Origin of the sequence: Streptomyces chilikensis (genome assembly GCF_001642695.1) — a bacterium.
Lineage (GTDB): Bacteria > Actinomycetota > Actinomycetes > Streptomycetales > Streptomycetaceae > Streptomyces > Streptomyces chilikensis.
Genome location: NZ_LWCC02000142.1, coordinates 160,203 through 214,323 on the forward strand (window position 1 = coordinate 160,203; position 54,121 = coordinate 214,323).

Genomic DNA, 54,121 nt, shown 5'->3' on the forward strand with positions numbered 1-54,121 from the left:
AGATGTTGGGGATGCCGTCCCGGGCCGTCCGCGTACGGGCGCGCTCCAGCATGGGCGCGGAGAGGTCCAGGCCGAGGGCGTGGCCGGGGGCGGCCGCGCGGGCGGCCAGTTGGGTGGTGGTTCCGGCGCCGCAGCCGATGTCGAGGACGCGTTCGCCGGCTCCGATGGCGGCGGCGTGGAGCAGGGGCTGGTTGAAGCCTGCGTTGACGGCGTCCCAGCGGTCCTGGTGGGCGGCCCAGTGGGAGCCTTCGTGGCCGTTCCATGCCTGTGCCTGAGCTGTGTTGGCGATGCCGTGCATGCGAGAGGACCTCCGGCGGAGTGGGGTGGACCCCGTAGTATGGGCGTACGCCCAAACAGTATGGGCGTACGCCCATACTGGCAATCCCCTTGTCCTGGGAGGGACTTGATGTCACCGCGTGGAGTCGCGATTCCCGATCTGCGTGAGCTCCTGTTCGACGCGGCGGAACGCGTCCTGGCCAGGGACGGCGCTGCCGCCCTGACCAGCAGGGCGGTCACGAGCGAGGCGGGCTGCGCCAAGGGAGTGCTGCACACCCACTTCGCGGGCTTGGACGAGTTCGTCGCCGAACTGGTCCTGGACCGGTTCGCCCGTATCGCGGCGCTGGCGGAGGGCCTGCCGGGGCGGGCGGGCGCGGGAGCCGTGACGGACAACCTCGCGTCAGTGGCGTCGGTGGTCCTGTCGCTGGATCCCGGGGTCGTGGGGCTGGCCGTGACCCGCCCGGAGGCCTCGCGGCGGATCCGCGAAGCCTGGCAGGCGGGTGCGCCGGGCTTCGGCGTGGTCGAGCGGTCGATCAGCGGTTATCTGCGCGAGGAGCAGCGGCTGGGGCGCGTGGGACGGGCGGTGGACGCGGAGTGCGTCGCGCTGGCCCTGGTGGGGACGCTGCACCATCTGCTGATGACCGGGTGGGCGGGCGCACCGGATCCGCGGGCACGGGTCCAGCGGCTCATCCGCGCACTCGTCGCCGCCCCCTGAACCATGAGGCCGGTCCCCGGGGGCCACGCCACCCGGCCCTCGGCCTCGCCCGGCAACCGGTGCGGGAACCGCGCCGCGACAGGAACCCCCCTCCTGCCCGATGGGGGAGCCCGGCGGGCTCGTGCCGCGCGGTGGGCCGCCCCCGGAGGGGATCGTCGGGCAGACCCTTGATCTCAGCGGTTCGGATCGTGGACGGCCCGGGTCCACTGAGCCTCGAACTCCTCCCGGCCGATTACGAACGGCACCCACACCGGGTCGTAGCGGTCCACGCACGGCAGGTTGAAGGGCCGGTCCTCCAGGGTGCTGCGGACGGCACGGTCTGCGGCGGCCGATGCTCCGGTCGTGGCCGCGTCGAGCCCCCCGGCCGAGGTGTCGGAGGCGTGTGGCAGAGTCCGGGCATGCTCGAGATCGTGGTGGAGACGGAGAACGGGGAGCGGCACGTCCGCGTGCCCGCGGAGGAGCTGGGCGCACTGGTCCGGCGGATAGGCGACGAAGGCGACCGGTACCTGGTGCTCCAGCGGATACCCGACCTGCCGGACGTCTTCGCCCAGGTCTGGCACAAGGCCGGCGGCGACTACACGCTGGAGTACCGCGACGGCGCCGCTGACCGGCACTTCCAGGTGATGGTCGACGGGCCGGAGACCGTGGCCGCGGCGCTGACCGGCTGGTCCCGTCGGCAGACCGGATGGGAGGCGGGCCTGGCCTGGTCGCTGCTGGACATGGGCCCGGCCCGTGAGGTGCCGCCGCTCGAGCTCGCCGAGGACGAGCTCACCGAGTTGGAGCGGCGCGTCCGCGAGGTGCTGGCGGGCGGCTATGCCACCCGGGCCGAACTGGCCGAGATCGCCGAGGAGTACCTGGTCACCAAGGACCGTCGGCCCGTCTCGAAGGAGCAGGCGGCGGCGCTGGCCGACCGCCTGTGGCTCGAGCGGGTGGCGGAGCAGACCACCTGGGAGGGGGAGACCGATCCCGAGCGGCTCACCCGTGCGTTCGCCGCCCTGCAGGAGTCCGGCATCACCGCCCGCGAGAACTTCACCTGCTGCCGCACCTGTGGCCAGGCCGAGATCGGCGCCGAGGGCGGACCCGATGCCCGCGGCTTCGTCTACTTCCACACCCAGTGCACGGACGCCGCCGCGGCCGGTCACGGGCTGACGCTTCTCTACGGCGGCTTCGACGGTTCGCGCGGAACCACCGCGGCCATCGGCCGTGAGGTCGTGGCCGCCCTCGAAGCGGTCGGACTCCCGGTCGAGTGGGACCACGACCCGGACCGGGCCATCACCGTCACGCCCCTGGACTGGCGGCGCCGCCTGGTCGGCTAGGCCGCGCATCGAGGGCGCATCGCGCGCCCGGAATGCCGGCATGTCACTGAGTCACATGGTCCTCTCGTCCGGTCGTCCGGTCACGCTCACCGACCTGCGGATGTTCTCGATCCACGAGGGAGTCCTGGAGGGCCATCCGTGCAAGCGCATCAACGACCGGAGAGTCGGCCTGCTCCAGCAGCGGGCCGAACGGGCCTTCCCCCCCACGCCGGTTCATCTCGTCGTGTCCTCCCGCGAGTACCCGGACGAGACGGCCCGCGCCGTACGGGAGTCAGGATCGCCCGCAGAGGCCTCGCCGCCGCCCTCCGCCGCTACGCGCGGCCCGCCCGCGCCCCCACCACGTAGGACACGGTCTCAACCGTCTGCTTCCGTCGCCTTCGGAGTCACCGGGGCATCGGATGCGCCGCGGCCGATCCGCCGTCGGGCCTCTCCGTCCCGGGCCCGATTCCCGAGCGGGGGGAGAGATGAATCGGGCACTGACCGGGGGAAGGTCCGCCGGTAGTGGCTCGGCGACACCCCGATCTGTTTGAGGAAGTGGTGGCGGAGGTTGTTCGCGGTGCCGAGACCGCTCAGCTCCCCGATCTTCTCGATGGGCAGGTCCGTCGATTCCAGTAAGTTCTGGGCCCGTCCCAGGCGCTGGCTGAGGAGCCACTGCAGTGGGGTCGTCCCGGTGGCCGCCTGGAGTCGCCGGTGGAAGGTCCGCGGGCTCATCGCCGCGCGCTGAGCCAGATCCTCGACCGTCAGGGGTTGGTCCAGGTGCGCACAGGCCCAGTCCAGGACGGGCCCCAGGCTCTTGTCGTCGGTGGCGGGCACGGACAGGTCGATGAACTGGGCCTGGCCACCACGCCGGTGGGCGGGCACCACCATCCGACGGGCCAGCTGATTGGCGACGCGCGCGCCCAGGTCACGGCGCACCAGATGAAGGCAGAGGTCGAGCCCGGCGGTCAGCCCGGCGCTGGTGAGCACGTCACCGTCGTCCACGTACAGCACCGAGTCGTCGACCTGCACCTTCGGGTAGCGCTCGGCCAGTTGAGCGGTGTGCATCCAATGGGCGGTGGCGCGTCGTCCGTCGAGCAGCCCCGCCTCGGCGAGCGCGAAGGCACCGGTGCACAGGGAGACCATGCGGGCGCCCGCGTCGTGGGCACGGCGCAGGGCCGTGATCAGTGCAGCCGGCAGCGGTCTGCCCTCGTCGACGCAGGGGTCGGGTACCGAGGGCACGATGACCGTGTCGGCGCCGACGAGGTCATCGAGCCCGTAGCGGGTCCGCAGTGACAACCCCGTATCGGCCGGAGAACTGTCCTGCCGGCCCTTCCCCGTACTGCACAGCCGCAGGTCGTACCAGGGATCGGCCAGGTCCGGCTGCGGCTTCCCGAAGACGGTGCAGGGAATGCTCAACTCGTACAGGTCCCATGAGGGGACTCCTATCTCCTCGGTCACGACCACGGCGACGGAACCAGGGTTCATGCCTCGAACGGTATGGCAGGAATTTGGTGGCCGCCGTCACCGGTGTCACTGTTCCCGGCCGCCGCGCGCTGGGATGTTGGTCCCTACGTGACCGACCGCCGCAGGCGGACCTACAGGGAGTCGTGACATGCATTCTGATCGCCCGGCTGTAACCGTCATCGGTTTGGGCTCGATGGGCTCGGCGCTGGCCGCCGTCCTGCTGGAGCGGGGCCACGAGACCACCGTGTGGAACCGCTCGGTGCACAAGGCCCAGGCCCTGGTGGACCAGGGGGCCCGCCTGGCCGCGACACCCGAGGAGGCGATCGCGGCGAGCCCGCTGACCATCGCTTGCGTACTGGACTACGAGGTGCTGCACGCCGTCCTCGACCCCGCTGCCGGCTCCCTCGCGGGCAAGGCCCTGGTCAACCTCACCTCCGGCTCCCCGGAGCAGGCCCATGAGGCCGACGCGTGGGCCCGGTCGCACGGCGCCGACTACCTCGACGGCGCTATCATGACCACCCCGCCGGGGGTCGGCAGCTCCGAGACGATGTTCCTCTACAGCGGTTCGCACGCCGTCTTCGAAACCCACCGTCCGACCTTGGCGTCCCTGGGGGACCCCTTGCACCTGGGCACCGACCCGGGCCTGGCCTCCCTCTACGACGCCGCCCTGCTCGGCCTGATGTGGTCCACCATGACCGGCTGGCTGCACGGCACCGCGCTGGTCGGCACGGAGAAGACGCCGGCCACGGCCTTCACCCCCGTCGCGCTCCGCTGGCTGACCACCGTGACCGGCTTCCTGACCACCTACGCGCCCCAGGTGGACGCCGGCCGCTACCCGGGCGACGACGCCACCGTTGACGTGCATGCCGCGGCCATCGACCATCTCATCCACGCCGCGGAGGCCCGCGGCATCGACAACGCCCTGCCCGAACTCCTGAGATCCACCATGGAGCGGGCCAAGGCCGCAGGCCACGGCTCCGACAGCTATGCGAGCGTGATCGAGGTCCTGAAGAACCCGGCGGACGACGAATGACCCTGACACCAACAGCCACCGCTCGTCCCACGCCGGACCGGACGGCTCCTGCCACCACCGTGCCGTGGACGGACCTCCTGGCCACTGCCACCGACGGCCGTCCGGCAGCCCTCCTCGAGGGAGCCGACGAGGACCGGTCACGCCCCGCCCGCGGCTGCGCCTCCTTGACGCGCCGGCTGAGCCGGGCGAGCGCATCAGCGGTGACGGACCGGCTCAGCGAACCTCCCACCGCTCGCCCCGCAGGCGGCGCCGCCTGATGGTGACGACCTGGAGCGACGAGATGTCCGCACCTGCCGGCCGGGAGGCCCTGGACCTGCTGGACGCCCATCTGGAGGCGCTGTGGGACGCGACGGACGCCACGCTCCCGCCGGAGCCGCCCGGCCTCGCGGCGGAAGAAGAGGACGAGCTCCTCCATTGGGCCCTTGACCGGCTCCGGAGCGTCCCGCGCGAACCGAAGGACACCTTCTGCCGGGAAGTCGGCGGTCTGCTGGCGGAGTTCCGTTCCCGTCGCAGCCCCTGGAACGCGGCGGCGCTGCGGCTGCTGGACGACACGTACACCTTCGTGGCCACCGGCCCTCGACGGCACAAGGACTGGGCGCACGACGTCCATGCCGTGCTGCACCGAAGGGTCGCCGATCCCCGCGGCTGGGTCCGGCTGGACCGAGACCGCACCAACCCCGCCCGCCGGACGGTGCCCGCGTACCCCTTCGACCCGCCGGACCCGGTGCTGTTGCACGCTCACCTGTACCCCCTGGAGGCGGAGGCGGCGGCCGCCGCGCTGGCCGTCATGGCGGAGGAGTGGCAGGGGGAGTCGTCCCCCGTCCGCTCCCGCCCCGACCGGGACGCCCTGTTGGCGGATGCCCGGTTGCTGCTCGACCGGTACGGGCCCAGTGCTCGCTATTGGACCAACGCGACGGCCGCCGCCTCCGATCCGGCACCGGACTTCCTCGCATCCGGACTCCAGGGCACCGCGTCCCACCGCTTCCACACCCGCGAGTACATCGCCGGCCTCGACATGTTCGAGGACCTGGGCGTGGTCGCGGTGAACGACGAAGAGACAGGCCTCTTCTGGTCGTTCGGGGCGTACTGACGGCCATCTCGGGACGGGCGCCCCGTACCTGCGCGGTCCGGCCCCGCCGCGATGCCGCCGACACGCGAAGGTCCTCGGGACCGCGGCGTCGCGCCGGCTCGAACACCGGGTCGACGGGGAGTCGCGCTCTCTCACCCTTGTGCCGGTACGGCCACGACAGGTACCGCCGGCGGTCACGTCCGCCGGCGTGGTGCGGTCCGCCGGCCCAGGTCGCGGGCCGGTCGCCGGCCGCGCCGGGCGACGTCTCGGTGGTCACCCTTCCACAGCGGCCGGTTCTGCGGCCTCGGAAGCGGCGGGTCCGCCCGGGGCGACGGCGCACCCCCGGGGAGCCGGTCGTGCTGCGTACGGCCTGTTCCGCCGAGACCTTCTAACGTTGTTAGGATGGCTGTGCCGTGACGGTGCGCCGACGCCGGCGGCTCGTGTCGAGGACATGCTGGAAGCGAGGTGCCAACGATGCCGACCAGCGCCAGACGGGCCCGCGAACGCGCGAACACCCGCGAACGAATCATCGAGGCCGCGTTGCACATCCTCGAGAACGAGGGTGTCACGGCATTGACGATCCGGCGCATCGCAACCGCCGTCGAGTACTCCGCACCCGTCGTCTACCAGCACTTCGCCAACAAGGAAGCGCTCGTGCTGGAGCTCGTCGCTCACGGCCACCGCCTGATGATGGCCGAGTTGCAGCAGGCCGCCGAGGAGCCCGACATCGACCGGCGCTTCCTGCTGCTCGCGTCCGAGAGCGTCCGGTTCGCCGGCGAGCACCCGCACCTGTATCAGGTGATGAACGGCGACACCGTCGACGCGGATGAGCGCCTGCGCGCGGCGGCTCCCATGATCGACCTCCTGAGGGAACTCCTCACCACGTGGTCGGACGCCCATGACGTGGTCCTGGCCGATTTCGATGAAGCCTGCGACATCGTTTGGGGCACGCTGTCCGGCATGGCGTCGCTCGGCCGCATCGGCACCGTCGGCAACGAGCGCGCCCAGCAGCTCGCCCAGAAGGCGATGCGCACACTGCTTCGCGGCTGGCGGGCCGACCTCCCGGTGAACGCGTAGGCATCGAAACGACTCAGGTCCGGTTTCCGTGAAACCGGGCCGGGACCCGTCGCCGGTCCGTCCGTCGGTGCCGCCGCCCGGTCCCGGTGGAGAACAACCGCTCGAACCGGACCGGGGCGGGACGACTGCCACCCGCGACCGCGGTCACCTCACGCCGGGCCCGCCCCGCGGGGGCGGGCCCGGCGGGTGACATCAATTGCCGGGCGGGGTCCAGTCCGCGGGCAGGCCGGAATCGCTCAGGATCTCGGTCCGGTTGTAGTAGTCATTGCTCGACCGGATCAGGTCTCCGCGCAACCGCAGCACGGTCACGAGCGGGACCGCGAACGGACGAGGCGCACCGACGATGTGGCCGGTGAATACCCCCTCGACCACGACCCCGTCCCGTCCGCGGAACCCCCCGGTCGCCTCGAACCCGAGATCCTCGATGAGCTGATGGGATCCGGTCTCCCACTCCTCGATCCCCTCAGGGCCGCGGAACACCAAGTCGACGGCACGGTCGGTGTAGACCGCGTCCTTGGTGTACAGACGGGCGAGATCGCGGGTGTCGCCCGTCGTCCACGCGGCGGCCCAGCGCCGCCCGATCGATGGCACCCGATCCTTCTCGTCGTGCTTCGCCGCGCCCACAACCTGCCGCGCCCCGGCCTGCGCGGCCTGCGGGCCGTGCGACGCCTCGGAAGAGGCCGCGGGTCCGGCACCGACGGTGCCGGCCATCAGAGCCGCCGCGGCCACCCCGACAGCGAGGCCGGGAACGAAAGTACGCGTACGCATGTGGGTCTCCTTGCTCCGGGACGGCGCGACATCGGTCCGCACCACGCCGAGTTAACGTCGTTAGAATTTCTAACGCTGTTAGAGTAAGTAGCGCCGGACGACGCCGTCAAGGCAGGCCGCACCCGAGCGGAGCGCCAGGACCCGGCATGACCGCCACCGGCTGCCGACAAGGGTCGGTCCACCAGGCCGCGGATGCGAGGGATCGTGTCCGGCAAGGGCGTGAGCTGGATGACGTCGTGACGGTTTCCGTTGGTCACGGCCACCGCGCGAGACGTTTCGTGGCGGTCGGTGATCAGGTGGTGCTTGCTGCCGGAGCGGCCGCGATCGACCGACGAAGTTCCGCGAGGAGGAGGGTGTACAGGCAGGGCCGGAGGCCGGCCTCGGTCCAGCCCCGCAGACGTCGCCAGCACGTCACCCCGCTGCGGCCGATCGTCTCGGTCGGCACGTCTGCCCAGGTCACCCCCGTGCGCAGGACGTGGACGATCCCGCGCGGAACCACGAGGTCATCCCGCCGGCATGCGGCCTGGACGTCGCCGACTCCGCGGCGGGCGAGGAGGGAGCAGCGGGGCCACGCGATCCCACAGGTCATCGGGCACAGGATCATCCGACCCCTGCGGAACTCTGCCGCCCGCCCCAACTGCCAAGCCCTTGAACCAGAACTCATTCTGAAATGATTAGTAAGGGAGGTCTTCCCCCGTGGGGTGCCTGCGGCCGGCGGTCCGCGCCCATGTGACGAGCCCGTTCTCGCGGGCCGGCCGGAGCCGGATGCGGGCGGCGGATTCCGGGAGCCGCGCACACGCGGGAACCGTGCGCAGCGGGCAGAGCGCAGGGGCGGGCCCGGTCAGTTGGCCGACGGGTTCCGTGTCATCTCGGCTGCCTCGGTGATGGCGCGTTGTCTGAGGTCGCCGAACAGCTGCATCGTGACGGCGGCCAGGATGTCGTTCCCGTCAACGGTCCGCCCGTCTCCGCGGCGGGTGGACAGGGCGAGGAGGGAGTCCTCGAGCGGCGGGGCCGGGGCCGGCTCGCCCGGCACCACCAGACCGACCGTCCCGAACCGCTTGACCCCGCCCTCGCGGACGACCCTGGCCGCGTCCCGGGCCAGGTCCGTCAGGAACACGCTCGCGATTCCGTCCAGGTCGCGGACCATCGCCGGGACCGCCCTCACCCCCCGGCTCCCCAGCAGCCTCCGCACCCCGGCCTCGAACCGGTGGGCGCCGGCCACGCCACTGGGCGTACGCGTCCCGCGGCGCTCACGAAGGGACACGAGCGCACCATCGGCGTTGCGCAGCTCGCCCATCAGGCCGTGGAAGGTCGGGCTGTGCAGGTACCACGCCGATCCCACCTCCACCTCGACGTTCCGGTCGATCGCCGAGATGAGGTCCTTGGGAGTCAGCCTCTTCCTGGCCTCCTCGGCCGCCGCGCTTCTCGCGCCGTCGATGATCTCCGTCAGCACGGTCCGCGTCACCGACGCGGCGGCCCACGCGGCCGGCCGGGAGACGTGCAACGAGGTCACGTCCCTGAACACCGCTCTGACGAGCTGGGGCTTGAACGGCAGGTCGGTCACGACGGAAGCGGGCGGCGGACCGCTGCGCCCGGTGCGTAGGGGGTGTGTGGTCATCGAAGAATGTGCTTTCTGCTGTCGGAGGTGTCGGTGGCCCGTGCCGCACCGGGCGGCGGGGACACAGAGCTCTGCGGAGGGGGCCGGGCCGGCACGGGGCCTGCCGGGCGGGGCCGCCGGCACACAGAGGTGCAGGCGGCCCCGCCCGGATTCTCGGAGTTCCGGCGACCGGGCGTGCGGCAGGGGGTGCCACCCGGGCGACGCGCCGTGGTGCGGCGCCGTGCCGGTCAGGCGACCTGGTACCTGCCGACTTCCAGGAAGTGGCGCAGTGCCTCGGGCGTGTTGTCGTCGAGGGCGGCGTTGGCCGCCGCGCGCAGGGCCGGGCTGATGGACGGGGCGGCGAGGATGCGGGTGATGGCGACGCGGTCGTCCTCGGCCTGGGCGATGCGGTAGCCGGTCTCCAGCCAGGCACGGATCGCGTCGGGGTCGTTGGCGTCCAGGAGGGCGTTGGCTTCTCGTGTCACACGCCGGCCGCTGTCGGGGTCGGCGAGGATGCGGTTGATGGCGACGCGGTCGTCCTCGGCCTGGGCGATGCGGTAGCCGGTCTCCAGCCAGGCGCGCATCGCGTCGGGGTCGTTGGCGTCCAGGAGGGCGTTGGCTTCTCGTGTCACACGCCGGCCGCTGTCTGGGTCGGCGAGGATCCGGGCTATGGCCACCCTCAGGTCGTCGGTGTCCGGCTCGTCCGCGGACGAGGACACCGCGGGAGCCGTCACCGCGGGCGCCGTCACCGCGGTCGGTGCCGCCGTGGTGGCGAAGGACGGGGTGGCGAGCAGGAGGGCCGGGGCGAGGATGCCCGCGGCGATGCCGGGCGCTACGCGATGCAGTCGCAAGGGGAATGCTCCTCTTCGGTTGCTGCGGAGGTGAGTTGAGGACGCCTCAGGGCGTTCACTTCGGTGATGCTGCCACCCGGGTCCGACAGTGGCAGTCGCCCCGCCGCGGTCGCAGGGCACCTCGTCACGGCCCTGGGTATCGGCGGAGCGGGTGACTTCCGGTCCCGGCCGGTGAGTTCATGGCGGCGTACCACGCCACCACGATCTGCCACCCGGGTGATCCCTGAAAGGGGACCCCAGGTGCCCCGGCCGGGAGCCGGAGTCAGTCCGCGGTCCTCGTGAAGTCCAGGTCGGCGTGGCGGACGGCGTGGGAGGCGGTGGAGACCGTGGCGCCGAGCATGCTGATGCAGCCGAAGAGGAGGAAAGTGGGGCCGGCGCCCCACCGTTCCACCAGGAGGCCGAAGAACGGGAACATCACCGGGGTGATGCCGACCGCGCTGAGGGCCTGGACGGAGGCGACCCGGCCCTGGAAGGCGAGGGCGGTGCGGGCCTGCATCAGGGCCACGGCCAGACCGCCGCAGAGGCCGGAGACCAGGCCGGCGACGAGTGCCACGGCGACCGCGAGGGCGAGGTTCGGCATGACGCCGATGAGGCCGATGCCGGCGGAGGCGACGAGCAGGGTGATGTTGTGCCAGTGGCCGGCCCGGGGGAAGCGTCCGCGTACGGCGAGCAGGAGCGAGGTCGTGCAGACGCCGGTGCTGAGGGCGGCGTTCACCCAGGCGCCGCCGGATGGGCCCCAGCCGCGTTCCTCGGCGAGCAGGATGACGCCGATCGCCATCGGCGGGATGCAGCCGATCATGGAGAGCAGTCCGGAGAGGACGAGCGGGCCGACGATGGGCTCGTGGCGCAGGTAGACGATGCCGTCGACCAGGTCGCGGCGGGCGGTGGAGTCCGCGGCGGGCTGTTCCTCGGGCGGCAGCGGTGCGAGCCGGACCGCGACCAGGAGGAGCAGTGAGAGGGTGAAGAGGACGCCGGTCACGGCGAACGCGGCGGCGGGGCCGCCGAGCCCCATCGAGAACCCGGCGAGCGGCGGACCGGTGATGTGGCCGGACCGCTGCACCAGATTGCGCAGGCTCTGCACCCGCATCAGCTGGTCGCGGCCGGTGAGCCGGGGAGGCATGGCTCCGACCGCCGGCAGGAACAGGGCGTCCACGACGCCGAAGACGAGGGCGAGCGCGACGAGCAGCCAGAGGCCGGGGGTGCTGAACGCGAGCGCTGCGGCGGCTGCGAGGATCACCACGGCGCGGACGGCGTCGGAGGAGATGACCACCCTGCGCGGACCGAACCGGTCGGCGATCACGCCGCCGCCGAGCATGAGGATCGCCCGGGGTATCGCGCCGACCGCCATCACCAGGCCGACCTGGGCCGGTCCGGCCACCTTCTGCGCGGCCCAGCCGAGCGCCACGAAGTAGGCGGCGTCGCCGACCACGGAGAGCGTGTAGGCGATCAGCCAGCGCAGGACGTTGCCGTCCCGGTGCACCGGGGTGGAGGGGGCGACGGCCACGGCGGGGGCGGGCGGGGCCGCTTCGGCAACGGGTGCGTCTGCTCGCGAGGTCACAAACGCGCATGGTCTCCCGCGACGTCGGCTCCGGACAACGGAATTACCGGACGGATGCCATGACCCTCCGACGGCGGACCGGGGCCGTCGCCGGCCGCCACCAGCGGACCGGGATGCTCCGGCCGACGGCAGCCCTCCTCGGGTCCTCCCTGAGCGGGTGCGCCTCGGTCGCAGGGCGGGCAAGGGCCGCCGGCGGGTGTGCCGCTCTGCCCGCAGCGGGGCGCCGTGGAGCACGGTGCCATCGGGCACGGGGGCCGCGCCCCGGTGGCGTCGTGGAGCGCTCGCAACTCCCTGACCAGCGGCGATGTGTTGATCGTGCCGATCTTCGGGAGCGCCTTGCACAGGAGATCGGCGGTGTCCGGAGCCTTGGTCCTCCTCCCCGCCACGGAGCCTGATTCCGTCTCATCACGTCGATTCACATTCTGTGAAAAGGGTTCCGGCGGGCCGGACGGTCTGCTATTACTTTCCATAACTCCACTTATGGAAAGTGAGCGTGCGTGAGCGGATCCGAGCTCGAGACCACCACGGGGCACCCCGCCGAAACGGTCGCCGACACGACCCGCGACGCGGTCGTCGACGCGGAACTGGTGGACGACCCGCCCGCCCCCACGCGCCTCCCCGCCGCCCGGGAGGCGGCACCGGCCGTCGTCGAGGTCGTCGACATCAACGACACCCTCACCCCGGAGGCGGCGCAGGACCTGGCCAGCACCGGCCGCCCCAACACCCGGGAGACGTACCGGACGCGGTGGAAGATGTTCGCCCAGTGGTGCGTGGAGAACGGACGGCACCCCGGCCCCCCGACCACGTCGAAGAACCTCGCCTCCTACATCGCGCACCTGCGCCGCCAGGACGCCCCGCCCGGCACCCTCCGGATGGCCATCGCCGCCGTCCGCAGCTGGAACGCCCGCGCCGGCCACGAGCAGACCCCCGACACCGCCCCGGCCCTGACCATCTACCAGGACCACCGCTACGCCTGGGCCGCGGCCGGCCGAGGCCAGCGCTCCTCCGCCCCCGTGGACCTCCAGCGCCTCGTCCGGATGCTCGCCGTCTGCCCCGCCGGCACCTCCACCGGCCGGCGCGACCGCGTCCTCCTCCTGCTCGGCTACCACATCCGCGCCCGCGCCTCCGAGCTGACCGCCCTGCGCGTGGGCGACCTCGAGTTCGTCTCCGGCGAGCTGGTCGTCGTCACCAAGCGGATCAGCAAGAACGACCGCAACGACGCGGGCCGCGAGTACGAGATCGACGACCCGGCCTGCCTCGCCGCCCTCCGCGCGTGGCTGCACGACCTCGAGGAGCGGGGCCAGGACGCCCGCCACCTCCCCCTGCTGCGGAGCGTCGACCAGTGGGACAACCTCCGCCCGGTCAGTGCCAGGACGGGCCTGGGCCTCACCCGCCAGGCCGTCAACACCATCGTCAAGGCCCGCGCCCGTGAGGCGGGCGTCGACGTCGCCGACGCCATCACCGCCCACGGCCTGCGCGCCGGCGTCCCCACCGACCTCGGTGCCGCCGGGTACACGGCGGGGGAGATCAGGGACATCACCGGCGACTGGGCCAGCACCGAGATGGTCGAGCGGTACAGGAAGGTCGGCCTGCGGCGGGCGGGGCGGCGCACCGACTCCGGACGCCGGGCCGCGGCCCTGTCCATGCTCCGCGTCGACGTACCCGCCGGCAACGACCCGGCCGAATGACCACCGTGGAGACCGCAGGCACGGTATCCGTCCCTCAGCCCGCCCGTCCGCCCGTCCGCCCGTCCGCCCGTCCGCCCGTCCGCCCGTCCGCCCGTCCGCCCGTCCGCCCGTCCGCCCGGCGGCCGGGGCTCGGGTCGAGCGTCCATGGCCGGGCTGACCTACTACAAGCCGGGGAACCGGAGTCAGGTCCGCTGGCTGTACGACGGCTCGACCGAACTGCGCGAGTACGCCGGGCTGGACCCGGAGTACGTCCGCTGCCGCGATGCGGAATCCTCTTCGGCCCCGTTCCTCGCCCCCGATGACGAGGACCTGGCCGGGCCCGATCCAGGCGGCGTGGTGATCACGGTCAGCACCGGCCGCTGCCTCGTCGCCTCTGACGCCTTCGACCACCCTGTCCGCGAAGGCGCCGCCCTGCTCGACCGCCTGGCAGACGCCCCCGGGCACGAAGGCTGCCGCCTGCACGTCAACTCCGGCATCCACCTCGACCCGGAACGCCGCCATCTGGGCTGGTGATCGGGTCGGGGATGCGGACTTCACGCCCGACCGGCTGACCACGCGCGCGGATGTGGATTTCGCGGGAGGGCTGGGCAACCTCGTCCACCGCATCGTGACCATGGTTCACCGCTTTCGCGGAGGGACTGTCCCCGCCTCTGCGCCGGTAAATTCCGGGGAGCTGGCGCTGGTGGACGTTTGCCGGGAGGCGCCTGGCCTCGTCGATGCCGCCCTGGCCGACTTCGACTTCCGCCGTGCCATCCACGCTGTCTGGGAAATCGTGGAGGAGGCCAATCGATGTATCGACGCGACCCGGCCTTGGGAGCTGGCTCGGGAAGAGCGCGGGGGCAACAGCGAAGCAGCGAAGCAACTCGACATCGTTCTCGGTACGCTGGTCACAGCGTGCCGCGTGCTGGCCGACGAACTACGCCCGTTCATCCCAGATGCCGCCACGCGGATCACCGGACAGCTGACAACGGTCGAGAGCCTTCTGCCCGTAGCACAGCCGCTGTTCCCACGCCTTCATGAGGACACGCTGCCAGCCTGATCCCCGATGCTCATGAACTTGGTCGCGCCGCCCTCTCGATCTCCGTGCAGCTTCGGGAGGGGGCGCCCAGGGCGCTGGGCAGTTCCGAGATCGGCTTCGTCACTCGTGCCTGCCGGCAGCTTCGCTGTCCAGGGCCTGAGGTTCCCCCGAGATGCGGATGCAGCGGAATCAGTGGCCCGCACACTCGTCGTGACGAGGAGCCGGTCTACTCGATCTTGCGTTCGGCCCAAACGGTCTTGCCTGGCCCCTCCAGCCGCGGCTGCCAGCCCGACCGTGTCGCGAGCTTCGCCACCAGGAGAAGCCCGCGGCCTCCTTCCTCCCCATGGGTGCACTCCGAGGCAGGAGGGAACCGCGGCAGACGCTCCGCTCGGGTGTCCGAGACCTCGATGCGGACGGTGCTCACGCCGGCGGGCATCTCGACCCGTAGGCGGAAGTCGCGGCCGGGGACGTGACCGTGGCGCACCGCGTTGGCGGTGAGCTCGGCGACGATCAGTACGACCGCGTCGTGAGCATCGGTGCCGTAGGGGACACCCCAGTTGGCCAAGCGGGTGGCCGTGACGCGTCGGGCGAGGCGGGCGCCCCGCGGGGAGGAGGGGAAACGCATGTCCAGGACGTGCTCGTCCGTCGATTCGGGGGCCGGACTGCTGGCGAGAACTGGGCTGCCGGATTTCGTCGTCATGCCTCCACGCTCACGCTTGTCGCGTAGCGTTACCAGTGGTGACGCAGCGACATCATCGGCTTGTGTCTGTGGTGTGCGCACCAGTAGGCGCTATGCGGCGTGACGACCTCCGGGCAGGAGCGTTGGCACGAGAGGAGACGGGGTGGACAAGGCAGAGGGCATGGACCTTGAAGACCTGCCGGCCGAGGAAGCAGGCGCCGCAGACACGGAATCCGCCGACGGCCCGGCTGACGGCAGCAGAGCCGACCACCAGACTGACGGCGGCGCCGGACAGGGCGTCGTCACCGCGTTCGGAAGGACGATGAAGACGCTGCGCGTCCGCGAGGGGATGGAACGCGAGGAACTGGGCAAGCGCCTCGGTTACTCCCCCTCCACCATCGCCGCGTTCGAGCAGGGGCGGAGGATCCCGACCCCCCGGACGATCGAGCGGGCCGACGAGATCCTCCGGGCGGACGGCCTGCTTCGCCTGTGGAAGGAGCAGGTGGAACGGGCCCAGTACCCGGCGTTCTTCCAGGGGATGGCGGCCCTCGAGAAGGAAGCGGTCGAACTGGTCGCCTACGACACCCTCGTGGTGAAAGGGCTACTGCAGACCGAGGAGTACATGAGGGCGCTGCTCAACATGAGGCGCCCTCCACTTGACGAGGAGACCATTGAGCAGCGGGTGACGGCCCGACTGGCCCGGCAGGACATCTTCGAACGCCGTCCCGCCCCCTTCCTGAGCTTTGTGCTCGATGAGTCGATCTTGCACCGCCCGTACGGAGGGCGGCACGTTCTTCGCGGCCAGTTGGAACACCTGCTTCTGATCGGGCAGATGCGGAACGTTGAGATCCAGATCATGCCTGTCGACCGCGAGGACAACGCGGGTGTGAATGGCGCCTTCACCGTCGTCACCCGCAAGGACGGCAAGAAGTTCGTCTACGCCGAAGCGCAAGGCATCGGATCGCTGCAGACCGAACCTGAACAAGGAGTTCTCGCCGCGGCACGCTATGGGATTATCCGATCGCAAGCTCTCCCCCCGAGGGAATCACTCGAACTCATCGAAGGAGTGCTGGGATCTCTATGAATGCCGCCAAGTCCACGACCGCCGGGTCCGGCCTCGTCTGGTTCAAGAGCAGCTACAGCGGAACCGAGGGCGGCGACTGCGTCGAGGTCGCCACGAGCCCGTCGCTGGTGCACGTCCGGGACTCCAAGGCCGAGGCCGGCCCCATGGTGAGCGTGTCGCACGATGCCTGGGCCGGACTCGTCGCGCTCGCCGCGTCCGAGGGGCGAGGCTGACCGCGGTGGTAGGAGCGTCGCTCCACTGCCTCGCCTTGTAAGGGCGACGGCCTCCGACATCTCCCGACGGAACCGGGTTCGCGCAGCACCTGTCCCTCATAGGGTGGGGCGCGCACGCTCATACGGGCTGGAGTCCGAGTCCGGCGCCACCGTCTCCGGGCGCAGGGTGAACTCCGATCCGAACCAGAGGATGAAGAGGACGAAGGCGGCGGCCAGGACGGCGTTGATCTTCAGCGACATTGTCCCTCGCCTTGCGGACGTCGGGCTCAGACGAGGGCGGCGACCAGGAAGGTGAAGGCGGCGACGATGACAGCGACGCGGACGTAGTGGTAGCGGTCCCAGCGGTCCATCTGCTCCTTCCAGTCCGCGGGCCGGTTCTCGGGGGTCCACGTCTTGCCCCGGTTGTTGATCGGGACGAGCAGCAGGAGCGACATGATCACGCTCACGATCAGGAGCGCGGCGGCGATGACGACGAGACCGGCGCCGGGGCGGTCCCATCCGGCGATCGCCCAGACCGCGCTGAGGACGAGCGAGCCGACGTACCAGAACGGCATCAGGGCGCCGAGTGTCCGGCCCCCGTGGGCGCGGGCGAGCTGGCCACTGTCCTCGGGGAGGGCGCGGAAAATCCGGTTCATGACGAAGGCGACGGAGAACTCCACCCCCACCATCAGGCCGACGATCACGGTGGTGAACACCTCGAGTGCGTTGAGCACGATTCCCCTCCAGGAAGATCGATCTAGCGTTGCTAGTTGGCGGGTCAACGCTAGACCTGCTCCTGCTCGATTGTCTAGCGGTGCTAGGATCCGGGTCATGTCGGTCCAGGAACGCAAGCAGCGCGAACGGGCGGAGCGCGAGCGCCTCATCGTGGCGACAGCCCGCGAGCTCGCCGAGCAGCAGGGCTGGGACGCGGTCACCACCCGCCGGCTCGCCGAGCGCATCGAGTACAGCCAGCCCGTCCTCTACAGCCACTTCCGCGGCAAGCGGGAGATCATCGGCGCCGTCGCCCTGGAGGGCGCCGCCGAGTTGGCCGGGGCGGTGCGTGCCGCGGCCTCGGCCGCGGACGGCCCGCGCGAGCGGGTCGCCGCGCTCGCCCGCGCCTACCTCGACTTCGCCGCGCGCAACCCGGCGGTCTACGACGCCTTGTTCCAGCTCGACGGCGGCCTGGCGTACGCGCGGGAGGACACCCCGGAGCCGCTGAAGGACGCCTTCGCCGCCTTGCTGGAGGTCCTCGGCGGGGTCGCCGGGGACGGCGTCCACCCGGGGCTGTTCACGGAGACGTTCTGGGGGGCCCTGCACGGCCTCGCGACCCTGACCCGGGCGGGACGGCTGCCGCCGGAGGACGCCGAGCGGAGGACGGCGCTGCTGGTGGACCGGCTCGCCGTGGTCTGACGCATCGCCCCGGCGGGCAGGCGGCCGGGGCCCTCGAGCCTCGCCGCCGCTTGCCTGCGGCAACGCTTCCGGTCACTGGTGCGGCATCAGCCGACGTTCGCACTGTTGGCGGTTGGTATGCCGTCAGGACAGACTCACCGCATGGAGTTGATCGGACAGGGGCGGGACGCTGACGTGTACGCCCTGGACGAGTCCAGGGTGTTGCGGCGTTACCGGCAGGGGGGACCAACAGAGCTGGAAGCGCGGTTGATGACCCATTTGACGGCCTGTGGGTATCCCGTGCCGAAGGTGTACGGGATCACCGATACCGACATGATCCTGGAGCGGCTGACCGGGCCGACGATGCTGGATGTGCTGGCCCGGCGCCCATGGCGAGTCGGCTCCCTCGGCCGGACGTTGGGCCACCTGCACGACCGGTTGCATGCATTGCCGGCGCCGAAGTGGCTGCCCCAGCGGTTCGCGTCGGCAGGTGACGACCGGGTGCTGCATCTGGACCTGCATCCGGGCAACGTGCTCATGACCCGGCGAGGCCCCGTGGTGATCGATTGGCGCAACGCGGGCGCTGGTGATCCCGCTGCGGATGTGGCGATGACCATGGTGACCGTCGGCAGCGCGGAGGTTCCCGGACTGGCCTTCCGCCTGGGACGGAGCCTGCTTGTGCACAACATGCGCAAGGGCTGTCGGACCGATCCTGCGGGACGTGTCCGGGAAGTGGCCGAGGCCAAGCTGGCCGACCCGAACCTCACGCCTGCGGAGGCGGCGTGGCTGCGGTGTCGTGCCGACGGCCGGACCGGACAGCCGGGCTGCTGATCGGTGGCCGGCCGTGTGCGGGTCCGTGAGATCGATTACGACCTGTCCGGCCGCCGCCCGGCGGGACTCCTTGCCGCCGGCGACGCCCTGTGCACGTTCATCCCGATCTACGGGCAGGGCATGGCTGTCGCCGCGATGAGCGCGGTTGTCCTGCGTGAGACCCTGTCCGATCCGCGCCGGATCCCCACGACGCGGCGCGTGCAGAAAGCGCTCCTCGCGGCGTCCCGGCAGGCAGGGGACATCTCCGCCAGGTCGGACCGCCCGATGCCGGGCGCGGTGGGCAGTGCCCCGGCCTCCGGGCCGGCGGACCGCGTCGCCGGCTGGTACCTGCGGCGCGTCCTGGAGCGCTACCCCGGTGACCCGGTGGTGGGGACCGCCTTCCGCTCCGTACTGGGCCTCTGCGCACCCGTCACCAGCCTGTTCGTCCCCTCCGTGGACCGTGCCGTCCTCCTCCGGCCGCCCATGCCGACGCCGGCCGAGCCGCCGACGTCACCGGAGGAACCCGGGGCCTGAGGAAGTGCGGCAGCTGATGGTCTGTCCGGCTGTCCGGCCGGGCGGGCGGTCGCAGCCATCTGGGCCTGGCGGGGACGGTCTGGGCTTGTCGAGGTGCCCGTGCACCGTAAAACGGGGCACGCCGAATCTGTCGGGGATCTGCCGGACGGTCCTCTCCCGCTCGTCGTCGTAGAGCCGCTGGACGAGCACGGCCTGGTCCGCGGCGGGCTCGGCCTGCGCCCGCCGTCTGTTCCGGCGGCGGATCCAACGCGTTCGGCGCGGGATTCCGTCTCCACGCTCCCGTCACTCCGCCCCGGTGGACAGAACCCACGTCGAACCCTACGGTTCGCACGGGGTCGCCCAGCTGATCAGAGAGGCTGGTGAGGTGCCGCGAGTACGTCCCTGAGCACCTTCTCGAGCGTGACGCGGGCCAGTTCGTGTCTCAGGGTCTCCTCGATGTCCTGGTAGATGCCCCGCATTGCCGGCTGGATGCCGTGACCCACCACGCATCCCTGGTCCGGGACGGTGCGGTGCATCGCGAACAGCGGGCCGGGTTCCACTGCCTCGTACACGTCGAGCAGGGTGATCGACCCCAGCTCGCGCGCCAGCGACCAGCCCGCGCCCGCGCCCCGCCGGGACTCCACGAGCCCGGCCCTGCGCAGCTCGCCGAGCAGCCGCCTGATCACCACGGGGTTGGTGTTCGCGCTGGCTGCGATCTGCTCGGAGGTGGCGACCTCGTGGCCCTGGCGCTGGTAGAGACCGATCCAGGCCAGCGCATGGGCGGCAATGGTCAGCCTGCTGTTGGCGCTCATGATCCCTCCTCGGTCGCAACACTCCATGTTACGACAGCGCAGTCGTAACAGTGAAAGTTGCGACAATCTGTCGTAACGATTATCGTTACGACAGCCGGGAAGGGCCGATCAAGGACAAGCGCGGATCGTGAGCGTGTTGTGAACTCGAAGGAGAACAGGAATGGAAAGTAACGAAAAGATCATCCGCGAGGCTTACCGGCTCGCGGAAGGGAACGTTCTCGACGGTGACGGTTTCCTGGCCTTGTTCACCGAGGACGGGTCGTTCAACGACATGTCGACCTCGCAGAGTTTCCGCGGAGAGCAGATTCCTCAGGTGATCGCGGGCCTCGCCCGCTCGTTCCCCGATGTGCACCGTGAGTTGCTCGAGGTACATGCGTTCGGTGATGTCGTCGCCGTCGAGTTGCGAATCCAGGGCACGCATCTCGGAGGGTTTCCGACTCCGGCCGGCGAGATCCCGCCGACCGGGAACCGGATCGACGTGCCGGCGGCGGACCTCTGGTACCTCCGTGACGGAAAGATCGAAAGGTTCAATTGCTACAACTTGATGAGCGTGTGGCTTGATCAAATCGGGGTCCATTCCGACTTCAAGTCCGCAGTCGAAGCCGCCGAGACAGCAGCCACGACGGCGTAATTCTGCCGGTCAGCGCCGAGTGTGCGACAAGACACTCCCTTCTTCGGGCCGCATACCCGGCGCTGTTTCCTGAACGAAGTTGTTGTTCGCACCCAACCGCCGGCACGACCCGGCAGGCCGACTCATCGAGTATCAGCAGCCCTGGCCGGCAGGTAGGGCAATGATCCACATCGAGTGACGTTCTCCGGGCCCGCCTCCACGAGACACACGGCTGCGACGAGACCCCACCCCAAAGATCATCGAGGTACGCGGGGCCGGACTGCCCTTCCCATGCCGCCAAGCCCTGCGCATCCGACGCTGACCGTGGACGAGTTCCACGCGTGCGCGGACCGTGGAGGGCTCGGCCTGCCATGAGCCCGTGACGATCACGAGAACCGGCGCGGAGGCCGGGGCGTAAGAGACGGCACCACCCGCGCCCCTTGCTCCGCCCTTGGGCAGGACGACGACTCCCAGCTCGACGCCTTGCGGGCCACGGCATCCCGAGGGACAAGGTCTTCAGCGGGAGGATCAGCACCCGCGCCTGCGGAGGGCCCAGTTCGAGGAGCGCCCGTACGACGCGGGAGGTCAAGGCCCACTCCCCGCACTGCCGCGTCATCTTTGCCGTGTACGAGATGAAGCGGCTCGGCCGCGACGGCGCCGAACTCACCGCGCTCGCCGACCACCTCACCGCCCACGGCCTGGTCCTGGAGATGCTCGCCGGTCCCCTGCCCGGCATCTATGACCCCACCGGCCCCGGCAAGCTGCTGTTCGCGTTCTTCGCGGCGATGGCGCAGACCGAACGGGAGAACATCCGGGAGTCGACGCTGGAGGGGCTCGATACCGCGGCCCACAAGGGCAAGCACGGCGGCCGACCCCCGGTCATCACCGCCGACACACCCCACCCCCGCCGTGCACCGCGAGCTCCTCGCCCGCTGCCGGCCGCTCGACGGCGGCCAGGGCCTCCCCGCGGTCCCGGCCCAGTGCGAGGCCCGCCGCGCGTACGAGAACAGGGTCAGCGCCCTCACACCCTGAACAAGCTCGTTCTCACCGACAACCGCTGTACCGATGTTCCCCGAGGCCGGATACCGACTGTCCCGTCGGTCTCCGAGGCCGTCGTCCCGGACAGGAGGGCGGGTTGTCCGTTGACTGCGAGCTCACCGCTGACCGCACCGCAGGGGACGGAGCCGTTCGTGGGGTCCTCGTCGGCCAACGGCTTCCTTCGGGTGGTGGCGGCGCAGGTTGGCGGCGAGGACGCGGTCGAGCGTGCGGTCGGACAGCATCGGGCCCAGGCGCATGATCAGGGCGGCATCCCGGCCGGCGGTGTAGCGGGTGCGCGGTCTGCGCGCCGTCACGGCCTTCGTGATGACCCGGGCGGCGGCGTCGGCGGTCAGGCCTGAAGCGGTGCCCGAGCTCATCAACTTGTTGTTCGCCCGGACCAGGCTGCCGTAACGCTCGTCCTGCTCCGGCGTCATCCGGGCAGCCAGGTGGTTCGCCGTCTCGACCCCGCGGGCAGCCATCTCCGTGCGGACGCCGCCGGGCTCGACCACGACCACCTGTACGCCCAGCGGAGCGACCTCCCGGCGGAGCGAGTCGCTGACCGCCTCCAGGGCGAACTTCGCGCCGGCGTACGCGCCGTACGTGGCCATGGCGAACTTGCCGCCGACCGAGCTGATGTTGATCACACGGCCCTTGCTGCGCAGCAGCGCGGGCAGGAGCGCTTGAGTGACGGCGATGTGGCCGAAGAGGTTGACTTCGAACACCCGCCGCCACTCCGTCATCGGCAGGGTTTCGACCGGGGCGTTCACCTGGACGCCGGCGTTGTTGACGAGCGCGTGCAGCGCGCGCGGGTCGTCGGCGACCCGCGCGGCGAGTGCCTCCACCTGCTCGGACCTGGTGATGTCGAGGATGACCGGCTCGATGCCGGTCGATCGGATGGCGTCGGCGTCACGGTCGCGCCGCACGCCGGCCAGGACGTGAAATCCCTGGCGGGCCAGTTCGCGGGCGGCTGACGCGCCCATGCCCGTGGAGGCTCCGGTTACGACGATCAGCTTCTGGGTTTCAGATGACGTTGTCACCTCGATTACGGTACCGGTTCAGATGACACTGTCAACTGTATGATGGGCGTCATGACCACCCGTGCCGAGTCCGCCGCCGCCACCCGCCGCGCTCTGCTCGACGCGGCCGCCGAGCTCCTCGACCTCGGCGGCCCCGAAGCGGTCACCTTGCGCGAGGTGGGCGCGCGGGCAGGCGTGACCCGGGGAGCGCCGTACCGGCACTTCACGGGCAAGGACAGCCTGCTGACCGCCGTCGCGGCCGAATGCTGGGAACGGATCGGCGACCAGGTGCACGCCCTTCGGGCCGACCCGGCCCTGTCTGCCTCCGAGAAGCTGCGCGGCGCTCTCCGCGCCCTCATCGACGTCGGCCGCAACCAGCCGCACCTGTACCAGGTGTTGTTCAGGCGGCGCGCAAACCTTCCTGGGCAACTCGGTGACGGGATGGATCGCCTCCGGCGTCAGCTGTGCGGGCCGGAAGGCGACCCGGCCGTGGCCGACCGCGCGGCCGAACGCTTTCAGGACGAGTTCCTGGCCGTCGTCGCCGCCCTCGCGGGAGAGCGGAACGCACGGCATTACGGCGCCCTGCTGCTGGCCGGCGCCCACGGCATCGCGGGCATGGAGCTCAGCGGCCACCTCGACATGGACAAGTGGCACACCAGCGCCGACGAACTCGTCGACACCCTCGTCCGCATGGTCACGGACGCCGGCGAAATGACATAGCACCGCCCACGCCCCCTCGACGGCAGACGCCCCGTGCGAGGACGGCGAGGACCCGCGACGGGCCGATGCTCTCCTTCTCGTCCCGCTCGGCCTGCACCTCCTGGGTGCCTTCGCACTGCCGGTTGCGGAAGCCCGAGCGGCAGATCGACGCGCTTGCGGCCGCCGGGTGCCGGAAGATCTTCGCGGACAAGAAGACGGCAAGGACGGGCTCCGCCCGGAGCTGAAGGCGTGCCACGCCTTCCTCGGCCGGGAGACACCCTCTAGGTGCGGGGGGATGGGAAGGGCTTCGCCGGGGGTCCGGATTCTGCGCAGATTGCGTCTGCGTCTTCGACGGGGAATGGGCTGGAAGGGTGTCCCCTCCCCGTGCTTGCATGAGATTCATGGTGTCTGCTGACCGTCTACTGGCCTTCGCGGCCATGTCGTTCCTGCTGATCGTGATTCCGGGTCCCAGTGTGCTGTTCGTGATCGGGCGGGCACTGGCTCAGGGGCGCCGCGCCGCGCTGACGACGGTGGTGGGGAACACGCTCGGCACGTACGCGTTGATCGTGGCCGTGGCGCTCGGGGTCGGGGCGGTGGTGGAACGCTCGGTTCTTGTCTTCACGGTGCTCAAGCTGGCGGGTGCCGCTTACTTGGTGTTCCTCGGAGTCAATGCATGGCGTGAGCGTGAATCGTTGCAGGCAGCGGTCGCTGGGGTGGGTGTCGCGCAGGCGGGTCTGAGGACGTTTTGGGAGGGGTTCACAGTCGGCGTGACCAATCCCAAGACCATCGTGTTCTTCGCCGCCGTGCTGCCACAGTTCGTTGACCGTGGTCAGGGGCACGTCGCGGCACAGATGCTGCTGCTGGGTTTGGTCTTCAACATCATCGCGGTGGCGTCCGACATGGTGTGGGGGCTGGCCGCGGCCACTGCCCGGGACTGGTTCGCGCGTTCACCGCAGCGGCTTTCCCTGGTCGGTGGGATCGGCGGGCTCACCATGGTCGGACTCGGTGTCACCGTCGCCGTGACGGGGCGCAAGGACTGATCCACCCCAGCCGATCACGGAGACGGGCTGGACTGGTTTCCAGAACCACCATGTGCTTGCTGTCGTTCGCGGACGGTGTCGGTCTTCATCTGTTCGCCGACACGTGCGCTGTGCCGGACCACGCCTTCGAAATCGTCCGCCGTGACACCATTCGCGACGAGCGCGAGGTCACCACGGCGACCAGCATCAACGACATCGCCCGCGACCTGCTGCCTGACGCGGGCCCGCGGCCTACCCGGTCGGTGTCCCGCCCTCCCTCGTGCCCAGGAATCCTCGGCCACAGCGAAGTACCTCAGCGATGCGCCGCAGCCGACCGCCGGGGTTCGGAGGTACCTCAGCCCCGAGCCGGCATCAGCCATCCCTCCTTGGTGCCAATGCGCAGAAACCCCGTGGGGCAGTCAACCGAGCGGCGACACGCCCGGTGGCACCGCGAGGACCGGAGCGCTTGCGCGACGGCCCGCAGCGCCACCCATGCGTACGTGCGCCGTCGTCGCCGTCCTTTACGTGTAGTAAGAGCACAGAGCTTAGGCAGGGCTGTGACCTGCGGAAACGCAGAGAGCAACCCGATCCTGGAGTCGGGTAACCCGATCCACGAGTCGGGATGACCCGACTCTGGAGTCGGATCAGATAGCACCTTGAACATGCATATCGAGCCGATCCTGCGATCGATTCACTTAGCTATGCGGTAATGTGCTTTTTGGTAAGTGACCCGTTCCATCCAGCGGATCACTTCACCACCAGCGACCCGATCTGAGGGGCAGCACCGAATGGCACGGCCTGAACGGAAAGTCCTCGCGCATGTGGACCGCACCACAGGCGAGGTCGAGGAGCTCCCCCGCACTCCGTACGCCTTCGACGGCCCGCACGTGAACGTCGGAATCACCCGAGGCCGCGAGATGGCCTCGGCCCGGTCCGGGCTCACCGACCGCGAATTCCGCGTCGCCGTCTGGTACTGGTTCGCCACCGAAGAGTCACAGGGCCCGGTCATGAAGACCCAGGCCGAGATCGCCGAAGAGCTCGGTATGAGCGCCGACGCGCTCGGCCGCGTCATGAAGGTGCTGCGTAAAGCGCGGATCGTGGTCGAGACGGGAGGCGTCGGCCGGACGAAGTTCTACCGGTGCACGCCGTACCTTGCGTTCATCGGAACAGGTTTCGCGCATCGTGACGCAGTGAAGGATTGGAACCCGCCGAACCTGCAGGTACGCCCACCTCGCAACCACCGGCGGACTGGGCAGAAGGACGAGGACTGACCGAGATGAAGATCCACGACGCCGAGGACGTCCAGTACCTGCTGAGGACCACGGGTCGCAAGTTGAGCCCCAACCAGCGCCTCGTCGTGCTCCTTTATGCGTCGGCCGAGCAGAATCCGGACGGCACCGTGATGACACGTGCTACCGAGCTGGCCGAGACAGCCGGCATGACCCCGCCGGTGTTCTCCCGGACCCGCAAGGAGTTGTGCGAGGCAGGCTGGCTCGAGGAAACCGGCAAGTTCGGCCGCGTCAGTCTGTACCGGCTGAACCGCACCATGTTCACCGACCGGGGGGCGGCCGGGCGTCACCTGCACGCGGTCCGCACCGGCTGACGCGCGGCAAGCGGGTTCGGGTTCCGTGTCGCTGACAGAGCCGCCTGCGTGCCCCTCCCGACGTGCTGTGGGTGCGCGTCCGGTCGTCCGGGGGCCGTGGACATCAGCGTCGTCGTGGGCCTGGGATGGTTCGGACAGTTGTGTGCCATTGAGGTCTTCACCGCGCTGCAGGATCCACGGCCGGGAGAAGTACTGATCGACCTGCTGGACAGCGAGAGCCCCACCGTTCGGCAATGGGCAGCCGAAGCCCTGGCGGACCTGGAGATCCAGCGTGCCGTGCCGGGACTTCAGCGAGCCCATGAAGCCTTTCGGCAGCGAGGTGAAGCCCCCGACGACAGCGAAGGAGTGGCACTTCGCGAGGCACTGTACGATCTCGGCGCCCGTGACGTCGTGCTCCCCTCCCGGGCCGCCGCGTTGCGGCGCTCGCTGGAGAACTTGGACCCGGCATGGCCGACAGTTCACCTCGCCGAAGTCATTGGGCAGCTTGCCGCTCACGGTCAGGCAGTGCTCCATTTCCAGGTATGGCAGGTCATGCCCGATGGTGGGATCTTCGGAGGCCGTGGGCCGGGCATCGACTGGGAGATTGACCGCCGGCTGCCCTGGGACCGGATTGTTGCCGACTGCCGGGACTGGGCCTTGCCGGCAGCCGAAGTGGCCGACAAGGCTCCGGATTTAGTGGCAACGATCTACTGGATCGATGCCTCGGATCTGTGATGGTCAGTGGCAGTCGGCGGTTGCCGCCAGCTCCTCATGCCGGTGTGGGAATTGCGCCGCGAAGCGCGGTCGCGAGCCACTCGACGCCGGACAGGTCGGCGTCACGGCGGACCTTGACGGCTTCGCCCTTGAGGTTGAAGCGCACCTGGTACTTCTCCTCGTACTCGCGGCCCGACGCGCGTCGCGACGGTCGCCGACCACGCGGGCGGGCAGCGCCTGGGCACGCACGTGCTCAACGCGGAGAACGACCCCACCCTCCTGTCCGCGGCCGCGGAACTGGGCCGGCAGGGCCGCTACACACCCCGTGTCGAACAGACCTACCACCTGGAGCGGATCGTCGACGCCCACGCGCACGCCGAGCGCGGACGCATCGGCGTGGCACGTCCGCCCCGCCCTACGCCCCGCGTGCCGCACCCAGGACATCGGTCATCACCGAGTGGACCGGCTCGCCGTCGAGGAGCTTCCCCAGCTCCTCGACACCCTGCCGCTGTTGCGCCGGGGTCAGCGAGACGTGGTGCTCGATGCGTTCGTTGAAGGTGCGCCGGTACCTCGCGTAGAGCCCCTCGTCCTCCCGGACGCGGCCGGCCAGCGCGACCAGGGCCGAGGTGCCGGCGAGGTCGTCCTCCGGCAGCGGGTGGCCCGGCACCACGTCCGTGAAGCGGCAACCGCCACGGCCGAAGAGGGTGCCGTCCAGGGCCCGCATGGTGAAGACGTGGGCGTAGTGCTGTTCGTGGACGGCCAGGGGCAGCCGGCCGAGGGCGATGGCCTCGTGGAGTGCGGTGAGGCCGGGGGCCATGAGGTGGTGCGGGGTGCGCGCCGCGACCCGGAGGAGTTCACGCTGGCGCAGGAGGCGGCAGTGGGCCTGCCGGCCCGCGGCCGAGAAGGTCCGCTCCCGGCCCTCGCCGAACGGACCGCCGCACACCAGGACGCGGCGGAACCGAGGCCAGTCCCGCAGCAGGTCCGGGATCCACCGGTGGAGCAGGAGCAGGTAGTCGTTGTTGACGTCGAAGTCCAGGAGGAAGTTCTTGAACCCGCCGACGTTGATCAGCAGGTCGTGCTCCGGAGCGGGTCCGGCGGTGCGCACGACGGCCCGCAGGCCCTCGACGTCGACGATCCCCCCGGTCAGGCGTACCCGGGAGCCGACGCCCGGACCGGCGAGTTCCACCGCGCGCTCCATGACGCCGGGGAAGTTCTGCACGACGCTGTGGTCGGCCAGCAGGTGGGCGGCCACGATGCGCTCGTGCGGCGACAGGTCTGCCAGGTGACGGTCGGCGGCCGCGTGGTTGGAGCGTGGCATGGTCGCGCAGAGCTCACGGATCCTCTCCAGGGGCCGTGCGAGCTGCCAGAAGCTGAAGAGGCTGTCCACCATGGCCACGGGACGCCGCGCCACGACGGCCCGGACCACCAGGTCGGCGTCCATGACGGAGACCACGTGATCGCTGCCCCGCAGCAGGGTGTCGGTCAGCTCCGCCCGGGCCTGCGGCGGCATCCCGGTGGTGTCGTACACGCCGTCGAAGGCGTCGGGGTTGCGCCGGGCGAAGACGGCGCCGACGCCGTCGCCGACGAACGTCCGCCCGTGCCCGGGCAGGCGCCGGGACACCGCGACCAGTTCGGAGACCGGGCCGAAACCGCAGTTCTGCGCGCCCATCAGGATCCGCACGGCGTCACGCTCCCCCACCGGTTGCGCCGCCGGCGGGCCCGCCGCTGCCGCCTCCGGCCGGCCCGCCCGTCGCCCCGCCGGCGAGCTCCTGCGGGCGTTCCGCCGCGCCGGGCGCGGCGGCGAGGAGTTCGACGAGCCGCGCGGCGAAGTCGGCGGGGTACCTCGCGTATCCGACGTGCCCGCCCGGGAACAGTTCGACGTCGCGGCCGAACCGCTCGGCGAGGGCGAGCACGGGCCGGTGCACGAGGTCTTCGCGTGAGGCGTGGCCACCGGCCCACACCACCTGGTGAGCCACGTCGCCGAGCGCGGCCAGGTCGGGCACGAACCGTGTGAACGGGCGGATGAAGTGGGTCAGGAAGAAGTCGGTGTTGTCGTGCACCTCGGGCAGGGGCGGTGCGGGCCGGCCGCCGTGGAGGGCCTGCAGCTTGACGAGGGCGGACGCCATGCCCTCGCGGAGGTGCGTGTCACGGATGTCGTCGAGGAGGGCCAGGTGCCGTTCCGCGTCGGGGAGGATGCCGAGGACGGGAGGTTCGTGGGCGACGGCCAGCCGGATCGTCCCGGCGTGGCGGATCGTGAGTTCCATCGCGACGAGTCCGCCGGAGCAGCTTCCGAAGACGTTCACGGGCTCGTCCTCGCCGACGAGGTGCCGGATCAGCCGGAGCGCGTCGTCGGCGTGCTGCTCGACCCTCTGGTCCACCCGGGGGCCGTCGAGCACGCTGCGTGAGTTGCCGCGCGGGTCGTAGGTGACGACCCGGTGGTCCGACGCCAGGACGGCCGCCAGGCGCTTGTAGACCGACGCGTCGGAGTTCCCCCCGCCGATGAGCAGCAGGAGAGGGCCCTCACCGCGTACTTCGTAATAGATCTCCGCGCCCGGCACCGCCAGCGTTCCGCTCTTCGAAGGGTTCATCACGCTCCCGGAACACGCCCGATGGGTGGATCACAGCGTGTCACGGGGGACACGGACGGTGACAGGGCGCGCGGGAGCCGGCACCGCCCGCTTTCCGCGCCTTCGCGGTCATCCGCGCTTCCGCTGCGTCGCCGCACTTCCCGCCGCACCCGCGCGCCGGTCTCGCGGCCGGAAGCGGTGGGGATACCGATCACGCGCATGCCGCCGAGGAACGGCTCGGCTCCTGAGGCGAGGAGAACCCGGTTGACGGGCATCGAAGAGATCCGAAAAATCCTGCGTGACCTGGGAATCGGCGAAGAGTCGCTGCGCGACGACGCACGGCTGCGGGCCGATCTCGCACTCGACTCCGTCGATCTCACGCAGATCCAGATCGAGCTGGAGGACCGGTTCGCCACCCACGTCGATCTCTGGACCGCGCACGACCTCACACTGGGGCAACTCGCGGATGCCGTCGGCGAGCCCGTTCCTGGTGCCGGTGCGGCCAGGGAGTACCGCGACCGCGGCTGGTGGCGGCCGGAGTTCCTGGACGACCTCGTGCTGGGCACCGGCGTGCACGACGGCAACCGTGCGGCTCTCGTCGGCGGCGGCCGCACCTTCACCAGGGCCGGGCTCGGGGCGGCGGTGTCCGGCTGTGCCGCGGGGCTGTCGCGCTCCGGCGTCCGGCCCGGCGAGAACGTGCTCGTGCAGCTGCCGAACCGGATCCAGCTGGTCGTTCTGGTCCTCGCGCTGATCAGGCTCGGCGCGCGCCCGGTGCTGGCCCTCCCCTCCCTGCGGGAACACGAACTCGACACGGTGCTCACCGCATTGGCGCCGACCGCGCTGGCCGTGCCGGCCCGGCACCGGCGTTTCGACCACCTGGGGCTCGCCGAGAGGCTCCGCGAGCGGCATCCGTCCGTGAGGACGCTGCTGGTCACGGGCGCCACCGGCCCGGCCGACGGCCAGGTGCGCATCGACGACCTCACAGCGGCCGCCGATCCGGCACCCGCGGAACCGGCACCCGCGGAACCGGCTGCCGTTGATCCGGCTCCGTCGCGCGCCGGCGTCGTGGAGGCGGTACGGAGCCCTTCGGACACCGCGCTCTTCCTCCTGTCCAGCGGGACCACCGGCCCGCCGAAGCCCATCGCCCGCTCCCACGAGGCGCTCGGTCACCTGGTCCGCGTGTCGGCGGCGGCCTCGGAGCTGACACCCGAGTCGGTGTTCCTCGCCGTCCTGCCCGCGACCCACGCGTTCGCCTTCTGCCATCCCGGGATCCTCGGCACGCTCGCCGGCGGCGGGAAGGTGGTGCTCGCCGCACCGGACGACGCGGTGGAGGCCATGGCGCTGATCGAACGGGAACGGGTCACGCACTGCGCCCTCACTCCGGCGCTCGCCCGGCAGTGGCTGACGGCCCGGGCCGCTGCCGGCACCCGCGATCTGTCGAGCCTGCGCGTGCTGCAGGTCGGCGGGGCGCGCCTGGACGAGTCCACGGCCGCCGAGCTGGCCGACGTGTTCGCCTGCCGGATCCAGCAGGTGTACGGCATGAGCGAGGGCCAGTTGAACTTCACCCGTCTCGACGATCCGCCCGAGGTGGCCTTCACCACCCAGGGGCGCCCTGCCTCGCCGGGTGACGAGATCCTCGTGGTGGACGGCGAGGGCCGGCCCGTCGAGGACGGTGAGGCCGGCGAACTTCTGGTCAGGGGACCGGGAGTCGTCACGGCGTACCACGGTGACGTGGGAGCCGCGTCGTTCACCGCCGACGGCTTCTACCGCACCGGCGACCTCGTCCGCCGTCATCCGTCCGGGAACCTTGTCGTCGCCGGGCGGCTGAAGGACGTGATCAATCGCGGCGGGGAGAAGATCCCGGCGGACGAGCTCGAGGCGCTGGTGCTGTCGCATCCGGGCGTGCGGGCCGCCGCGGCGGTGGCGATGCCGCACCGGGTGCTGGGTGAGGCCGTCTGCCTCTACGTGGTGGGCGGAGACGAGGGGGCGGCGGCGCCGTCCCTGCGGGAGATCCGCACCTTCCTGGAGGGCCGGGGGCTGGCCCGGTTCAAGCTGCCGGAACGTCTGGTCGAGGTTCCGGCGCTGCCCCTGACCGCGGTCGGCAAGACGGACAAGGCAGGGCTGCGTGCGGACATCGCCGCCCGGGTGGAGGCCGAAGCCTGACGGGGCGGGGCGGCGACGACCGGACGGGCACCCGCTCCCCTGCTCGGGACGTTGCCGCCGTCGTTCCCGCGCTGTGTCGTCCCGGCCGAGGGGAAGGAGGGAACGAACCACCGCCTGAACCCGGTCACCACCGTGCGGGTGGTCAGGGCGTCGTCGATGCGGACCGAGCGCACGCCGCCGGCGCGGTCGGGGAAACCCGCTCCGGGCGGCGAGGGCGGCCTTGGTCCGGGCGAGGCCGGCGCGGCGCGGACGGGGTGAGGTCCGCAGGATGCGCCCGGCGGCCGACGCGATCCCCTTCCCCCGGAGAGCACCCGGTCCCCGGGCGCGCACGGAGAAGGAAGCACCCCACCACGACGAACGGCTCCCCTCTGAAAAGAGGGGAGCCGTTCGTCGTGGTGGGGGAGGCCGTCAGGCGTGTCGTCGGTTGTTGGTGACGAGGCGGTAGATGGCCAGGAGGATGACGGAGCCGATGATGGCTGCGATCCAGGTGGAGATCTCGAAGAAGCCGTCGATGGAGTCGACGCCGAATATGACCTTGCCGAGGAAGCCGCCCAGCAGGCCGCCCGCGATGCCGATCAGAATGGTGATGATGACGCCGCCGGGGTCCTTGCCCGGCATGATCGCCTTGGCGATGAAACCGGCGATGAGGCCGATGAGAATCCACGCGATGATGCCCATGATGCGTCTCCTACCTGCTCATATAAAGTCTGCGTCAATAAGGCGTCTACGCGCTCGCAGGGCTTTCAAACCTGGCCGTTGCCCACCGTCTGCGTGCGGGCCGACGGAAAGGACGGTTGTCGCCGCTCTGTTCGTCGACGCCGAGTGCCGAAGGCGAGGTGCCGGGCAGGCGCCGCCCGCCTGCACCGCGTGATCGGCGGGCGGCCTTGGTCTCCGTTTCGTGTTCGCGGGCATCGGCGGGGGGTTCAGCGGGCGGGCCGGCCGGGATGGTAGGGGGCGCGGAAGGCAGCGGGTGTGATGCCGGTTCGCTGGGTGAAGTACTTGGTGAAGTTGCTGGGGTCCGGGAAGCCGAGGCGGGCGGCGATGGAGACGACGGGGGCGTCGTCGTGGGCGAGGAGGCGTTTGGCTTCCAGGATGACGCGCCGGTCGATGTAGTCCTTGGCGCCGACGCCGGCCGCGGCCAGGGACGCCCGGGTCAGGGTGCGCGGCGCGTAGCCGAGCGCCTGGGCGTAGTGGCCGACGTCCCGGGCGTGGGCGAAGTCGCTCTCGACTGCGCGGCGGAACCGCTGGAACGTCTCCGCGCCCTCGCCGGGCGGGGTGCCTACGGGAGTGGCCTGGTGGGTCAGCCGCAGCAGGAGTACGCCGAGCAGGCGTTGGAGGATGGCGTTACGGACGGGTGGCGGTGTGCCGTCGGCGGCGGCCTCGTGGGCGAGGTGGTCCAGGGCCCGGTGCAGGGCGGCGACGTCGTCGCCGGCCGCCTGCCACAGGGTGCGCCCGAACGGGTCGTCCAGGCGTACCTCGGAGGCGGTGTCGGCGTCGAGGAAGTCCGGCTGGAACAGCACGAGGGTGCCGGCGGCGGCGTGCAGGTCGCCGAAGCGCTGCACCTGCCCGGGGCGGACCCACAGCCAGGCACTGCCGGTGACGGCGTAGTCGGTGAAGTCGACCATGTGCCACAGCAGGCCCTGGTCGACCGTGAGCAGCAGGTGGAACTCGGGGCGCTGTGCGCGACCGGAGCCCGCGGCGTCACGGGCGCCCTCGGGGCCGCCGTGACGGCGCATCCGCTCGGACAGGTCGGCTAGCGTCAGGACCTCGATGCCGGTCCTGTCACCGCGGGGCATCACGAAGGGAACCTTCGGGATCGTCGCGTGTCCGTTTTTCACCATGACAGACCTTCTCGTACCTGGGCGGCGACCTCACGCCCTCGTATGTTCAAGCGTGTGCGGGAAGAACGGCCGACGACGGACCGTCCCTTTCCCGGCACACGTATCAGACTGACTTCCACCATTGTCGGAGGTATGGATGTCCGACCGTGTCCGTCTCACCTACGCGTTCGACGCCTACTGCGGCTGGTGCTACGGCTTCGGCCCTGCACGCGTTCGCCGCCGCCAACGCGCACCGGATCGAGCTGCGGGTCCTGTCCGGGGGCCTGTTCACCGGCTCACGCGCCCTGCCCGTGTCGGCGTATCCCCATGTCCCCGAAGCCAACCGGCGCATCGCTCAGCTCACCGGCGTCACCTTCGGTGACGGTTACCGGCGCGCCCTCGCCGAGGGGAGCGCGGTGATGGACTCCACAGACGCGGCCACCGCCCTGACCGCATTGCGGCGGCACGCCCCCGCACGGGCCCTGGAACTGGCCGGTGCCCTCCAGCGCGCCTGGTACGTCGACGGTCGCAGCCTCTCCAACCCCGACGTCCACCGCGCCGTTGCCGCCGAACACGGCCTGGACACCGACGCGGTCGCCGCTTCCTACCGCGATCCGGCCACCCGAACGGAGGCCGAGAGCGAATTCAGGGAGTTGCGCCGACTCGGCGTCGACGCCTGTCCCACCCTGCTCCTGCACACTCCCACTGGCGTCCATCGCCTGGGCGGCCCTGTCACCAGCGCCGCCCAGCTCACCGACGCCCTCGACAAGCACCTCGCCCCCGTCGCCTGACCCACCGCACGACCGCACCACGAACCACGAAGGAAATCCCATGACGCGCATCGCTGTCTTCGGCGCCAACGGCACCATCGGCTCCGCCATCGTCCGCGAGGCCCTGCGCCGAGGCCACCACGTCACCGCCGTCGTCCGCGACCCCGCGAAGGTCGCCGAGCGGCACATCCACCTGACCGTCACCACGGGCGACGTCCTCGACCCCCGGTCGGTCACCGCCGCCGCGAAGGACCAGGACGTCGTCGTCAGCGCCGTCGGCGGCGGCGACGGCCCCGGTCACCTGGCCACCATCCGGCCCGCCGCCGAAGCCCTGACCGAAGGTCTGCGCACCCTCGGCGCGCAGGCCCCCCGCCTGATCACCGTCGGCGGCGCCGGCTCCCTGCGCACCTCCGACGGCAAGCAGGTCTGGGACGCCCCCGGCCTGCCCGACTTCCTCCTGCAGATCATGCACGCCCACGGCGACGCCCTGGACCACTACCGGACCGTCACCGACGTCGACTGGACCAACATCAGCCCCGCGGCGAAGATCGCCCCCGGCCACCGCACCGGCTTCTACCGGACCGCCCTGGACGACCTCGTCACCGACGAACACGGCAACAGCAGCATCTCCGTCGAGGACTACGCCGTCGCCCTCCTCGACGAGATCGAGCGGCCCCGCCACCACCACCAGCGCTTCGCCGTCGGCTACTGACCACCGGCCCGCGCAACCAGGCCCCGGCCCGCCACCCCGGAAGGATGACGGGCCGGCAGCGGCCTCACGCCCGCCTTCCGCCGGGCCGGCGCCGGAAACGTCCGGACCCGCTTGCCGCCACTGTCCGCGGACAGTGCCTTCGACTCGCCCAGCAGGGCGGGGAACGGCTTCACCGTGTGGTACCGGGGCACGAGCGCGGCCCGCATCGCGCCCCGGCCGCGTCCTCGCCCTCGGGCACCAGGAAGACGACCGTGGCCGCCGCGGACGTCACGGCGGCACGCGGGTGCGGCTCCCGTGACGGTGGCGTGCGTCCACGCCCGCCCGTCGCGGGAACGTACGGAACCGCCGCGACCGCTTTGCATCCTCGTACTCGCGGCACGCGTAGGAGTCCCGGATCTCCCACGCGTGCTCGTGCGCCGTCTTCGGCCGCTCGGCGTGCCGCTTCACCACCGACGGGTCCTCGATGCCGGGCTGCGCGGCCAGGCGCTCGACCCCCGGCCGCGGCACGTCGAGCGGATCGTCCGGGAGGAACCGGCCGATGCGGCGCATCGTGCGCATCTGGAGCGCGAAGTCCGGTCGGTGGTGCGTGGAGCGTCGCAACGCGACCGGATCGCGGCCGACGTCGTCCAGGAAGAAGAACCGCTCCACCCCGGGGCGGGGCGGTTCCTCGGCGGACTTCCCGTACGCCTCGGCCTGCTCATCAGGCAGGAACTCCACCGGCACGAGCGGACGGCAGCTGGCGCCGGCACCCGCCCGGCGATCCTTCCGCGCGTGGTGCGCCGACCCGGCGGTCACCGCCACGCAGGTGACGCGGACGTCAGTTCACCACGACATTGTCCCCGGACGACGTCGACGGTCCGGTGGTGGTGTTGCCGTAGTACACCCAGCGCCACGTACCCGTCGTGGAGGCCTTCACGGTCGTCCTGAGACCACCCGAGCTGTCCGCGTACACCTTCTTCACCGTGGTGTAGGAGGCGGCGCCGGAGGGCTTGAACTGCAGGCTCACCAGGCGGCCTCCGTAGGAGGCGTACTTCCTGGTCTCCCAGTTGGCCCGGGTGACCTTTCCGGTCACGGTGATGGTCTTGTCCTTGGCCACCGGTTCCGGCGAGGCGTTGACGGTCAGGCGGGAGTTGCGCTTGACGTGGACCGTCAGACCCTCGTCGTCGGTGTCACCACCGTCGCCCTTGAAGAACACCCGGGCCGCGACCTTCCAGGCCCCGGCCTCGCTGTTGCGCATGTCCCACACGCTCGGGTCGAAGTAGATCGTCTCGTTGAAGTCGCAGACGCCCGCGCTCACCTTGATGCAGTCGCTCGTCTCGATGGCGTGCCACAGCTCGTCCCCGCCCTCCGCAGGACCGCGGTACAGGAACACCGCTGGGTACTCCCACGCCTGCGTGGTCGTCATCCGGAAGGAGGCGGGCGCCGTGACCTCGTTCGACACCCCGATCACGATCGGCTTGCCGCCGTTCACCTGGACACGGGTGAACGAGACACCACCCTCGGCCGCCCCGGCCGGCACGGCGGCCACGGCCGTGAACACCACCGCCGCACCACCGGTCACGGCGGCTCTCCAGACCTGCTTCCCCACCTGGTCCCCAATCTCCGTACGGATACGCTCCCGAAGGCACGTCCCTCCGGTGCCTTACAGACAGCCGACGTCCCCACGGAGTTGTGCGCCCGCGCATCACAATGCGGTCTCGGACAGTCCACGCCTGAGTTCGGCGCGTCCGGGCGCCCGGTACACGGTGCGGGTGGCGCAGACGTGCGAGCGGGGCGGCTCCCCCCACTGGACCCGCTGGCACACCCCCGATCCGGTCCCGCCGAGGCCCTCGTCGGCGTAGGCCCGGCGAGCTCCACGCCGGCAAGGGTGTTACGACTACCGCCACCTGCGGCGATGGCCGGCACGGCGAGGCGTCCGGCACCTCATCGCCCGCGAGGGCGTCGATTGCGGCACGCGCCGGCGCGGGTTCGGGTCAGCCGGCGGAGGGGACGCCGTCCTCGTGGGCGTCGAGCAGCTCGTCCCAGTGCTCGGACGCCCATCGGCACGCGGCGGCCAGCGGTTCCAGCGCGCTGCGGCCCAGCGGTGTCAGCGCGTACTCCACCCGCAGTTTCGGGTCGGCGTGCACCGTGCGTGACACGAACCCGTTCCGCTCCAAGCCGCGGAGCGACTGGGTGAGCGCCTTCGGGGTGACGCGGCGCAGTGGCACGCGGAGTTCGGAGTATCTGCGCGGGCCGTCCTCCAGGCAGCGGAGGACCAGGGGCGCCCATTTGTCACCGAAGCGGAAGGGCAGCAGCGGGGACGGGCACAGCTCGTCGAACAAGTCGGCCGGCAGCGGTGGCCGTTGCGTCATCGAGGGTCTCCCGTCTGCGGTCTTGGTATCCAGATGGTGACCGACCTTCTGGATATCTTCCGGAGCATCGGCTCGGCGGCAGGTATTCCGACGACGGGCAGGTTCGTGGTTCTCGGGGCGGGTGGCCGTCTGCCCGCTCGACGACCTCACCGATCCGCGCCCGTCCTCCTCCGGCCGGAAGGCAGCCGGCGTGCCGATGTGCACCTCATCGGAGTAACGGGCGTCGGACGAACGCCACCATTTCGACCTGTAAAGGTAAGGCAGGACATTATGCGTGCAGCCCGCTTCCATGAATACGGCGGAGCGGAGAGCCTGGTGATCGAGCAGGCTCCCGAGCCCCACCCCGGACCTGGTGAGATACGTGTCCGCGTCGCGGCGGCCGGCGTCAATCCCATCGACTGGAAGCTGCGCGCCGGCGCCCTGCGCCAGCTGTTTCCCCTGGAGCTGCCCGCCATTCCCGGGCGGGACGCCGCCGGCGTGGTCGACGAGGTCGGGGACGGGGTGCAGGGGGTGAGCATCGGCGACCGCGTCTTCGGGCTGGGCGGTGTCACCGGCGCGACCGCGGAGCTGGCCATCCTCTCGGCCTGGGCCCACGCCCCCGACACGTGGAACGACGAGCAGGCCGCGGGCGCCGCTCTCGCGTCCGTGACCGCGATGCGCGGCCTGGACGCGCTCGGCTCCCTCGCAGGGCGCACCCTTCTCATTGAGGGTGCCGCCGGAGGTGTGGGCAGCGCGGCGGTCGAGATCGCTGTGTCACGAGGTGCCACCGTGATCGGGACGGCCGGCGAACGCAACCACGAGTTCCTCACCTCTCTCGGCGCCGTTCCCACGACCTACGGCCCCGGCCTCGCGCAGCGTCTCTCCGCTCTCGCTCCGCACGGCGTCGACCTCGTGCTCGACACCGCGGCCTCCGGATCCCTGGACGACCTCGTCGCGATCACGGGCGACCCGACGCGCGTCGCGACGGTCGCCGACCACGCGGGCGGGCAGCGCCTGGGCACGCACGTGGTCAACGCGGAGAACGACTCCTCCCTCCTGTCCGCGGCCGCGGAACTGGGCCGGCAGGGCCGCTACACACCGCGTGTCGAACAGACCTACCGCCTGGAGCGGATCGTCGACGCCCACGCGCACGCCGAGCGCGGACGCACGCGCGGAAAGATCGTGATCTGCGTCTGAAGACGCCTGACCCGCCACGCCCTCGTTCCGCCGACACGTCCTGAACCGCATGATCACGTGGACGTCCTTGGCCGGTGACCGGCCAAGGACGTCCGAGGTACGGCGCTGCTGAAACCGAGCACCACGAGCAAGAGGCCAAGCTCGGTGCCCGGTGGGAGTCCGGCCCGGACGGACCGGGCCGGCCGCCGTCGGCGTTTACCTGACGTGGAAACCGTAGACGTGGTAGGTGTCGGCGCCGGTGAAGGGGGCCGACGTGTGGGGCGGGAGCACTTCGACGTCCCATCCGAAGTTCGTCCTCCAGAAGACGACCACTTCGTGGGCGCCCGAGGAGAAGGAGGTGACGCCGCCCTGCTCGAGCGGGACGTCACCGGGGCCGGTCCAGCACCGGGTGTGCTCCATGCCGTTCTCCAGGTACGTCACCTTCACGGCATCCGTGCCGGCGCTGCAGTCGATCTCCTCGGTGGCTAAGGCGGGGGCCGCCGGGAGCGCGACGCTCATCGCGACGGCCGCCATGGCGCTCAGCGCCAGTTTCTTGGGTCGGTTCTTCATGGTGTCGTGGTTCCTTCCGGTCAGAGCTCCGATGGGACGGAGCTTTAGATGAATCGTCAACCATCAACTGGCTTCGCTTCAATGCCCCGGTGTCATCTCCTCGCGAGCCGGCCGGCGGCGGTGGCCGCGGGCGCTCCGGCCGGGAACGCCGGGCGTCCCGGAGGAACGGGGCCCTCCGGACGGGCCGGGGAGGATCGCCGCTGCCGGGGCCTCGTCCGGGACGAGGGCGGTCCTGAGGCACTGGCCGAAGCCGTCGTCCGGACCGTTCGGTGACGGCCGCGGCGGGCGAACGGCGCCGCCCGCGGGCAACCGGTCCGGACGTCGTCGGCGCCTCAGTGCTGGATCAGGCCGCCGACCGGGACGGCGGCGACGTGACCGGTCGCCGGAAGCGTCCGGGCCAGGGTGAGGCCGATGTCGACCAGTGACGACCGACGCAGGCGAGCGACGTCGGGAACCGGAGTCCAGACGGATTCGACGACTGCGCCGTCCGGCTCGGGCCGCAGCCGGCCGCCGGTGATGCGGACCTGGTAGAAGACGCCGACGTTCTGATGGTCCGGCCCGCCGGGAACCGTACGCTCGGCCGCGGGGATCACCCGGGAGTCCACACCCAGCAGGCGTTCGACCACTGCCTCGCAACCGGTCTCCTCGGCGACCTCCCGGATCACCGCGTCGAACGGATCCTCCCCGTGCTCGACCCCGCCACCCGGAAGGGACCAGCTGCTCTCGCCCTTGGGTGACACGTGACGGACGAGCAGTACCCGCCCGCCCTCGGTGCACACGGCGTACGCCGCAAGCCGGAAGTTCATTCCCCGCACCTCCCGCCGGATCCTGCCCCGGCGTCCAGGATCCATGCGGCGCCGTGGGCGCAGAGGGGAGCCGGATCGGCTCACGCCCGGAGCCACGTCGGTTCCGCGCGGTGCCGGCCCCGGTCAGGTCCTCACCGGCGTGCCCCGTGCCGGACGGGTTCCTCCAGCAACCGGCGGGCCGCGCGCCCGGTCCTCAGCGACTCGCCGTGGCGGCACGACGCCCCGGTGCGCAGGGACTCGGAGCGGGCCACGGACGACAGGACCTCGCCGGTTTCCCGCGGGCCGCCGAACTGGAAACCGAGCTGGGTCGTGTAGCACCGCGCCGCGGCGATCTTGTCCGCCAGGACGGCGCCGATGTCGACCGTCACCTCACCCGCGTCCACCTCACCCACGTCCACCTCACCCGCGCCCGCTTCGCCCGCGTCGGCGTCCTCCGCGTCCCCGGGCACGCCGCGCCGGAGTCCGGCGCCGGGCGGCGGCGTGCGGGCGACGTAGGGCACGTCACGCCACCAGCCGGTCCGCGAGGGGGGTGCGGTGGCGGCCGCCGCGCGGGCGGTGAGCAGGTGGTCGACGTGGCCGCCGATCGCCTGGGGGGCGAGGACGAGGTCCGCCCGCGCCAGGTGGGGACGGAGCAGCTGCCGCAGCTGCGCCTCGGCCGTGTCGCCGGGGCGGGGAGGCGTGAAGAGCTCCGGCGCGCTGCGGTATCCCCGGTGCGGCGCCTCGGGCAGCGGGAGGTGGACCGGGGCGAGCGTGCCCAGCCTCCGCTGTGCGGCCCTGTCCTCGGCACGGCGCAGGGCCATGTAGTCCACGTCGGCGGGCAGCCCCTTGTCGAGCTGGGTGGACAGCGCGAAGGGGCAGGGGTCGGCGACCGAGGCGGTGAAGCAGGTGACGACCCGCACGCGCCAGCCCGTCCGGGACAGCAGCGCCAGCACTCCTCCGACGGAGAAGACCGCGTCGTCCAGGTGCGGGCTGACGGCGACGGCGGTGCGGGCGGCGGTCACGTGCGCGCTCACAGCAGGTGGGGTTCGCGGCGGAACCGGCAGGACAGGTCCACGGCCGGCTCCGCGGACGGGCCGGCCGGGAACCGCGGGGGCGTCGTCGTCCTCGGCCGCGCCGCGCACGTCTCCTCGTACACGGCGCAGATGCGCGCGGCGGCCACCGGCCACGACCACCGGGTCCGCACGTGCCGCAGCGCCGTGCGGGCGAGGCGGTGGCGCAGCGCCGCGTCGTCGAGCATCCGGCCGACGGCTCCGGCCAGGGCCCGGGGATCGCGCGGCGGCGCCAGCAGTCCGTTGACACCGTCGCGCACGCAGTCCACCACGCCGACCACCTCGGTGGACACCACCGGAAGTCCGCTCGCCATCGCCTCCAGGATGGTGTTGGAGAAGCCCTCGGCCCAGGTGGGGCTGACGAAGACGTCACCCCTGCGGTAGACGGCGGGGGCGTCGTGGTAGCCGGTGGGGCCGAGCACCTCCACGGCGCCGGCCAGGTCGGGCTGCCGTGCCCGGCGGGTCAGCAGGGCCAGGTCGGGGCCGGTGCCGGAGACCAGCAGCCGCAGCCTTCTCCCCCCGGCCCGCAGGAGCCGTACCGCCTCCAGCAGGTCGAGGACGCCTTTGCGGACGTCGATCCGGCCGTGGTACAGCAGCACCGGCGGATCACCGAGGGTTCCGGGCCGCCGTCCGGGCACGGGGCGGAAGAGGCGGGTGTCGGTGGCTCCGGGGACCACGGTGAAGCGTTCGGCCGGCACCCGGTGGCGGGCGGCGACCTCGGCCCGGAAGGAGGAGGAGCCGATCAGCAGGGCCGACGCGTCCCGCAGCACCCGGCGGATCGCCGTGCGGTGGGTGGTGCAGCAGGTGCCGACCCAGTGGCCGTCGCCGCCTTGGATGGAGACCACGGCGGGGATCCCGAGCCGGTCGGACGCCTCCAGCACGGCCAGACCCGGCGGATAGCCGTACTGGGCGTGCAGCACGTCCAGCGGCTGCCGGGCGTGCAGGCCGGCGATCGTGTCGCGCAGCGCGGCCACGTCGGTCTCGAAGTCGGCGGGCAGTCCGTCGCCCACGGACTGTTCGCCCACGGACTCCAGCGCCACCAGGCGCACGCCGTCGGGGACCCGTTCGGGCGGGGGAGGGCCGCCGCCGTAGACGGCGCGGCCCCGGCGGTCGCCGCGGTACTGGGACACCAGGGTGACCTCGTGGCCCGCCGCGGTCAGGGCCCGCAGCAGGTTCTCCGCGTAGGCGCTCATGCCTGACACGGCCGGCCAGTAGCGCCGTGAGACGAAGCAGATCCTCATCGCGCCCCCTCCGGCGCGCCGACGCGGTGGGCGAGCGCGCCGTCGGCGGCGCGTTCGGCGCCGCGCAGTGCCTCCAGCGCGGTGCGCACCAGGGTGTCGGCGCGGTGCGCGTCCCGGGACAGCTCCAGGCTGACCAGCCCGCCGTACCGCACGGCGCGCAGCGCGCCGAGGACGGCGGGCAGGTCCATGTCGCCCTCGCCCGGGGCGCGGTGCTCGTGCCGGCCGCGGGGCATGTCCTCCACGGCGACCGCGCCGAGGTCCCCGGCGTGCCGCACCACCGCCCGGTCCGGCGTCAGGTCGCCGGCGACCAGGCAGTGCCCGGTGTCCAGGGCCAGGCGCAGGCCCGGGACGAGGGCGGCCAGCCGGGACCAGCCGGCGCAGTCCTCGACGAGCATGCCCGGCTCGGGTTCGAAGGCGGCGGTCACGCCCCGTTCGGCCGCGTGCTCCGTGACGGCGCGCACCCCCGCCACCAGGTGGTTCCAGGCCGTCCCGCCCGGGGAGGTGTCCGTGCCCGCCGCCGGGACGCCCGCCCAGAAGGAGACCGCCTCGCTGCCCAGGTCGGCGGCGATGTCCACGCACAGGCGCAGGAACGCCAGGCGGCGGGCGCGGCCGGCCGGGTCGGGGGTGATCAGGGTCGGCTCGTGCTTGTGCCGCGGGTCCAGCAGGAAGCGCGCCCCGGTCTCCACGGTGCTGCCCAGGCCCAGGCGGTCCAGGCGGCGGGCCAGCGCCGCCGTGCGGGCGGCCAGGCGGGGCGCGAAGGGGTCGTGGTGGGCCACGTCCACGGTGAGCGCGACTCCGTCGTACCCGGCGTCGGCGAGCAGCGCCAGCGCGTCGTGCAGACGGTGCGAGGTCATGCCGTTGGTGTTGTAGGCGTAGCGCAGCCGGTCGGCGGAGGGGGTCATCGGGTCGCTCCCGCGGTGGTGCGGGCCAGTGCGTGGCGGTCGGGTTCGCGGTAGAGCGGGTACAGCGCGCCCACCGTCTCGCGCGCGGCGTCGACGTCGAACCAGGCGGGGCCGCCCAGCCGTTCGCGGGCGCCGGGCGTCAGGTGGACCGGCCTCGCCCCCGGGGAGGGGAGCGGCCCCACCCCGGCCAGCGGGTGCCCGCGCTCCATGAGCCTGCGCACGCCGCGTTCGCCGATCCTTCCGTAGGACATCGTCTCCACCTCCATGCCGGGGACGAGCGCCTTGACCGCGTGCGCCCCGGGGCCGCCCGCCTCGATCACCAGGACGTCGAAGTCCTCCAGCCGCCGCAGCAGGTCCTCCAGGAGGGCGGCGGGGTCGTCCAGCGAGCCGGGCGGCACGGTCGGCAGGGAGGAGAAGGGCACGCCGGAGCGCCGGGAGAGCACGGTGGGCTCCAGCAGTTCCCGCAGGCGCGGGGCGTCCAGGGCGGCCCAGGCCCTCATCGCCGACAGCGCCCGGGGCTCCTGCGGGGCCAGGGGCGAGGAGAGTTCGCGCTCGAGGTACCCGGGCGGGGCGACGCGGGCGGCCGTCTCCAGCGGGCCGTGGAAGAAGACCTTGCGCGCGCGGGAGGAGACGTACTCCGTGAGCGCCTTGCGCAACGCCGTCTCGCGGTCCGGGTGGGCGGCCTCGCCGCACGCGGTGAGGGTCAGCGGCCCGTCCTCCCGCGTGCCCGGGGAGGCGTCCGCGCCGACCACGTGGACGTCGGCCATGCCGAACTGGGTGGAGGCGAGTTTGGGCAGCACCTCGACGCCGGCCTCCCGCAGCCGGTCCAGGACGTGGCGGGTGACCGGGTCGCCCACCTCGTCCAGGTCGACGACCACGCCCTCGTCCATGGCGCGGTGCGCGGTGGCGTTGCCGTCGCGCTGGAGGATCTCCAGCAGTGCGTGGGACAGGGCCCGCTCGGGGGTGTCCCCGGCTCCCAGGCCGTTGGTGACCGGTGTGGTCAGCCAGCCGCCGGGCGGGGGGCCGCCGGGCAGGTCCGAGCCGCAGGACGCGGCGAACTCGGCGGGCACCAGCACCTCCTCGCCGGTGCGGTACCGGCGTGCGGGCACCCATTCCAGGGGGCGTTCGGGGGTGTAGTCCGCGCCGGCCGGCAGCACGAGGCCGACCGGGTCGGCGACCCGGTCCCGGCCGCGTTCGCGCACCAGTTCCGCGTAGGAGGCGCGGCGGCGCCCGGTGCGGGCCAGGCGCCGTGCCAGCAGCACCTCCTCGGTGAGTTCGCCGTAGGCGCCGATGCGGGCCTGGGCGAGGTCCGCCCCGTACCCGCAGGCGCCCTTGCGGACGCCGGCCGGGTCCAGGTGGTCCGCCGACACGACCGGCAGGCCGGTGCGGTCGGCGGCGCTGATGTCGAAGTCCTGCTGCTCGCCGGGGGCGAGCGCCGCGCGGTAGGCGCCGACCACCGGGTGCTCGCCGGCGCTCATCGGCCGGCTCCCAGCGGGAGGGGGGCCGTGTCGGGCCGGCCGGCCAGCTGGTGGTCGAACAGGCGCAGGACGTCCGCGGTGGTGACCGGGGCGGCGAACTCGAAGGGGGTGGCCACCGCCTCGAAGTCCAGTGCGCCGATCACCGAGCGGTAGTGGCGCACCTCGTCGTGGGAGAGCGGTACGCGGGCGTGGTAGGCCTTGTGGCAGGACAGGGCGCGCGGCACGGTGCCGTCCAGGTCGACCTTGAGGGCGTCGCCGCAGAACAGGATCCTCCGGCGTTCGTCGTGCAGCACGCAGTGGCCGGGGAAGTGGCCGCCGGTGCGGTGCACGGTCAGGCCGGGGGCCAGCTCGAGGCGCTCGTCCACCGGCCAGGTGACCCGGAACGCCTTCGTCCAGGTCAGGTCCTGCACGCCGACGGCCACCACGGGCGGGTCGAAGCGCTCCTGGAGCTGCCACAGTGCTCCGTAGCCGTGGACGTGGCTGGCGCCCAGCCGGGTGACGCCGCCGAGCCGTTCGATCTCGGCCAGTGCGTCGGGCGGGTAGTAGGGGGCGGCCTCCCAGGCGACGTTGCCGCCCTCGGCCTCGATCAGCCAGCCCGTCGGGCCCAGGCCGAAGGACGGCAGGGTGCGGAATCCGGTGACGCCCGGCGCGGGCCGGTGCCATCGCGCCTCGAGGAGGGCTCCGACCGTCTTCTCGTCGGGGATGTCCCAGCCGTCCTCGGGCAGTGCGTTGCGCACGTCGCAGCAGACCGGGCAGGCGGGGGGGACGGTGAACCACCGTTGCCAGTGACCGCAGTGGGCGCAGGCGTACATCGTCAGGGTCATCGTCGGCCTTCCTCGACGGGGGACGGGGACGGGGACGGGGCCGGGCGGGAGCGGGACAGGGCCTCCAGCAGCAGCCGGTGCAGGGCCAGGTCGCGCTGCAGCGGCCAGGGCCAGGCCCGCCGCACCGGACGGCCGGCGCGCACCGCGACCGCGGCCGAGGAGAACTCCCGCACCTGGACGGCGAAGGGGGACGTGCCGGTGTCGAACGGCACGGGGACGCGGCGCGCGGTGCGCGCGCCGGTGAGCCAGAGCCTGCCGCCGGCGTCCTGGCCCAGGGTGTCGACGGCGGTCAGCTGTCCGAGGGTGCCGACGACCTCCAGCCGGCGGCGGGGCAGCGTGTCCGGGGTGTTGTAGGCGACGTGCAGGCAGACCAGCACCCCGCCGCCGGTCCGGCCGGCCAGGACGGCGCCGTCGTCGACCGGGTAGGGGTGCACCCGGTGCTGCACCTGCGCGGTCAGCTCCGTCACGTCGTCCCCGCCGAGCAGGACGCCCGTCAGGTCCAGTCCGTGCGGTGCCAGGTCCAGGGCGGCCCCGCCCCCCGCCCGCGCGGGGTCGGCGCGCCAGTTGTCGTACGGGCGGCCGTCGGGCGACCAGGCGGGCGGCAGCCAGCAGCAGTAGGTGATGCGCACCGCGGTGACCGTGCCCAGCGCCCCGGAGGCCACCGCCTCCCGCACGGCCCGGTGGGCGGGGTGGAAGCGCTGGTCGTAGGCGGTCGCCGCCAGGACGCCTGCCCGCCGGCAGGCGTCGGCCAGCCGTTCGGCGTCGGCGAGGTCGGCGGCCAGGGGTTTCTCGCACAGCACCGCGGCCCCCGCCGCGGCGGCCGCGGCGGCCGCGGGGCGGTGGAGGTGGTTGGGCGTCGCGACGTACACCGCGTCGGGCCGGTGGACGGCCAGCAGGGCGTCCAGGCCGGGAGCGGTCCGGGCGCCCGGCGCCCGGACCGCCAGCCGGGCGGCGGCCGCGGGGTCGGGGTCGGTCACGGCGACCAGCCGGGGCACCGTGCCGCCGGACCGGCCGGCGGCGGCCGCCAGCAGTCCGGGCAGGAAGTGGTCCCGGGCCACCCATCCGCATCCGGCGACCGCCCACCGGCACACGGTGGAGGGGGCGGTCCGCCCGTCCGGCGCGTTCACCAGCGCTCCGGGAGGTCCAGCAGCACCCGGCGGCGGGCCAGGCCGGCCACCTCCGGGGTCAGCCGCCCGGCCCGGGCGTCGTCGAGCAGGGCGGGGGAGACGCGGATCCGGTCGGGCAGGTAGGCGCGGGCGGCGGGGCCGTACTCGTCGTGCCAGCGTTCCTCCGGCCAGTGCAGCAGACCGTCGCGGTAGAGCGGGTTGAGGCGCAGGGGCCGTCCGGGGACGGGCCGGTCCGGGGACAGCGGACCGTGTCCGGGGGGCGGGGGCGGGGCGCTGACCAGGGCCATGGCCTCGCAGCCGGCCAGCTCCCCCGGCGTGCGCGGCCGGGGCGGGGCCCCGGCCAGCAGGGCGCGGGTCAGGTCGGCGTCGTCGTAGCAGACGGCCCCCGGCAGCAGCGCGCGCCATCCGTCCGGATCCAGCGGCAGGCCGCTGACCGGTCCGGGGACGAGGGAGTTGTGGCAGTGGCCCAGGACGACGCCGCCGCCGTCGGCGTACGCCAGCGCACGGCGCACCACCTCCTCCTTGCGCGGCAGGAAGTACAGGGCGTCGTGGCAGACCACGTGGGCGGGACGGCCCGGGGGGAGCAGCGGCCACGGGGCCGTGACGTCGGCGCACACCAGGCGCGCGCGGGGGGCGACGAAGTGCCGGGCCAGCCACAGTTTGGCGAAGACCACGTCGATCCCGGTCACGTCCCGGTGCCCGCGCAGCTGCAGTTCCCGCAGCAGGTGTCCGGCGCCGCAGGCCAGTTCGAGCACCGGCAGGGGGCCGGGGGAGTGCCGGGCGGTCAGGGCGAGCACGGCAAGCCAGGTCGGATCGCTCCAGCGGTGCAGGAAGTACGTTCCGACCCTGCCCATGCCCAGCAGCCTCACCGCCTCGCGCAGGGTGGCCGCCCCCAGCGCGGCGCGCAGCGCGCCGGGGGTGGGAGCCGGGCCGTCCCACCAGTCGTCGGCGTCGGCCAGCAGGACGAGCGCGGCGCCGTCCCGGTCGCCCTCCTCCACCCGGCGCACCGCCCGCTCGCGCAGCTCCTCGCGGCCGGTGCGCAGCCAGGGGATGCCCGCCACGACGGGCCAGCGCCGTTCGCCGTCGGACAGCAGTCCGGGTCCGCAGGGCCGCAGTGGCGCTCCGTTGCCGGGGCTGACCAGGCCGGCCGCGGCCCGTGCCGCGTCTCTGGCCGTCGCGTCCGCGGCGGCCGCGTCTTCGGCCGCCGCCCGGCCCGCGGTCTCCTTCACGCCGTCCCCGCCGCGTCCAGGACGGCCCGGTGGAAGCCGGACACCGCGCAGGGATGCACCAGGTCCAGGTCCTCCAGGGCCTGCTCGGCGGTGAAGGCGGCGGCCCGCGCGTGGTGGCGGACCTGCAGCACGCGGTCGATGACGTCGGCGGCGTGGAAGGCCCGCGCGGCCGGGGTATCGGCCCCCTCGCGCAGGGCGAGCAGCGGTTCCACGCGTGCCGCGAGAGCGGCGGGCAGAGCGGCGAGCGCCTGCCGGGTCAGCCGCGCGAGGACCGCGGGCAGGTGTCCGCCCAGCAGTTCCTCCCCGGCGAAGCCCGCGTCGGGCAGGACGGCGTTGTGCAGGTGGTGGGCCAGGCCGAGCAGGAAGACGTCGCCCGGTGCGGCGCCGAACGCCTCGGCCAGCAGCACTCCGTGGACCGCCACCGCCCAGCAGTGGTCGCCGTGGCTCTCGGGGGGCTCCACGATCAGCCGCGGCCGCCCCGGGCGGGTGGCGCCCGCCCGGGGCTGGGCGCACAGCGCCTCCGCGAACCCGGGGGCCGACCCGTCGTACGGCTCCTCCACCAGCTCCGGCAGCGCCGCGCGCAGCAGGCCGCACGTCGCCGGGGTCATCCGGTCCGCGTGCTGGAGGAGCGAGCGTTCCAGCACGGCCACCGCCTCGTCGGCCGTCAGCCCGCACCGCCGCAGCACCGGCCCGTCGACTCCCGCCAGGCGCGCCCCGGCCACGGCGGCCGCGCACTCGCGCACGGCGATCCTGCCGGGGTCCTCCCCGCGCACCAGTTCCGCCCATGACCGGCGGAAGGCGCGTTCGGCCACCGAGGCTCCGCCGCCGTCGGCCGTGCGGACCCTCTTGAGGTCGCCGGTCTCGCGCAGCAGCGCGGTGGCCGCCCGCAGGGCCTCGCGCGGCACCTCCCCGTCCCGTTCCGAGGGGCGGGCGGCGGCCTGCGTCACGGCCGCCCGCCCGGTGCGGTCCGGCCACCGCCGTCCAGCCAGTCCAGCAGCGCCCGCTCCTGCAGGTGCAGGGCGTGCTCCGGGACGCTCCCGTCGGCGGTCGTCGGGGCCTTGAAGAAGAACCCGAACTGCTCCTGCACCCCGCGCTCCCCGCGGCGCCGCGCCTCGGCCAGCAACCGGATCAGTTCCAGCACCAGCGGGGCGGCCAGGACGGAGTCCCGGCACAGGAAGTCGATCTTCATCTGCATCCGGCGGCCGAGGAAGCCCACGAGGTCGACGTTGTCCCAGGCCTCCTTCTCGTCGCCGCGCGGCCGGTAGAAATCGATGCGCACCCGGTGGTCCTCCACCGGGTAGCCGAGCAGCGCGTCCAGCACCGACTCCTTGGTGGCCGTCTTGCTGGCCAGGGAGTCGGGGTCCTCGAGCGCCCGGCCGTCGCGGTTGCCCAGCAGGTTGGTGGAGTACCAGCCCTCCACCCGCAGCGCCCGCGAGCGCAGGGCGGGGGCGAGCACCGTCTTGAGCATGGTCTGTCCGGTCTTGCCGTCCTTGCCGGCGATCGGCACCCCCTGCCGCTCGGCCAGACGGGTCAGCGCGGGCACGTCGGCCCCGCAGCTGGGGGTGAAGTTCACGTACGGCATGCCCTCCCGCAGGGCCGCGTAGGCGTAGAGCATGGCGGGGGTGATCGCCTCGTCGCCCTCGTCCAGCGCCGCCTCGAACGCCTCGGGCGAGGCGAGGGCCGGGGACGCCGGGTCGGGCAGGCGTTCGGTCGAGGCGAGGTTGACCACGACCACCTCGTCCAGGCCCTGTTCGTCCCGGAAGCGCCGCAGGTCCTCCCGGATGCGCTCCGTGCGCTCGCGCGGGTCGTCGAGCGCCACGACGTGGGCGCCGCTCACCGCGCGGCAGTAGGCCGGGTCCGCCACCGCCGGCCACGGCCGCATCCGCTGGAGCCGGGGGGCGGCGGCCTCGATCTGGGCCGGTTCCAGGACGCGGTGCAGGTGGGCGGCCTTGGCCAGGTCGTCGGCGGACACGTCCCAGCCGCCGAACACCAGCTCCTCGTAGGGCGCCAGGTCCGTGCGCGACGCCAGGGGGAGACCCTCCTGACCGCAGATGCCGAGCCTGAGCAGTTCCACTCCGGCCACGGCGGTCGTCGCGACCGCCCCGCCCAGTCCCACGACGGCGGCGCCCAGCCGCTCCGTCCGGGTGTCCGGATTCCCGTGCCGGGAGGACCGTCCGTCGGTCGGCTCGTGCATCGCTCTCTCCATTCGCCTCGCCCGCGGGACGCGCGACCGGGCTCCGGTCGGGATGCAACGGGCACGGTTGGCGGTCCCGCGTGGTCCGCGGAAGCTTCTCCCGCCGCCGCGGCCGGGTGCGCCGCGGCGACGCCGCCCATCCTCTGCGCTTCCCAGAAACGGCGCATCCGCGGGAAAAGTCACCTTCCAGGTGTTTCGTTGCTGTTTCCGCGGCGGTGACGCTCCGGGACGCCCCCGGCGGGCGCGTCACCCCCGTTCGGCCGCCCGCGCGGACGGGCGGCCGAACGGGTGAAACCCGTTGCCGCCCCGAGGCGTCCCGGCGCCCACGGGCCTGCGGCGGTCGGGAAACCGGCGGTGGACCGCGGGCACGGCCATGACGCGCGGGGTGTGTGCGACACCCCGCGGGCCGCTCCGAGCCTTCCCGGGCCCTCGACCCCGCGGCCGGGGCGGTTCGTCCTCCCTCTCCAGCGACGGTTCGCGGGATGAAGCATCCTCGGGATTCCTGAGGTGTTCCCACTGTGTCCGGCCGGTTCACGACCGGAGTGGGGGCGAGAGGGTTCGGGCCGGCTGCGCCGGCTGCCGTGCGGGACCCGCGCGACGTCCGGCCGCGGCGGACGAACCGGAGCGGTTCGGGACCGACGCGCCGGCGGCGTCCGCGCCGCCCGGACCGGTGCGGCAGCCTGGGCTCCGTCACCGCTGGCGGGCCGGAGAGCAGGCGGCCGTGCCGGCCCGTTCGGCCAGGCGTGCCCCGGCCACGCCGGCCCCGGTCCCTGAGCACGCCGCTGCCCGCCTGACGCGCCCCGCGTCTCACGCGGTCGCGATGACCGGCGGACGCCCCCGCAGCCCTGGAGCGAGCGCCAGGGCTGCGGTGACGGAAGCGGCTGCCATGACCGTCATCGCCGCCGCGGGCGTGGTGAGTTCGGCGACGGTGCCCGCGAGGAGGGCGCCGACGCCCTGCAGGGTGAGCATGCCGGAGGAGTGCAGGCCGAGGGCCTGGCCGCTCAGTTCGTCGGGGGTCAGCCGCATCAGGCGTTCCTGGAGCAGGAGGCTCGCCGCGAAGCTGACGGAGGCCAGGGCGACGGCGGCCGACGCGACGAAGGGGCCCGGTTCCAGGAAGAACAGCAGGTAAGGGACGGCGAGCAGCAGCCGCAGCGGGGCGCCGAGGCGTTCGCGCCACCGCGGCGGGAGGAAACGTCCGGCGAGCGTGTCGCCGACGAGCATGCCGAGCGCGGCGCAGGCGAAGAGCAGCCCCGCGTGCTCGGGGGCGTAGGAGACGTACAGGGACTCGCAGCCCACGACGAGTCCGTTCGGCACCCACAGCGCCAGGTAGACGCAGCGGCGGGGGGCCGACGACCACAGACGGGCGTTGACGCGCCAGGTGGCGGCGGCCGACGGACGGCCGGTGGCGCGGGGCGGGCGGTCGGTGAGGCCGAGGCGGGTGACGGCGGCGGCGGCCCCGTACAGCAGCGCGCCGGTGAGCAGCGCACCACGCGGCGACAGCAGGACGACGAGGAGACCGCCGAGGGCGTAGCCGCAGATCTGCAGGGCGCCGACGGCCATGTTGAGCACCGAGCGGCCGAGCAGATAGCCGTCCTTGGTGAGGACTTCGTTGAGCAGGCCGTAGCGGATCCCGCCGCCCACGGAGCCGATCAGGCCTTCGGCCGCCAGGACCACGAAGACGGCCCACACCGGCAGCCCCGGGACGGCCTGGACGGCGGCGGCCACCGCGAAGGCCAGGGCGAGGCCGGTCATGGCGGCGCGCGGACGGAGCCGGTCGGCGGCCGACAGCAGCGTGGCCGCCCCGACGGCCTGGGCGAGGGAAGGGCCGAACATGGCGAGGGCGGAGAGCAGTGGGGAGCCGGTGGCGGAGTGGACCAGGCTGCCCAGGGCCAGCCCGCTCACCGTGGAAGCGGCCACCGACAGCGCACTGGTGGCGAACAGCGGTGTGAACTCCGGCGTGCGGAACAGTTCTCGGTAGGTGCGCATGGACGGGAGTGTCCGAGGGGCCGCCGCGGCGGCGTTAATGTTTCGCACGGAGGCGAAACGATGGGACTGTGGCTGCTCGACGCGGACACCTTGGCGCGCAGCCGTTTCGTGATCTCCCCCTTGACCGAGACGGTCGCCGCCCTGATCGACCTGGAGGAGGCCGTGGCCTCCCATCCGGCGCGGCGGAAGTGGCTGGCGGCCCACCTGCCGGCCTACCGCGAACGGCTGGCCCGGGACCCGGTCGCGGCGGCCGTGGTGCGGGCCGGGTTCCGGTACAGCTGGATCGCCGACTTCCTCATCCCCGCCCCGGTGGGCGACGGCACCCCGCGCATCGACGAGGAACTGCACCGCGTCCGGACCGCCCCGCCCGCGACCGCCCGGGCCGACCTGACGACCACATCGGGCGGCGGCTCCCTCCCCGACGCGCTGCGCCGCGACGACCTCCCCGAACGCTCGGCCGCCCTGCTGGAGTGGGTGTGGACCCGCACGGTGCTGCCGGACTGGGAGCGGCGCCGTCGCGTCCTCGAGGCCGACATCGTCGCCCGCACCCGGCAGCTGAGCGACGGCGGCTGGGCCACCGCCCTCTACGGCCTGCGCCCCCGCACCCGCTGGCTGGGCGAGGGCCGGCTGCGGATCAACGCCCACGACAACCCGCCCCGCGACATCTCCGGCGCGCAACTGCTGCTCGTCCCCGTCACCCCACGCCGCGGCTGGGTGACCTGGGACGAACCCCACCGGTATGCCGTGGTGTACCCCTGCTCGGGCGTGCTGACCGGGGAGGAGGACCGCCCGGCGTCCCAGGCGCTGCGCGCGCTGCTCGGTCCGGGGCGGGCCCGGACCCTCGCCCTCCTGGGCACACCGATGAGCACCACCCAGTTGGTGGCCCTGACCGGGCTGGCACTGGGCTCGGTGGGACGGCACCTGAAGGTGCTGCTGGACGCGGGACTGGTCCGGCGGCGGCGCGCGGGACGGTCGGTGCTGTACTACCGCAGCGAGGCGGGCGACCTGCTGGTCGAGGCGGCCCGGCACGGACGGCCGGGGCCTCCCGCCGCGGCCGCCGCGGAGTGACCCTCCGCGCGGAGCACCCCGTCCGCCGTCCGCCGTCCGCCGCCCGGGCCGGGGCGGGCCGCTCCCCGTCCGACGAGTGCGCCACCCGGACGGGGGAGCCCGTGTCGCCCCGCCGGGCCGGACGTCACTGGCCGTCGGACGGGCGTGGTGCTGTCATGGGTAGGAAGGACGGCGTGGACGGGCCGGCAGGGGCGAGGACGACGACGCGCCGCGCGTGGTCCTCCCGGCCGGTCCGGCCGCGGCCGCCCTGTCGCACAGCGGAGGAGGCCGGTGCCATGCTGTATCGCCGCACGGTGGGTGACGTGATGACCGAGGAGGTCGTCACCTTCCGCCCCGACACGCCGTTGCATGAGGTCGCCGCCCTGCTGGACGTGAACGACATCGTCGCGGCCCCGGTCGTCGACGACGACGGGGCTCCCATCGGCGTCGTGTCCGCGTCCGACGTGCTGCGGCACGAGACCAGCCTGCCCGATCCGCAGGGTCAGGACGGGAACGACGAACGCTCCTGGAGCAAGGCCCGGGCCCGGACCGCGGGCGCGCTCATGAGCAGTCCCGTCTTCACCGCCCGCGCCGACTGGACGATCCCCCGGGCCGTGAGGGAACTGCGCAGGCGGCACGTCAAGCAGCTGCCGGTGATCGGCGACGACGGGCTCCTCACCGGCATCGTCACCCGCAGCGACCTGCTCGACGCCCTCCTCCGCTCCGACGCCGAGATCCGCGACGAGGTCGAGCAGGACGTCCTGGGGCGCATCCTCGGCCTGGACGAGGACACCGTCGCGGTCGAGGTCCGGGACGGTGTCGTCACCGTTCGGGGCCACGTCCCGGAACCGCGCCTCGTGCCGGTGGTCGTGGGCCTCTGCCAGGGCGTCGTCGGTGTCGTCGCCGTGGAAGCCCACCTCACCGCCGCCTCGGCCGGAACACCCGAGCCGTGAAGCGCCGGCTCAAGCGGATCCGGTGCCGCCCGGACCTGGTCGACGGTCGCCTCACCGGCACCGGGCTGGTCACGTACGGCTGACCGGCGTCCAGGCGCTGCACGCCACCGAAAAGTCATGGCAGGGGGCCGGCCCCCGTCGTAGGGTCGGCCGGCATGGCCGGTGGTCGTCACGACAGACGTGTCCTTCCCGAACTCGGAACGGACATCGCGCGACTGACGTCGCGTGCGCTCACAGCCGAGCAGACCGATGAGTACTACGCGCTCATCGACCGGAATCGCGAGCACCTCACCCGGTACGGCGACTACCGGGCGCCGGCCGCGTCGGACCACAGGGCGGCACGCGCCGAGCTGCTCGATGATCCTTACCCGTCCCTCCGCTGCGGCGTCCACCTTCACGGCGCCCTCATCGGCCGCGTCGACCTCGTGGCTGTCGACCCGCCCAAGTACGGCTTCGGGTACTGGCTCGACCACGCGGCGACGGGACACGGGTACGCCACGGCGGCCTGCCGTGCGCTGATCGAGTACGGAGCCACGGTGCTGGGCGCCACCGACGTGTTCGCGGGCGTCACCCACGGGAACGACAGGAGCAGCGCCGTGCTGACTCGGCTGG

55 protein-coding genes and 5 pseudogenes (2 of these 60 only partly in view) are annotated in these 54,121 nt (G+C 72.4%); 29 read left to right on the forward strand and 31 right to left on the reverse strand.

Going from position 1 to position 54,121, the window contains the following annotated elements; genetic code table 11:
• Positions 1–298 carry the beginning of a class I SAM-dependent methyltransferase gene (locus A2U95_RS28200; protein WP_166028157.1) on the reverse strand. The gene continues 548 nt to the left of window position 1, outside the view, so the window shows 298 of its 846 coding nt (coding positions 1–298); it begins with the start codon at positions 296–298; its stop codon lies beyond the left edge, outside the window.
• 108 nt (positions 299–406) lie between these two features.
• Here A2U95_RS28200 and A2U95_RS28205 point away from each other — a divergent pair, with 108 nt between their 5' ends.
• Positions 407–991: a TetR/AcrR family transcriptional regulator gene (locus A2U95_RS28205; protein WP_166028159.1), complete on the forward strand. Its 585-nt coding sequence runs from the start codon at positions 407–409 to the stop codon at positions 989–991.
• A gap of 398 nt (positions 992–1,389) precedes the next feature.
• Positions 1,390–2,307, forward strand: a complete 918-nt coding sequence (locus A2U95_RS28210) for a DUF6891 domain-containing protein (protein WP_166028161.1) — start codon at positions 1,390–1,392, stop codon at positions 2,305–2,307.
• A 354-nt stretch (positions 2,308–2,661) separates the two neighbouring features.
• On the opposite strand, the gene A2U95_RS28215 is transcribed toward A2U95_RS28210, so the two are convergent.
• Positions 2,662–3,750 carry a GlxA family transcriptional regulator gene (locus A2U95_RS28215; RefSeq protein ID WP_420857072.1) on the reverse strand — a complete coding sequence of 363 codons (1,089 nt, stop codon included), beginning with the start codon at positions 3,748–3,750 and terminating at the stop codon, positions 2,662–2,664.
• Between the two features lie 148 nt (positions 3,751–3,898).
• Here A2U95_RS28215 and A2U95_RS28220 point away from each other — a divergent pair, with 148 nt between their 5' ends.
• The 3 genes from A2U95_RS28220 (at position 3,899) to A2U95_RS28230 (ending at position 6,929) form a co-directional block, all read left to right on the forward strand.
• Complete coding sequence (locus A2U95_RS28220) at positions 3,899–4,783, forward strand: NAD(P)-dependent oxidoreductase (protein ID WP_166028165.1); 885 nt, start codon at positions 3,899–3,901, stop codon at positions 4,781–4,783.
• A gap of 280 nt (positions 4,784–5,063) precedes the next feature.
• Positions 5,064–5,873: a hypothetical protein gene (locus tag A2U95_RS28225; protein ID WP_166028167.1), complete on the forward strand. Its 810-nt coding sequence runs from the start codon at positions 5,064–5,066 to the stop codon at positions 5,871–5,873.
• Positions 5,874–6,326: 453 nt separating this feature from the next.
• Positions 6,327–6,929 (forward strand): TetR/AcrR family transcriptional regulator, encoded by a 603-nt coding sequence (locus tag A2U95_RS28230; protein ID WP_166028169.1) that lies wholly within the window; start codon positions 6,327–6,329, stop codon positions 6,927–6,929.
• A 192-nt stretch (positions 6,930–7,121) separates the two neighbouring features.
• On the opposite strand, the gene A2U95_RS28235 is transcribed toward A2U95_RS28230, so the two are convergent.
• The 5 genes from A2U95_RS28235 to A2U95_RS28255 form a co-directional block, all read right to left on the reverse strand.
• The gene (locus A2U95_RS28235) at positions 7,122–7,697 is read right to left on the reverse strand and encodes a nuclear transport factor 2 family protein (protein ID WP_166028171.1); all 576 of its coding nucleotides are present in this window, start codon (positions 7,695–7,697) and stop codon (positions 7,122–7,124) included.
• Between the two features lie 292 nt (positions 7,698–7,989).
• Positions 7,990–8,361, reverse strand: coding sequence for a transposase (locus A2U95_RS33085; protein ID WP_420857065.1), 372 nt, complete (start codon positions 8,359–8,361; stop codon positions 7,990–7,992).
• Positions 8,362–8,538: 177 nt separating this feature from the next.
• Positions 8,539–9,315 carry a hypothetical protein gene (locus A2U95_RS28245; RefSeq protein WP_166028175.1) on the reverse strand — a complete coding sequence of 259 codons (777 nt, stop codon included), beginning with the start codon at positions 9,313–9,315 and terminating at the stop codon, positions 8,539–8,541.
• A gap of 227 nt (positions 9,316–9,542) precedes the next feature.
• Entirely contained in the window at positions 9,543–10,145 is a 603-nt protein-coding gene (locus A2U95_RS28250) for an ALF repeat-containing protein (protein ID WP_166028177.1), read from the reverse strand.
• A gap of 262 nt (positions 10,146–10,407) precedes the next feature.
• Entirely contained in the window at positions 10,408–11,703 is a 1,296-nt protein-coding gene (locus A2U95_RS28255; RefSeq protein WP_420857066.1) for an MFS transporter, read from the reverse strand.
• A gap of 497 nt (positions 11,704–12,200) precedes the next feature.
• Here A2U95_RS28255 and A2U95_RS28260 point away from each other — a divergent pair, with 497 nt between their 5' ends.
• The 3 genes from A2U95_RS28260 to A2U95_RS28270 all read left to right on the forward strand — a co-directional run bounded on the left by A2U95_RS28260 (position 12,201) and on the right by A2U95_RS28270 (position 14,430).
• Complete coding sequence (locus tag A2U95_RS28260) at positions 12,201–13,391, forward strand: tyrosine-type recombinase/integrase (protein WP_166028179.1); 1,191 nt, start codon at positions 12,201–12,203, stop codon at positions 13,389–13,391.
• A gap of 144 nt (positions 13,392–13,535) precedes the next feature.
• Complete coding sequence (locus A2U95_RS28265; RefSeq protein WP_166028181.1) at positions 13,536–13,904, forward strand: hypothetical protein; 369 nt, start codon at positions 13,536–13,538, stop codon at positions 13,902–13,904.
• A 52-nt stretch (positions 13,905–13,956) separates the two neighbouring features.
• The gene (locus A2U95_RS28270; RefSeq protein ID WP_240958263.1) at positions 13,957–14,430 is read left to right on the forward strand and encodes a hypothetical protein; all 474 of its coding nucleotides are present in this window, start codon (positions 13,957–13,959) and stop codon (positions 14,428–14,430) included.
• A 205-nt stretch (positions 14,431–14,635) separates the two neighbouring features.
• Here the strand turns inward: A2U95_RS28270 and A2U95_RS28275 are convergent, their stop codons facing one another.
• Positions 14,636–15,109 (reverse strand): ATP-binding protein, encoded by a 474-nt coding sequence (locus A2U95_RS28275; protein ID WP_420857067.1) that lies wholly within the window; start codon positions 15,107–15,109, stop codon positions 14,636–14,638.
• Between the two features lie 160 nt (positions 15,110–15,269).
• Between A2U95_RS28275 and A2U95_RS28280 the strand changes: the two genes are divergently transcribed.
• The gene (locus A2U95_RS28280) at positions 15,270–16,172 is read left to right on the forward strand and encodes a helix-turn-helix domain-containing protein (RefSeq protein ID WP_166028424.1); all 903 of its coding nucleotides are present in this window, start codon (positions 15,270–15,272) and stop codon (positions 16,170–16,172) included.
• Positions 16,169–16,384 carry a DUF397 domain-containing protein gene (locus tag A2U95_RS28285; protein WP_166028183.1) on the forward strand — a complete coding sequence of 72 codons (216 nt, stop codon included), beginning with the start codon at positions 16,169–16,171 and terminating at the stop codon, positions 16,382–16,384. The genes A2U95_RS28280 and A2U95_RS28285 overlap by 4 nt, the downstream gene beginning before the upstream one ends.
• A 96-nt stretch (positions 16,385–16,480) precedes the next feature.
• Here the strand turns inward: A2U95_RS28285 and A2U95_RS28290 are convergent, their stop codons facing one another.
• Positions 16,481–16,624 carry a hypothetical protein gene (locus tag A2U95_RS28290; protein WP_240958265.1) on the reverse strand — a complete coding sequence of 48 codons (144 nt, stop codon included), beginning with the start codon at positions 16,622–16,624 and terminating at the stop codon, positions 16,481–16,483.
• A gap of 26 nt (positions 16,625–16,650) precedes the next feature.
• Entirely contained in the window at positions 16,651–17,097 is a 447-nt protein-coding gene (locus tag A2U95_RS28295) for an anthrone oxygenase family protein (RefSeq protein ID WP_166028185.1), read from the reverse strand.
• 97 nt (positions 17,098–17,194) lie between these two features.
• On the opposite strand from A2U95_RS28295, the gene A2U95_RS28300 reads away from it, so the two are divergent.
• The 3 genes and pseudogenes from A2U95_RS28300 to A2U95_RS28310 all read left to right on the forward strand — a co-directional run.
• On the forward strand, positions 17,195–17,773 hold the full coding sequence (locus tag A2U95_RS28300) for a TetR/AcrR family transcriptional regulator (protein WP_166028187.1): 579 nt from the start codon (positions 17,195–17,197) through the stop codon (positions 17,771–17,773).
• A gap of 141 nt (positions 17,774–17,914) precedes the next feature.
• Positions 17,915–18,583 carry a phosphotransferase gene (locus A2U95_RS28305; RefSeq protein WP_166028189.1) on the forward strand — a complete coding sequence of 223 codons (669 nt, stop codon included), beginning with the start codon at positions 17,915–17,917 and terminating at the stop codon, positions 18,581–18,583.
• 36 nt (positions 18,584–18,619) lie between these two features.
• Positions 18,620–19,096 (forward strand): annotated as a pseudogene (locus A2U95_RS28310) (monooxygenase); the annotation flags it as partial.
• Between the two features lie 347 nt (positions 19,097–19,443).
• Here A2U95_RS28310 and A2U95_RS28315 read toward each other — a convergent pair.
• A complete protein-coding gene (locus A2U95_RS28315) occupies positions 19,444–19,887 on the reverse strand; it encodes an Rrf2 family transcriptional regulator (protein WP_166028191.1) in 444 nt (147 codons plus the stop codon).
• 160 nt (positions 19,888–20,047) lie between these two features.
• On the opposite strand from A2U95_RS28315, the gene A2U95_RS28320 reads away from it, so the two are divergent.
• Together A2U95_RS28320 and A2U95_RS33090 are read left to right on the forward strand one after the other, a co-directional pair.
• The gene (locus A2U95_RS28320) at positions 20,048–20,518 is read left to right on the forward strand and encodes a nuclear transport factor 2 family protein (protein WP_166028193.1); all 471 of its coding nucleotides are present in this window, start codon (positions 20,048–20,050) and stop codon (positions 20,516–20,518) included.
• A 611-nt stretch (positions 20,519–21,129) separates the two neighbouring features.
• Positions 21,130–21,300, forward strand: a pseudogene (locus tag A2U95_RS33090) (recombinase family protein); the annotation flags it as partial.
• 351 nt (positions 21,301–21,651) lie between these two features.
• Here A2U95_RS33090 and A2U95_RS28330 read toward each other — a convergent pair.
• Positions 21,652–22,572, reverse strand: a complete 921-nt coding sequence (locus A2U95_RS28330; protein WP_166028195.1) for an SDR family oxidoreductase — start codon at positions 22,570–22,572, stop codon at positions 21,652–21,654.
• A 51-nt stretch (positions 22,573–22,623) separates the two neighbouring features.
• Between A2U95_RS28330 and A2U95_RS28335 the strand changes: the two genes are divergently transcribed.
• The 6 genes and pseudogenes from A2U95_RS28335 to A2U95_RS33095 all read left to right on the forward strand — a co-directional run.
• Positions 22,624–23,271 carry a TetR/AcrR family transcriptional regulator gene (locus A2U95_RS28335; RefSeq protein WP_206283089.1) on the forward strand — a complete coding sequence of 216 codons (648 nt, stop codon included), beginning with the start codon at positions 22,624–22,626 and terminating at the stop codon, positions 23,269–23,271.
• Between the two features lie 380 nt (positions 23,272–23,651).
• Positions 23,652–24,290 carry a LysE family translocator gene (locus tag A2U95_RS28340; protein WP_166028198.1) on the forward strand — a complete coding sequence of 213 codons (639 nt, stop codon included), beginning with the start codon at positions 23,652–23,654 and terminating at the stop codon, positions 24,288–24,290.
• An 800-nt stretch (positions 24,291–25,090) separates the two neighbouring features.
• Entirely contained in the window at positions 25,091–25,540 is a 450-nt protein-coding gene (locus A2U95_RS28345) for a MarR family transcriptional regulator (RefSeq protein ID WP_240958267.1), read from the forward strand.
• A 5-nt stretch (positions 25,541–25,545) separates the two neighbouring features.
• Positions 25,546–25,872, forward strand: coding sequence for a cyclic nucleotide-binding domain-containing protein (locus A2U95_RS28350; RefSeq protein WP_166028201.1), 327 nt, complete (start codon positions 25,546–25,548; stop codon positions 25,870–25,872).
• Positions 25,873–25,968: 96 nt separating this feature from the next.
• Positions 25,969–26,586, forward strand: a complete 618-nt coding sequence (locus A2U95_RS28355) for a HEAT repeat domain-containing protein (protein ID WP_206283090.1) — start codon at positions 25,969–25,971, stop codon at positions 26,584–26,586.
• A gap of 162 nt (positions 26,587–26,748) precedes the next feature.
• A pseudogene (locus A2U95_RS33095) lies at positions 26,749–26,955 on the forward strand (MDR/zinc-dependent alcohol dehydrogenase-like family protein); the annotation flags it as partial.
• Between the two features lie 25 nt (positions 26,956–26,980).
• Here A2U95_RS33095 and A2U95_RS28360 read toward each other — a convergent pair.
• Positions 26,981–28,246, reverse strand: coding sequence for a hypothetical protein (locus A2U95_RS28360; RefSeq protein WP_166028203.1), 1,266 nt, complete (start codon positions 28,244–28,246; stop codon positions 26,981–26,983).
• Between the two features lie 4 nt (positions 28,247–28,250).
• Complete coding sequence (locus A2U95_RS28365; protein ID WP_166028205.1) at positions 28,251–29,153, reverse strand: alpha/beta fold hydrolase; 903 nt, start codon at positions 29,151–29,153, stop codon at positions 28,251–28,253.
• Between the two features lie 243 nt (positions 29,154–29,396).
• Between A2U95_RS28365 and A2U95_RS28370 the strand changes: the two genes are divergently transcribed.
• Entirely contained in the window at positions 29,397–31,295 is a 1,899-nt protein-coding gene (locus A2U95_RS28370; protein ID WP_240958269.1) for an AMP-binding protein, read from the forward strand.
• A gap of 408 nt (positions 31,296–31,703) precedes the next feature.
• On the opposite strand, the gene A2U95_RS28375 is transcribed toward A2U95_RS28370, so the two are convergent.
• Complete coding sequence (locus tag A2U95_RS28375) at positions 31,704–31,973, reverse strand: GlsB/YeaQ/YmgE family stress response membrane protein (RefSeq protein ID WP_166028209.1); 270 nt, start codon at positions 31,971–31,973, stop codon at positions 31,704–31,706.
• 245 nt (positions 31,974–32,218) lie between these two features.
• Positions 32,219–33,136: a helix-turn-helix transcriptional regulator gene (locus A2U95_RS28380; RefSeq protein ID WP_166028211.1), complete on the reverse strand. Its 918-nt coding sequence runs from the start codon at positions 33,134–33,136 to the stop codon at positions 32,219–32,221.
• Between the two features lie 146 nt (positions 33,137–33,282).
• Here A2U95_RS28380 and A2U95_RS28385 point away from each other — a divergent pair, with 146 nt between their 5' ends.
• Entirely contained in the window at positions 33,283–33,906 is a 624-nt protein-coding gene (locus A2U95_RS28385) for a DsbA family protein (protein ID WP_240958271.1), read from the forward strand.
• 40 nt (positions 33,907–33,946) lie between these two features.
• Complete coding sequence (locus tag A2U95_RS28390; RefSeq protein WP_166028213.1) at positions 33,947–34,597, forward strand: NAD(P)-dependent oxidoreductase; 651 nt, start codon at positions 33,947–33,949, stop codon at positions 34,595–34,597.
• A gap of 302 nt (positions 34,598–34,899) precedes the next feature.
• On the opposite strand, the pseudogene A2U95_RS28395 reads toward A2U95_RS28390, so the two are convergent.
• Both A2U95_RS28395 and A2U95_RS28400 read right to left on the reverse strand, forming a co-directional pair.
• Positions 34,900–35,320, reverse strand: a pseudogene (locus A2U95_RS28395) (DUF4158 domain-containing protein); the annotation flags it as partial.
• A 94-nt stretch (positions 35,321–35,414) separates the two neighbouring features.
• Positions 35,415–36,185 carry a hypothetical protein gene (locus tag A2U95_RS28400; RefSeq protein ID WP_206283091.1) on the reverse strand — a complete coding sequence of 257 codons (771 nt, stop codon included), beginning with the start codon at positions 36,183–36,185 and terminating at the stop codon, positions 35,415–35,417.
• A 209-nt stretch (positions 36,186–36,394) separates the two neighbouring features.
• On the opposite strand from A2U95_RS28400, the pseudogene A2U95_RS28405 reads away from it, so the two are divergent.
• Positions 36,395–36,543 (forward strand): annotated as a pseudogene (locus tag A2U95_RS28405) (IS5/IS1182 family transposase); the annotation flags it as partial.
• A 27-nt stretch (positions 36,544–36,570) separates the two neighbouring features.
• Here the strand turns inward: A2U95_RS28405 and A2U95_RS28410 are convergent.
• Positions 36,571–36,948 (reverse strand): winged helix-turn-helix transcriptional regulator, encoded by a 378-nt coding sequence (locus A2U95_RS28410; RefSeq protein WP_166028219.1) that lies wholly within the window; start codon positions 36,946–36,948, stop codon positions 36,571–36,573.
• Positions 36,949–37,218: 270 nt separating this feature from the next.
• Here A2U95_RS28410 and A2U95_RS28415 point away from each other — a divergent pair, with 270 nt between their 5' ends.
• Positions 37,219–38,124 (forward strand): NADP-dependent oxidoreductase, encoded by a 906-nt coding sequence (locus A2U95_RS28415; RefSeq protein WP_166028221.1) that lies wholly within the window; start codon positions 37,219–37,221, stop codon positions 38,122–38,124.
• 195 nt (positions 38,125–38,319) lie between these two features.
• On the opposite strand, the gene A2U95_RS28420 is transcribed toward A2U95_RS28415, so the two are convergent.
• The 12 genes from A2U95_RS28420 to A2U95_RS28475 all read right to left on the reverse strand — a co-directional run bounded on the left by A2U95_RS28420 (position 38,320) and on the right by A2U95_RS28475 (position 51,509).
• Positions 38,320–38,673, reverse strand: a complete 354-nt coding sequence (locus tag A2U95_RS28420; RefSeq protein ID WP_166028223.1) for a hypothetical protein — start codon at positions 38,671–38,673, stop codon at positions 38,320–38,322.
• Between the two features lie 332 nt (positions 38,674–39,005).
• Positions 39,006–39,479, reverse strand: a complete 474-nt coding sequence (locus A2U95_RS28425) for an NUDIX hydrolase (RefSeq protein WP_166028225.1) — start codon at positions 39,477–39,479, stop codon at positions 39,006–39,008.
• 131 nt (positions 39,480–39,610) lie between these two features.
• Entirely contained in the window at positions 39,611–40,492 is an 882-nt protein-coding gene (locus tag A2U95_RS28430) for a PIG-L deacetylase family protein (protein WP_206283092.1), read from the reverse strand.
• On the reverse strand, positions 40,489–41,721 hold the full coding sequence (locus A2U95_RS28435) for a glycosyltransferase family 4 protein (RefSeq protein ID WP_206283093.1): 1,233 nt from the start codon (positions 41,719–41,721) through the stop codon (positions 40,489–40,491). The genes A2U95_RS28430 and A2U95_RS28435 overlap by 4 nt, the downstream gene beginning before the upstream one ends.
• Before the next feature lie 44 nt (positions 41,722–41,765).
• The gene (locus A2U95_RS28440) at positions 41,766–42,671 is read right to left on the reverse strand and encodes a sugar phosphate isomerase/epimerase family protein (protein ID WP_166028229.1); all 906 of its coding nucleotides are present in this window, start codon (positions 42,669–42,671) and stop codon (positions 41,766–41,768) included.
• Positions 42,668–44,149: a YcaO-like family protein gene (locus A2U95_RS28445; protein WP_166028231.1), complete on the reverse strand. Its 1,482-nt coding sequence runs from the start codon at positions 44,147–44,149 to the stop codon at positions 42,668–42,670. Before A2U95_RS28445 ends, A2U95_RS28440 begins: the two co-directional genes overlap by 4 nt.
• Complete coding sequence (locus tag A2U95_RS28450) at positions 44,146–44,973, reverse strand: MBL fold metallo-hydrolase (protein ID WP_166028233.1); 828 nt, start codon at positions 44,971–44,973, stop codon at positions 44,146–44,148. Before A2U95_RS28450 ends, A2U95_RS28445 begins: the two co-directional genes overlap by 4 nt.
• Positions 44,970–46,100 (reverse strand): Gfo/Idh/MocA family protein, encoded by a 1,131-nt coding sequence (locus A2U95_RS28455; protein ID WP_166028235.1) that lies wholly within the window; start codon positions 46,098–46,100, stop codon positions 44,970–44,972. The genes A2U95_RS28450 and A2U95_RS28455 overlap by 4 nt, the downstream gene beginning before the upstream one ends.
• Positions 46,097–47,329, reverse strand: a complete 1,233-nt coding sequence (locus A2U95_RS28460; RefSeq protein WP_206283094.1) for a class I SAM-dependent methyltransferase — start codon at positions 47,327–47,329, stop codon at positions 46,097–46,099. The genes A2U95_RS28455 and A2U95_RS28460 overlap by 4 nt, the downstream gene beginning before the upstream one ends.
• Positions 47,326–48,276, reverse strand: a complete 951-nt coding sequence (locus A2U95_RS28465; protein ID WP_206283095.1) for a hypothetical protein — start codon at positions 48,274–48,276, stop codon at positions 47,326–47,328. The genes A2U95_RS28460 and A2U95_RS28465 overlap by 4 nt, the downstream gene beginning before the upstream one ends.
• Positions 48,273–49,523 (reverse strand): inositol-3-phosphate synthase, encoded by a 1,251-nt coding sequence (locus A2U95_RS28470; protein WP_166028237.1) that lies wholly within the window; start codon positions 49,521–49,523, stop codon positions 48,273–48,275. Before A2U95_RS28470 ends, A2U95_RS28465 begins: the two co-directional genes overlap by 4 nt.
• An 807-nt stretch (positions 49,524–50,330) precedes the next feature.
• Positions 50,331–51,509, reverse strand: coding sequence for an MFS transporter (locus tag A2U95_RS28475; RefSeq protein WP_166028239.1), 1,179 nt, complete (start codon positions 51,507–51,509; stop codon positions 50,331–50,333).
• 60 nt (positions 51,510–51,569) lie between these two features.
• Between A2U95_RS28475 and A2U95_RS28480 the strand changes: the two genes are divergently transcribed.
• The 3 genes from A2U95_RS28480 to A2U95_RS28490 all read left to right on the forward strand — a co-directional run.
• Entirely contained in the window at positions 51,570–52,577 is a 1,008-nt protein-coding gene (locus A2U95_RS28480; protein WP_166028241.1) for an ArsR/SmtB family transcription factor, read from the forward strand.
• Between the two features lie 275 nt (positions 52,578–52,852).
• Entirely contained in the window at positions 52,853–53,509 is a 657-nt protein-coding gene (locus tag A2U95_RS28485) for a CBS domain-containing protein (RefSeq protein ID WP_166028243.1), read from the forward strand.
• 155 nt (positions 53,510–53,664) lie between these two features.
• A protein-coding gene (locus A2U95_RS28490; protein WP_166028245.1) for a GNAT family N-acetyltransferase crosses the window boundary here: on the forward strand, positions 53,665–54,121 show its 5' portion. 89 nt of this gene lie beyond the right edge of the window; only the first 457 of its 546 coding nucleotides appear in the window; the start codon lies at positions 53,665–53,667; its stop codon lies beyond the right edge, outside the window.

Excerpts from the sequence above, each read along its gene's own strand:
- A2U95_RS28205 (WP_166028159.1), top strand. The coding sequence starts at position 407 with ATGTCACCGCGTGGAGTCGCGATTCCCGATCTGCGTGAGCTCCTGTTC.
- A2U95_RS28210 (WP_166028161.1), top strand. The coding sequence starts at position 1,390 with ATGCTCGAGATCGTGGTGGAGACGGAGAACGGGGAGCGGCACGTCCGC.
- A2U95_RS28220 (WP_166028165.1), top strand. The coding sequence starts at position 3,899 with ATGCATTCTGATCGCCCGGCTGTAACCGTCATCGGTTTGGGCTCGATG.
- A2U95_RS28225 (WP_166028167.1), top strand. The coding sequence starts at position 5,064 with ATGTCCGCACCTGCCGGCCGGGAGGCCCTGGACCTGCTGGACGCCCAT.
- A2U95_RS28230 (WP_166028169.1), top strand. The coding sequence starts at position 6,327 with ATGCCGACCAGCGCCAGACGGGCCCGCGAACGCGCGAACACCCGCGAA.
- A2U95_RS28235 (WP_166028171.1), bottom strand. The coding sequence starts at position 7,697 with ATGCGTACGCGTACTTTCGTTCCCGGCCTCGCTGTCGGGGTGGCCGCG.
- A2U95_RS33085 (WP_420857065.1), bottom strand. The coding sequence starts at position 8,361 with ATGAGTTCTGGTTCAAGGGCTTGGCAGTTGGGGCGGGCGGCAGAGTTC.
- A2U95_RS28245 (WP_166028175.1), bottom strand. The coding sequence starts at position 9,315 with ATGACCACACACCCCCTACGCACCGGGCGCAGCGGTCCGCCGCCCGCT.
- A2U95_RS28265 (WP_166028181.1), top strand. The coding sequence starts at position 13,536 with ATGGCCGGGCTGACCTACTACAAGCCGGGGAACCGGAGTCAGGTCCGC.
- A2U95_RS28275 (WP_420857067.1), bottom strand. The coding sequence starts at position 15,109 with ATGACGACGAAATCCGGCAGCCCAGTTCTCGCCAGCAGTCCGGCCCCC.
- A2U95_RS28280 (WP_166028424.1), top strand. The coding sequence starts at position 15,270 with ATGGACCTTGAAGACCTGCCGGCCGAGGAAGCAGGCGCCGCAGACACG.
- A2U95_RS28285 (WP_166028183.1), top strand. The coding sequence starts at position 16,169 with ATGAATGCCGCCAAGTCCACGACCGCCGGGTCCGGCCTCGTCTGGTTC.
- A2U95_RS28290 (WP_240958265.1), bottom strand. The coding sequence starts at position 16,624 with ATGTCGCTGAAGATCAACGCCGTCCTGGCCGCCGCCTTCGTCCTCTTC.
- A2U95_RS28300 (WP_166028187.1), top strand. The coding sequence starts at position 17,195 with ATGTCGGTCCAGGAACGCAAGCAGCGCGAACGGGCGGAGCGCGAGCGC.
- A2U95_RS28305 (WP_166028189.1), top strand. The coding sequence starts at position 17,915 with ATGGAGTTGATCGGACAGGGGCGGGACGCTGACGTGTACGCCCTGGAC.
- A2U95_RS28315 (WP_166028191.1), bottom strand. The coding sequence starts at position 19,887 with ATGAGCGCCAACAGCAGGCTGACCATTGCCGCCCATGCGCTGGCCTGG.
- A2U95_RS28320 (WP_166028193.1), top strand. The coding sequence starts at position 20,048 with ATGGAAAGTAACGAAAAGATCATCCGCGAGGCTTACCGGCTCGCGGAA.
- A2U95_RS28335 (WP_206283089.1), top strand. The coding sequence starts at position 22,624 with ATGACCACCCGTGCCGAGTCCGCCGCCGCCACCCGCCGCGCTCTGCTC.
- A2U95_RS28340 (WP_166028198.1), top strand. The coding sequence starts at position 23,652 with ATGGTGTCTGCTGACCGTCTACTGGCCTTCGCGGCCATGTCGTTCCTG.
- A2U95_RS28350 (WP_166028201.1), top strand. The coding sequence starts at position 25,546 with ATGAAGATCCACGACGCCGAGGACGTCCAGTACCTGCTGAGGACCACG.
- A2U95_RS28365 (WP_166028205.1), bottom strand. The coding sequence starts at position 29,153 with ATGAACCCTTCGAAGAGCGGAACGCTGGCGGTGCCGGGCGCGGAGATC.
- A2U95_RS28375 (WP_166028209.1), bottom strand. The coding sequence starts at position 31,973 with ATGGGCATCATCGCGTGGATTCTCATCGGCCTCATCGCCGGTTTCATC.
- A2U95_RS28380 (WP_166028211.1), bottom strand. The coding sequence starts at position 33,136 with ATGGTGAAAAACGGACACGCGACGATCCCGAAGGTTCCCTTCGTGATG.
- A2U95_RS28390 (WP_166028213.1), top strand. The coding sequence starts at position 33,947 with ATGACGCGCATCGCTGTCTTCGGCGCCAACGGCACCATCGGCTCCGCC.
- A2U95_RS28410 (WP_166028219.1), bottom strand. The coding sequence starts at position 36,948 with ATGACGCAACGGCCACCGCTGCCGGCCGACTTGTTCGACGAGCTGTGC.
- A2U95_RS28415 (WP_166028221.1), top strand. The coding sequence starts at position 37,219 with ATGCGTGCAGCCCGCTTCCATGAATACGGCGGAGCGGAGAGCCTGGTG.
- A2U95_RS28420 (WP_166028223.1), bottom strand. The coding sequence starts at position 38,673 with ATGAAGAACCGACCCAAGAAACTGGCGCTGAGCGCCATGGCGGCCGTC.
- A2U95_RS28425 (WP_166028225.1), bottom strand. The coding sequence starts at position 39,479 with ATGAACTTCCGGCTTGCGGCGTACGCCGTGTGCACCGAGGGCGGGCGG.
- A2U95_RS28435 (WP_206283093.1), bottom strand. The coding sequence starts at position 41,721 with ATGAGCGCCTACGCGGAGAACCTGCTGCGGGCCCTGACCGCGGCGGGC.
- A2U95_RS28440 (WP_166028229.1), bottom strand. The coding sequence starts at position 42,671 with ATGACCCCCTCCGCCGACCGGCTGCGCTACGCCTACAACACCAACGGC.
- A2U95_RS28445 (WP_166028231.1), bottom strand. The coding sequence starts at position 44,149 with ATGAGCGCCGGCGAGCACCCGGTGGTCGGCGCCTACCGCGCGGCGCTC.
- A2U95_RS28450 (WP_166028233.1), bottom strand. The coding sequence starts at position 44,973 with ATGACCCTGACGATGTACGCCTGCGCCCACTGCGGTCACTGGCAACGG.
- A2U95_RS28470 (WP_166028237.1), bottom strand. The coding sequence starts at position 49,523 with ATGCACGAGCCGACCGACGGACGGTCCTCCCGGCACGGGAATCCGGAC.
- A2U95_RS28475 (WP_166028239.1), bottom strand. The coding sequence starts at position 51,509 with ATGCGCACCTACCGAGAACTGTTCCGCACGCCGGAGTTCACACCGCTG.
- A2U95_RS28480 (WP_166028241.1), top strand. The coding sequence starts at position 51,570 with ATGGGACTGTGGCTGCTCGACGCGGACACCTTGGCGCGCAGCCGTTTC.
- A2U95_RS28485 (WP_166028243.1), top strand. The coding sequence starts at position 52,853 with ATGCTGTATCGCCGCACGGTGGGTGACGTGATGACCGAGGAGGTCGTC.